At 49.1% G+C, this 57,671-nt stretch carries 50 protein-coding genes (1 of these 50 running past the window's edge); 24 read left to right on the forward strand and 26 right to left on the reverse strand.

The window, feature by feature from the left end; genetic code table 11:
* The first annotated feature begins 236 nt into the window (after nucleotides 1-236).
* Together N836_RS51195 and N836_RS51200 are read left to right on the forward strand one after the other, a co-directional pair.
* Nucleotides 237-1,418 carry an aldo/keto reductase gene (locus N836_RS51195; RefSeq protein ID WP_023072564.1) on the forward strand — a complete coding sequence of 394 codons (1,182 nt, stop codon included), beginning with the start codon at nucleotides 237-239 and terminating at the stop codon, nucleotides 1,416-1,418.
* A 140-nt stretch (nucleotides 1,419-1,558) separates the two neighbouring features.
* Nucleotides 1,559-2,908 (forward strand): cytochrome P450, encoded by a 1,350-nt coding sequence (locus N836_RS51200; RefSeq protein ID WP_023072565.1) that lies wholly within the window; start codon nucleotides 1,559-1,561, stop codon nucleotides 2,906-2,908.
* 21 nt (nucleotides 2,909-2,929) lie between these two features.
* Here N836_RS51200 and dapE read toward each other — a convergent pair whose 3' ends face one another.
* The 3 genes from dapE to dapD form a co-directional block, all read right to left on the reverse strand.
* Nucleotides 2,930-4,126, reverse strand: a complete 1,197-nt coding sequence (dapE, locus tag N836_RS51205; protein WP_023072566.1) for a succinyl-diaminopimelate desuccinylase — start codon at nucleotides 4,124-4,126, stop codon at nucleotides 2,930-2,932.
* Between the two features lie 399 nt (nucleotides 4,127-4,525).
* A complete protein-coding gene (gene ilvE, locus N836_RS51210; RefSeq protein ID WP_023072567.1) occupies nucleotides 4,526-5,422 on the reverse strand; it encodes a branched-chain-amino-acid transaminase in 897 nt (298 codons plus the stop codon).
* A gap of 158 nt (nucleotides 5,423-5,580) precedes the next feature.
* A complete protein-coding gene (gene dapD / locus N836_RS51215; protein WP_023072568.1) occupies nucleotides 5,581-6,438 on the reverse strand; it encodes a 2,3,4,5-tetrahydropyridine-2,6-dicarboxylate N-succinyltransferase in 858 nt (285 codons plus the stop codon).
* A 491-nt stretch (nucleotides 6,439-6,929) separates the two neighbouring features.
* On the opposite strand from dapD, the gene N836_RS0137890 reads away from it, so the two are divergent.
* Nucleotides 6,930-8,951, forward strand: coding sequence for a protein kinase domain-containing protein (locus tag N836_RS0137890; RefSeq protein WP_023072569.1), 2,022 nt, complete (start codon nucleotides 6,930-6,932; stop codon nucleotides 8,949-8,951).
* A gap of 100 nt (nucleotides 8,952-9,051) precedes the next feature.
* Here N836_RS0137890 and N836_RS51220 read toward each other — a convergent pair whose 3' ends face one another.
* From N836_RS51220 to N836_RS51240, 8 genes are all read right to left on the reverse strand, one after another.
* Nucleotides 9,052-9,981 carry a c-type heme family protein gene (locus tag N836_RS51220; protein WP_023072570.1) on the reverse strand — a complete coding sequence of 310 codons (930 nt, stop codon included), beginning with the start codon at nucleotides 9,979-9,981 and terminating at the stop codon, nucleotides 9,052-9,054.
* 340 nt (nucleotides 9,982-10,321) lie between these two features.
* A complete protein-coding gene (locus tag N836_RS78035; RefSeq protein WP_023072571.1) occupies nucleotides 10,322-11,413 on the reverse strand; it encodes a CAP domain-containing protein in 1,092 nt (363 codons plus the stop codon).
* A 1,339-nt stretch (nucleotides 11,414-12,752) separates the two neighbouring features.
* Nucleotides 12,753-12,998, reverse strand: coding sequence for an SUMF1/EgtB/PvdO family nonheme iron enzyme (locus tag N836_RS78040; RefSeq protein WP_327058694.1), 246 nt, complete (start codon nucleotides 12,996-12,998; stop codon nucleotides 12,753-12,755).
* 12 nt (nucleotides 12,999-13,010) lie between these two features.
* A complete protein-coding gene (locus N836_RS51230; RefSeq protein WP_023072573.1) occupies nucleotides 13,011-13,859 on the reverse strand; it encodes an RNA-directed DNA polymerase in 849 nt (282 codons plus the stop codon).
* A gap of 181 nt (nucleotides 13,860-14,040) precedes the next feature.
* Nucleotides 14,041-14,418, reverse strand: coding sequence for a diversity-generating retroelement protein Avd (gene avd, locus N836_RS51235; protein WP_023072574.1), 378 nt, complete (start codon nucleotides 14,416-14,418; stop codon nucleotides 14,041-14,043).
* Between the two features lie 139 nt (nucleotides 14,419-14,557).
* Nucleotides 14,558-17,023 carry a caspase, EACC1-associated type gene (locus N836_RS75290; protein WP_023072575.1) on the reverse strand — a complete coding sequence of 822 codons (2,466 nt, stop codon included), beginning with the start codon at nucleotides 17,021-17,023 and terminating at the stop codon, nucleotides 14,558-14,560.
* Between the two features lie 65 nt (nucleotides 17,024-17,088).
* Nucleotides 17,089-17,481 (reverse strand): hypothetical protein, encoded by a 393-nt coding sequence (locus N836_RS0137910; protein ID WP_023072576.1) that lies wholly within the window; start codon nucleotides 17,479-17,481, stop codon nucleotides 17,089-17,091.
* 117 nt (nucleotides 17,482-17,598) lie between these two features.
* The gene (locus tag N836_RS51240) at nucleotides 17,599-17,802 is read right to left on the reverse strand and encodes a DUF433 domain-containing protein (RefSeq protein ID WP_031292639.1); all 204 of its coding nucleotides are present in this window, start codon (nucleotides 17,800-17,802) and stop codon (nucleotides 17,599-17,601) included.
* 138 nt (nucleotides 17,803-17,940) lie between these two features.
* Between N836_RS51240 and N836_RS51245 the strand changes: the two genes are divergently transcribed.
* From N836_RS51245 to N836_RS51250, 3 genes are all read left to right on the forward strand, one after another.
* The gene (locus N836_RS51245; protein ID WP_023072578.1) at nucleotides 17,941-18,498 is read left to right on the forward strand and encodes a Uma2 family endonuclease; all 558 of its coding nucleotides are present in this window, start codon (nucleotides 17,941-17,943) and stop codon (nucleotides 18,496-18,498) included.
* An 88-nt stretch (nucleotides 18,499-18,586) separates the two neighbouring features.
* Entirely contained in the window at nucleotides 18,587-18,757 is a 171-nt protein-coding gene (locus N836_RS76485) for a hypothetical protein (protein WP_023072579.1), read from the forward strand.
* A gap of 24 nt (nucleotides 18,758-18,781) precedes the next feature.
* Nucleotides 18,782-19,615, forward strand: a complete 834-nt coding sequence (locus N836_RS51250; RefSeq protein WP_023072580.1) for a 3'-5' exonuclease — start codon at nucleotides 18,782-18,784, stop codon at nucleotides 19,613-19,615.
* 4 nt (nucleotides 19,616-19,619) lie between these two features.
* Here N836_RS51250 and N836_RS51255 read toward each other — a convergent pair whose 3' ends face one another.
* Nucleotides 19,620-21,305 (reverse strand): glycosyltransferase family 39 protein, encoded by a 1,686-nt coding sequence (locus N836_RS51255; RefSeq protein WP_023072581.1) that lies wholly within the window; start codon nucleotides 21,303-21,305, stop codon nucleotides 19,620-19,622.
* Between the two features lie 276 nt (nucleotides 21,306-21,581).
* Entirely contained in the window at nucleotides 21,582-22,493 is a 912-nt protein-coding gene (locus N836_RS51260; protein WP_023072582.1) for an alpha/beta hydrolase, read from the reverse strand.
* 355 nt (nucleotides 22,494-22,848) lie between these two features.
* On the opposite strand from N836_RS51260, the gene cysE reads away from it, so the two are divergent.
* Nucleotides 22,849-23,592 carry a serine O-acetyltransferase gene (gene cysE, locus N836_RS51265; RefSeq protein ID WP_023072583.1) on the forward strand — a complete coding sequence of 248 codons (744 nt, stop codon included), beginning with the start codon at nucleotides 22,849-22,851 and terminating at the stop codon, nucleotides 23,590-23,592.
* 39 nt (nucleotides 23,593-23,631) lie between these two features.
* Here cysE and N836_RS51270 read toward each other — a convergent pair whose 3' ends face one another.
* Entirely contained in the window at nucleotides 23,632-24,198 is a 567-nt protein-coding gene (locus N836_RS51270; protein ID WP_023072584.1) for an Npun_F5749 family FMN-dependent PPOX-type flavoprotein, read from the reverse strand.
* 227 nt (nucleotides 24,199-24,425) lie between these two features.
* Here N836_RS51270 and N836_RS51275 point away from each other — a divergent pair, with 227 nt between their 5' ends.
* A complete protein-coding gene (locus N836_RS51275; RefSeq protein WP_023072585.1) occupies nucleotides 24,426-25,517 on the forward strand; it encodes a calcium/sodium antiporter in 1,092 nt (363 codons plus the stop codon).
* Nucleotides 25,518-25,521: 4 nt separating this feature from the next.
* Here the strand turns inward: N836_RS51275 and N836_RS51280 are convergent, their stop codons facing one another.
* On the reverse strand, nucleotides 25,522-27,093 hold the full coding sequence (locus N836_RS51280) for a bifunctional ADP-dependent NAD(P)H-hydrate dehydratase/NAD(P)H-hydrate epimerase (RefSeq protein WP_023072586.1): 1,572 nt from the start codon (nucleotides 27,091-27,093) through the stop codon (nucleotides 25,522-25,524).
* 257 nt (nucleotides 27,094-27,350) lie between these two features.
* Here N836_RS51280 and mnmA point away from each other — a divergent pair, with 257 nt between their 5' ends.
* From mnmA to N836_RS51295, 3 genes are read left to right on the forward strand one after another with little or no spacing between them, the layout of a single operon-like run.
* Nucleotides 27,351-28,424 (forward strand): tRNA 2-thiouridine(34) synthase MnmA, encoded by a 1,074-nt coding sequence (mnmA, locus tag N836_RS51285; protein ID WP_023072587.1) that lies wholly within the window; start codon nucleotides 27,351-27,353, stop codon nucleotides 28,422-28,424.
* Nucleotides 28,425-28,454: 30 nt separating this feature from the next.
* Nucleotides 28,455-29,627 (forward strand): sulfate adenylyltransferase, encoded by a 1,173-nt coding sequence (sat, locus tag N836_RS51290; RefSeq protein ID WP_023072588.1) that lies wholly within the window; start codon nucleotides 28,455-28,457, stop codon nucleotides 29,625-29,627.
* 21 nt (nucleotides 29,628-29,648) lie between these two features.
* A complete protein-coding gene (locus tag N836_RS51295) occupies nucleotides 29,649-31,781 on the forward strand; it encodes a caspase family protein (RefSeq protein ID WP_023072589.1) in 2,133 nt (710 codons plus the stop codon).
* Between the two features lie 56 nt (nucleotides 31,782-31,837).
* Here the strand turns inward: N836_RS51295 and N836_RS51300 are convergent, their stop codons facing one another.
* Nucleotides 31,838-32,227, reverse strand: a complete 390-nt coding sequence (locus N836_RS51300; RefSeq protein ID WP_023072590.1) for an ArsR/SmtB family transcription factor — start codon at nucleotides 32,225-32,227, stop codon at nucleotides 31,838-31,840.
* A gap of 736 nt (nucleotides 32,228-32,963) precedes the next feature.
* On the opposite strand from N836_RS51300, the gene N836_RS0137915 reads away from it, so the two are divergent.
* From N836_RS0137915 to N836_RS51310, 4 genes are all read left to right on the forward strand, one after another.
* Nucleotides 32,964-35,243 carry a GAF domain-containing hybrid sensor histidine kinase/response regulator gene (locus N836_RS0137915; RefSeq protein WP_023072591.1) on the forward strand — a complete coding sequence of 760 codons (2,280 nt, stop codon included), beginning with the start codon at nucleotides 32,964-32,966 and terminating at the stop codon, nucleotides 35,241-35,243.
* Between the two features lie 95 nt (nucleotides 35,244-35,338).
* Nucleotides 35,339-37,510, forward strand: coding sequence for a CHASE2 domain-containing protein (locus tag N836_RS73240; protein WP_152532126.1), 2,172 nt, complete (start codon nucleotides 35,339-35,341; stop codon nucleotides 37,508-37,510).
* A gap of 50 nt (nucleotides 37,511-37,560) precedes the next feature.
* Nucleotides 37,561-37,965 carry a peptide-methionine (R)-S-oxide reductase MsrB gene (msrB, locus tag N836_RS51305; protein WP_023072593.1) on the forward strand — a complete coding sequence of 135 codons (405 nt, stop codon included), beginning with the start codon at nucleotides 37,561-37,563 and terminating at the stop codon, nucleotides 37,963-37,965.
* A 13-nt stretch (nucleotides 37,966-37,978) separates the two neighbouring features.
* Nucleotides 37,979-38,797: an alpha/beta fold hydrolase gene (locus N836_RS51310; protein ID WP_152532127.1), complete on the forward strand. Its 819-nt coding sequence runs from the start codon at nucleotides 37,979-37,981 to the stop codon at nucleotides 38,795-38,797.
* A 172-nt stretch (nucleotides 38,798-38,969) separates the two neighbouring features.
* Here the strand turns inward: N836_RS51310 and N836_RS51315 are convergent, their stop codons facing one another.
* The 5 genes from N836_RS51315 to carA all read right to left on the reverse strand — a co-directional run bounded on the left by N836_RS51315 (nucleotide 38,970) and on the right by carA (nucleotide 42,643).
* Nucleotides 38,970-39,236 carry a DUF1816 domain-containing protein gene (locus N836_RS51315; RefSeq protein WP_023072595.1) on the reverse strand — a complete coding sequence of 89 codons (267 nt, stop codon included), beginning with the start codon at nucleotides 39,234-39,236 and terminating at the stop codon, nucleotides 38,970-38,972.
* Nucleotides 39,237-39,303: 67 nt separating this feature from the next.
* Nucleotides 39,304-40,266, reverse strand: coding sequence for a 23S rRNA (guanosine(2251)-2'-O)-methyltransferase RlmB (rlmB, locus tag N836_RS51320; protein ID WP_023072596.1), 963 nt, complete (start codon nucleotides 40,264-40,266; stop codon nucleotides 39,304-39,306).
* Nucleotides 40,267-40,396: 130 nt separating this feature from the next.
* Nucleotides 40,397-40,852, reverse strand: a complete 456-nt coding sequence (locus N836_RS51325) for a Mini-ribonuclease 3 (RefSeq protein ID WP_023072597.1) — start codon at nucleotides 40,850-40,852, stop codon at nucleotides 40,397-40,399.
* An 81-nt stretch (nucleotides 40,853-40,933) separates the two neighbouring features.
* Entirely contained in the window at nucleotides 40,934-41,305 is a 372-nt protein-coding gene (locus N836_RS0137930) for an STAS domain-containing protein (RefSeq protein ID WP_327058695.1), read from the reverse strand.
* A gap of 168 nt (nucleotides 41,306-41,473) precedes the next feature.
* Nucleotides 41,474-42,643, reverse strand: a complete 1,170-nt coding sequence (gene carA / locus N836_RS51330; RefSeq protein ID WP_023072599.1) for a glutamine-hydrolyzing carbamoyl-phosphate synthase small subunit — start codon at nucleotides 42,641-42,643, stop codon at nucleotides 41,474-41,476.
* A 102-nt stretch (nucleotides 42,644-42,745) separates the two neighbouring features.
* Between carA and N836_RS73245 the strand changes: the two genes are divergently transcribed.
* Entirely contained in the window at nucleotides 42,746-43,627 is an 882-nt protein-coding gene (locus N836_RS73245) for a retropepsin-like aspartic protease family protein (protein ID WP_023072600.1), read from the forward strand.
* 412 nt (nucleotides 43,628-44,039) lie between these two features.
* Entirely contained in the window at nucleotides 44,040-44,969 is a 930-nt protein-coding gene (locus N836_RS51340) for a cobalamin-binding protein (protein WP_023072601.1), read from the forward strand.
* Nucleotides 44,970-45,005: 36 nt separating this feature from the next.
* Here the strand turns inward: N836_RS51340 and thiL are convergent, their stop codons facing one another.
* Nucleotides 45,006-45,995, reverse strand: coding sequence for a thiamine-phosphate kinase (gene thiL, locus N836_RS51345; RefSeq protein ID WP_023072602.1), 990 nt, complete (start codon nucleotides 45,993-45,995; stop codon nucleotides 45,006-45,008).
* Nucleotides 45,992-47,128: a peptidylprolyl isomerase gene (locus N836_RS51350; protein WP_023072603.1), complete on the reverse strand. Its 1,137-nt coding sequence runs from the start codon at nucleotides 47,126-47,128 to the stop codon at nucleotides 45,992-45,994. Before N836_RS51350 ends, thiL begins: the two co-directional genes overlap by 4 nt.
* Nucleotides 47,129-47,325: 197 nt before the next feature.
* Here N836_RS51350 and efp point away from each other — a divergent pair, with 197 nt between their 5' ends.
* The 3 genes from efp to N836_RS51365 all read left to right on the forward strand — a co-directional run bounded on the left by efp (nucleotide 47,326) and on the right by N836_RS51365 (nucleotide 49,404).
* Nucleotides 47,326-47,883, forward strand: coding sequence for an elongation factor P (gene efp / locus N836_RS51355; RefSeq protein WP_023072604.1), 558 nt, complete (start codon nucleotides 47,326-47,328; stop codon nucleotides 47,881-47,883).
* 121 nt (nucleotides 47,884-48,004) lie between these two features.
* The gene (accB, locus tag N836_RS51360) at nucleotides 48,005-48,493 is read left to right on the forward strand and encodes an acetyl-CoA carboxylase biotin carboxyl carrier protein (protein ID WP_023072605.1); all 489 of its coding nucleotides are present in this window, start codon (nucleotides 48,005-48,007) and stop codon (nucleotides 48,491-48,493) included.
* 533 nt (nucleotides 48,494-49,026) lie between these two features.
* Nucleotides 49,027-49,404: a hypothetical protein gene (locus N836_RS51365; RefSeq protein ID WP_023072606.1), complete on the forward strand. Its 378-nt coding sequence runs from the start codon at nucleotides 49,027-49,029 to the stop codon at nucleotides 49,402-49,404.
* 154 nt (nucleotides 49,405-49,558) lie between these two features.
* Here the strand turns inward: N836_RS51365 and N836_RS51370 are convergent, their stop codons facing one another.
* Both N836_RS51370 and N836_RS51375 read right to left on the reverse strand, forming a co-directional pair.
* Nucleotides 49,559-50,491, reverse strand: coding sequence for an FTR1 family iron permease (locus N836_RS51370; protein WP_023072607.1), 933 nt, complete (start codon nucleotides 50,489-50,491; stop codon nucleotides 49,559-49,561).
* 74 nt (nucleotides 50,492-50,565) lie between these two features.
* Nucleotides 50,566-51,513 (reverse strand): isopenicillin N synthase family dioxygenase, encoded by a 948-nt coding sequence (locus N836_RS51375; protein ID WP_023072608.1) that lies wholly within the window; start codon nucleotides 51,511-51,513, stop codon nucleotides 50,566-50,568.
* A 293-nt stretch (nucleotides 51,514-51,806) separates the two neighbouring features.
* Here N836_RS51375 and N836_RS51380 point away from each other — a divergent pair, with 293 nt between their 5' ends.
* Nucleotides 51,807-52,631: a formylglycine-generating enzyme family protein gene (locus N836_RS51380; RefSeq protein ID WP_031292650.1), complete on the forward strand. Its 825-nt coding sequence runs from the start codon at nucleotides 51,807-51,809 to the stop codon at nucleotides 52,629-52,631.
* A 135-nt stretch (nucleotides 52,632-52,766) separates the two neighbouring features.
* Here the strand turns inward: N836_RS51380 and N836_RS51385 are convergent, their stop codons facing one another.
* Nucleotides 52,767-53,321, reverse strand: coding sequence for a hypothetical protein (locus tag N836_RS51385; RefSeq protein ID WP_023072610.1), 555 nt, complete (start codon nucleotides 53,319-53,321; stop codon nucleotides 52,767-52,769).
* Between the two features lie 349 nt (nucleotides 53,322-53,670).
* Between N836_RS51385 and N836_RS73250 the strand changes: the two genes are divergently transcribed.
* The 3 genes in view from N836_RS73250 to N836_RS51395 are tightly spaced (at most 8 nt apart) and all read left to right on the forward strand, a layout consistent with a single transcriptional unit that may run on beyond the window.
* Nucleotides 53,671-55,605: a phosphorylase family protein gene (locus N836_RS73250; protein ID WP_023072611.1), complete on the forward strand. Its 1,935-nt coding sequence runs from the start codon at nucleotides 53,671-53,673 to the stop codon at nucleotides 55,603-55,605.
* An 8-nt stretch (nucleotides 55,606-55,613) separates the two neighbouring features.
* On the forward strand, nucleotides 55,614-56,804 hold the full coding sequence (locus N836_RS51390) for an AAA family ATPase (RefSeq protein ID WP_023072612.1): 1,191 nt from the start codon (nucleotides 55,614-55,616) through the stop codon (nucleotides 56,802-56,804).
* On the forward strand, nucleotides 56,801-57,671 hold the beginning of the coding sequence (locus N836_RS51395) for an SAV_2336 N-terminal domain-related protein (protein ID WP_023072613.1). It continues 1,769 nt past the right edge of the window; only the first 871 of its 2,640 coding nucleotides appear in the window; it begins with the start codon at nucleotides 56,801-56,803; the stop codon falls past the right edge of the window. The genes N836_RS51390 and N836_RS51395 overlap by 4 nt, the downstream gene beginning before the upstream one ends.

Consider the following 57,671-nt stretch of genomic DNA (forward strand, 5'->3'; position numbering starts at 1 on the left):
CAGGCGCAATCCGCTGTTCTCCGACCGAGCTTGGTTAGCTCTAGGGACCCCCCAGTTTGGATTGCATGAAATGATGGCTATTACTAGCATCCCTGATGCGCTACCCAACATACAAGGGACCCCACGCAACCGGTTTTGCCCCCAACCAATCACCCTAAATCACATAAAAATACCCACCAGGCAGAATTGGTTCAAATCTTGCATACTAATCAAGGAATTAAATCCTCTGTCAGCGAATGCAATATCGTCGATTTGGACGCACAGAATTACAAATGCCAGTGTTTTCCTGCGGTGGCATGCGGTACCAACACTCCTGGAAAGATGTACCGCAGTGGATGATTCCAGCAAAAAATCAGGAAAATTTGGATACTACGATCAAACGCGCCGTTGAGCTAGGTATTAACCACATTGAAACGGCTCGCGGCTATGGCACCTCAGAGATACAGCTGGGTAAAGTCCTACCGACCTTCGAGCGCGATCGCATCATCGTCCAAACCAAAGTCACACCGCGCCAGGACTCCAAAGAATTCCTCGACACCTTTAATAAGTCCATCAAAAACCTACAGCTAGACTATGTGGACCTATTGGGTATCCACGGCATCAATACCCACGAGCTACTAGACTGGACGCTACGTCCGGGTGGCTGTATGGATGTGGTGCGTGACCTGCAACGACAGGGACGTGTGCGTCATGTCGGGTTTTCTACCCACGGTCCCACCAATGTAATTGTGGATACGATTAATACCGGCCAGTTTGATTACGTAAACCTGCACTGGTACTACATTTTTCAGAATAATTGGCCAGCAATTGCAGCGGCTCAGAAAAACGATGTCGGGGTATTTATTATCAGTCCGTCGGATAAAGGGGGGCACCTCTATGCGCCACCGCCAAAGCTAGTCGATCTGTGTGCGCCCCTCAGTCCAATGGTGTTTAATGACCTGTTTTGTTTAAGTCACTCACAGGTGCATACCCTGAGTCTGGGGGCAGCTAAACCCAGTGACTTTGATGAACACATGAAGGTGCTACCGCTGATCGAGCAGGCAGATGAAGTGCTGCCACCGATTTTGAAAAGGCTGAAGAAAGCTGCGATCGCAGCCCTGGGTGAAACCTGGTATAAAACCTGGGATGTGGGTCTACCCAAACCGGAAGATACCCCTGGCAACCTCAATATTCCCATAACGCTCTGGCTGGGCAACCTGATGGATGCCTTTGATATGACCGAATATGCAGCAGCTCGCTATAACCTGTTGGGGGGCGGCAGTCATTGGTTCCCCGGTGCTCGCGCTGATAATTTATCCTCGTTAGATCTAAGCCGCTGTCTGCAGCAGAGTCCTCATCAAGATAGGATCCCTCAACGGCTGGCCGAGATTCATCAGCGCTTGGCTGGGGCTAAGGTCAAGCGCCTCTCAGAATCATAGAAGACCTGTAACAACTAGAGCATCTTCTTCTGCTCCCATGTCAAGAGCTCGTAGGGGCAGACCTTATGTCTGCCCTAGTCGGGTGTTTACATCTGATCATCAACCTTTAGAGTAGGAGAGTAGTAATCGGGCGTATCTCCATGACTGTCTCCTCGATTCCCCAAGGGTCAACAGCACCGCGCTGGTTGCAAATGCTGCATTACACAGCCAAGCCACTGGACTACATGGAACAGGGAGCACAAAGGGGTGGGGATATTTTCAACGCACCGGTCATTGGCGACCATGAGACTGTTTTATTTGTCAGCCATCCCCAAGGGATTCAACAAATTTTCTCTAGCGACAAGTGTATTACCGCTCCCCCCAATGCACTCCTGCAGCCGATTGTTGGCAATCGCTCTATCTTTTGTCTAGAAGGTGCTCGCCATCGACGTGAACGTAAGCTACTGATGCCGCCGTTTCATCGCGAGCAGATTCCCCAATATGGTCAGTTAATCCTTGAACTGACGGAAAATGCCATGGCAGGTTTAGCGCCTGGGGAGTCGTTTTTGGCGCGATCGCTGATGCAAACAATTTCCCTGGATGTCATTCTGAAGGTGGTCTTTGGCCTCAGTGACGGTCCTCGGTTTGACCAGCTCAAGACATTGATTATTGAGTTTACCGACTGTTTTCAAAATAGTCTGGTCTCCGGTGCTTTATTCTTTCCGGCATTGCGTATAAATTGGGGGTCCCGTAGCCCATGGGGCCATTTTCAGCATGTGCGTCATCAGGTGAGTGAACTATTGCTGGCTGAGATTTGCGATCGTAGAGCCCAAGATACAACCCACAAAAACGATATCCTCAGCCTGCTGATCGCCGCCCGAGACGAAAACGGTCAGCCCATGGCCGATGCCGAACTCCATGATGAACTGCTAACCATGCTAGTGGCCGGTCATGAAACAACGGCCAGTGCCATTTCCTGGGCGCTCTACTGGATTTACCAGAATCCCAAGATTTATCAAACCCTGGTAGATGAGCTGGATCGTTTAGGGCCTTCCCCTGATCCCATGGAGATCACAAAGCTGCCTTATCTCACGGCCGTATGTCATGAAACCCTGCGGCTGTATCCCATTGCTACTCTGACAGTTCCTCGCGAAGTCACAGCACCCATGACACTGATGGATTACGCACTAGAGCCAGGCACTCGACTATATGGGGCCATTTATCTCACCCACCATCGGCCTGACCTCTATCCGGAGTCCAAATCATTTAAACCCGAACGATTCTTAGAACGCCAGTTTTCCAACTATGAGTTTCTTCCCTTTGGTGGTGGTATCCGCCGGTGCATTGGTGAGGTATTAGCTCAGTTTGAGATGAAACTAGTGTTGGCCACCCTGGTGTCGCACTACCAGCTGGAGTGGGTCGATAAAACACCTGAAGTGCCTAAAAGACGTGGAGTAACCCTGGCTCCAGGCAACGGCGTAAAAATGCAATTCAATGGGAAGAGAGAATAACCTCCCTTGAATTCTATAAATTTAACTGCTAAAAAACTTGTCGATAATACGCTCATACACTTGGTGCAGTTCGTGAATATGAGCAATGGGAATATGTTCACCAATCTGATGCATGGTGTTATCCAACGGCCCATATTCCACCGTTACACAGTGAGGCACCAGAAACCGAGCATCGGTGATGCCACCCTCTGTACTGAGCCTGGGCCGTCGGTTGGCAATCTCTTCAACCGCGTCCTGTACCAGGGCAACAAACCCATCATTGGGATCAGTACGAAACGCTTCACCACTGACACGAAAGCGAATATCGTACTCGGTGCTATACTCACGGGCAATGGGATCAACCGTTTCCCGAATGAGCTGCTGCAGCCCTGCCCCAGTTTGTTCATCGTTAAAGCGAATATTAAACCGCAGTTTCACTTCAGCTGGAATCACATTCTCCGCACATTTGGCTGTCTCAAACTGGGTCATTTCCAGATTTGAGGGCTCAAACCACTCATTGCCTTGATCCAACGTCAGCTTCTGCAGTGCCGATACCATAGCCACCGCTGCCGGTACCGGGTTCAGGACATTACGCTGATAGGCCACATGCCCTTGCTTCCCCTTCACCGTAATAAATGTATTGATACTGCCCCGCCGACCAATATGCACACAGTCTCCCATTTCCAGTGGGTTTGTGGGTTCTCCTACCACACAGGCATCAATCTTTTCACCTTGTTTTTCCAGCCACTGCATCACCGGCTTGGTCCCGTTAATGGCTTCGTGTTCTTCATCGCCGGTAATGATAAAGCTAAAAGATCCTTTAAACGAGTCTTTATTCTTGGCTAACCAGGACGATACAGCAGCAATAAAACAGCCAATACCTGCCTTCATGTCGACAGTACCTCGCCCCCACAAAATCCCGTCTCGGATTTCTCCTTTATAGGGATCAATATCTCCCCAACGGTCACGATTGCCTTCAGGCACCACATCAGTATGGCCAGCAAAGGCTAGATTGGGTCCATCGGTTCCCAGACGAGCGTAAAGGTTGTCAACTTCATAGCTACCGGGTTCGTTGTGGAACGTCATGCGGTGACAGGTAAAACCCAGTTGTTCCAGGTGACGCTGGACAACGTCTAGGCCACCTTCACGGTCAGGGGTAACGCTGGGGCGGCGAATAAGCTCTTGAGTGACTGTGACGGGATTGAAGATGAGGGTCTCTAGAGAGGTACCAATGGTCATGGGAATTTTTAGAGAATCTTGTTTTGGGAGAGTAAAAGCTGAGAGAAACTGAATCTTGGAGTTAGAGTGATGTTTGCACGAGGAATCCCTTTACGTTGGCGAATTTAGTATTTAAAACATGGGCAATGAAACAAACGTTATTCAGGCCCCTGAAATCCCCCAGTTCTGAGGGACTTCGAGGTTATAATCTCCCACAAGCCTTTTGAAGGATTAATTTCTAAAGCCTCCAGAATTCGGGGTTTGGGGGCCTCCGAGAGACTTGCTATGTGACGAAATCATTCACCAGCAATATTTTCATAAGGGGCGGAAAACCCAAGACATATATTCATTATGAGAATTTTGTCCACATAAGTCCTCCAGTGCCTCTCCATAAATACTCTCAGCATTGTACAAAACCAACTAACCGTTTGCCGCCGTCTGCGCTGTCACAAAGTCCCGATACGCCTCAATCAAACGCATCGTTACTGGACCAAACGACTCAAACGGCTGCTCGTCAATCTGGCTAATCGACTCAATTTCACAGGTTGTCCCGGTCAAAAAGACCTCTTGGGCCTGGGTTAGCTCTTCTGGTTGAATGTGGCGCTCAAAGACGGGAATTTCCAGCTGCTTGGCAAGCTTAATAATGGTTTGGCGGGTAATGCCGTTTAAGAAACAGTCTGGAATGGGCGTATGGACGGCCCCATCTACAATCAAAAACACATTGGACGCTGTGGACTCGGCAATCAGTCCCCGATAGTCCAGCATGAGCGCATCATCAAACCCTTGCTCTACCGCCTCATGTTTACTCATAAAGCAGATGGGGTAAAGGCAGGCGGCTTTACTAACCGTAGGTGCCGTGGTTGGATCAGGCTTACGCCAGCTGATTTGGCTGGTGAGTTTTAAGGGTTGCTTAGTTTCGATATTAAATAAGGTCGTGGGAAATGCCCAAGCAGCAATGCCTAAACGGGTAGAAGTATCCGGTGCGTAGATGCGTAAGCGCTCACTACCCCGCCAAGCAAAATGACGGATGTAACCAACATCAATGGGATCTTTGGCTAGTAAGTCATGGGTGGCGGCGATCATGTCGTCCGTAGAATAAGACAGTTCAAAACCCAGGATCTTGGCGGACTGATGCAGGCGCTCAATATGTTCAGTTAATAAAAATGGTTGGCCATTGTAAATTCGAACGCCTTCGAAGACGCTACTGGCGTAGTGGAGACCATGGGTAAGAGGATGGATAGCGGCGTCTTTCCAGACAACGATTTCGCCGTTGAGCCACAGATATCCTTCCTTTTGGTCAAAAGGCAACAGAGACATGTGAAATTCCTATAGACAATACACATGTAGGTTGGGTTGCTTAAAACCCAACGTTTTCGGAAATATCGAGCTTTGTAAAACCCAACGTTTTCGGAAATATCGAGTAAAATTCAACATCTGCGGGAAAGTTGGGTTTCACGTGTTCAAACTAACCTACGTTAATCCCGCAACAGCTCGTTAATCGAAGTCTTGGACCGGGTCTTATCATCCACAGTCTTAACAATCACGTTGCAATATAGGCTCGGTCCAGGGGTACCGTCTGCCAGGGGCTTGCCGGGTAGTGCCCCAGGAACAACAACAGAATAAGGTGGAATCTCACCGTAGGTAATCTCGCCGGTGGCGCGGTTGACAATCTTAGTGGATTGACTCAGATATACACCGATGGCCAGTACCGCTCCTTCTCTGACGATCACACCTTCGGACACTTCACTTTGACCGCCGACAAAAACATTGTCTTCAATGATGACGGGGTTAGCCTGGAGGGGTTCTAAAACACCCCCAATGACGACACCTGCAGAGAGGTGGCAGTTTTGGCCGATTTGAGCGCAGGAACCGACCGTTACATAGCTGTCTACCATGGTGCCGCTGTCGACATATGCACCAATGTTGACAAAGCTGGGCATCAATACAACGTTATTGGCAACGTAGGACCCGCGCCGGACAACGCAGTTGGGCACGGCGCGAAAGCCTGCTTGGGCATAGTGCTCCTGGGTCCAGCCAGAAAACTTGGAGGGAACTTTGTCAAACCAGGGGGCATCGCCCATTTCGGCGTATTTTAGACCGCTGGAAATGACGGTGGAGTCGTTGAGACGGAAGGACATCAATACGGCCTTTTTGAGCCATTGGTTCACAACCCAATCGTTGCCTGATTTTTCACAAACCCGATACTGGCCACTATCCAGGCCGTTCACTACATATTCGATAGCATCGCGGGTTTCGCCTGATGTACTGGAATTGATCGAGCTGCGGTTTTCCCAGGCGGTGTCGATAATTCGGATCAGGTTCTGTGTGTCCATAGATTCTGTGCCCTTTGGGGTTGCTGTTTGCACTAAAGTAGGTCAACTAAAAAACGTCAATCTTTAGATGCTATCGCTAATAGGGACACTGGGAAATGGCAGATTGCCTGAGAGGATGGCGAGCCAGGTGTGGCTTAATCTTGCGGTGGAGATGAAGCAATGACAGCGATAGGTTTGATTGTGATTAAGCTTTGTGAGTAGGATGCCTGATTTTACTGTCCGCGCCAGATAAGCTTGAAAGCATAAATATGTGATGCTCTGGCAAGGGGAGTAGTTGTATGAATAGACAGTTTCTTAGGTGTCATAGAGCATTTGATCAGAAAAAACTCAGCATTGTGATGAAGATTATGTGGTCGTGATAGTTCTTTAGTGGTCTTTTGTACGGAGGTTCGTCTCTATTTAGGGGCATCTGTATAAAGCTCTTAGAAAACCACAAATCCATTGGTCTTAGTTGTTCAATAATGTGACGTCTTGGTAGCGTCTTCAGCCCCATGTCCAGCGATCTTCCCACCCCTAGCCGAGGGCAGCGTGCGCTCGCCGCTATTGTTGTTACTGATGCGGTTGGTTTTAGTGCCCGCATGTCGGTTGATGAAGAAAATACACTTCAGCTAATTCAGCGTGACTTAACGTTGATGGCGACCCGATGTCAGGACTTTGAGGGGCAGGTGCTGAAGTCCACTGGTGATGGCTTGCTGATGTATTTTGTCAGTGCTGTTCAAGCGGTGAGCTGCGCGATCGCAATCCAAAAATCCCTGACAGCCCAATCCAGGGATACGAATGACCTACCCCACCGCATTGGCATTCACATGGGAGACGTCTTTTTTAACAATTCAGACGTAATGGGCAACAGCGTTAATATTGCCGCTCGTCTCCAAACCCAGGCAAACCCAGGCGGTATTTGCCTATCCAAAATGATTTACGACCTGGTCAAGGTACGTTTGTCCCTTGATGCAGACTGTGCTGGTCCACTCCAGCTTAAAAATATTCAAGAACCGATTACGGCTTACCACATTAATGTCGCCGCTGGCTCAAAGCCTAAGACTGCGGCTCGATCCGCGTCAGGTCCTCAGAAAACAACCTCTAATCCAACATCCTCCCAAAAGCCTACCCCCGTACTGGCAGAAGGTACCAAAGTCGGAGGGCGCTACACCATTAAACGCATGTTGGGCCAGGGGGGATTTGGGTTTTCCTACCTGGTTGAAGACACCCAGCGCTTTGGCGAACTCTGTGTACTCAAGGAACTGCGCCCCCTGCAACAACAGGGCAAGCTCCTACAAAAGGCCATTGAGCTGTTTCAGCGTGAAGCGAAGACGTTACACAGCATTGACCATCCACAAATTCCTAAATTTATGGCCTGTTTTACCCAGGCCAAGCGGTTGTTTATTGTCCAGGAATATATCAACGGAGTTACCTATCTAAAACTGCTACAGCAGCGCAAAAAGCAGTCAAAGCTATTTAGTGAGACAGAAGTGACTGTCTGGATGGCCCATATGCTGCGGGTGCTGAACTATTTGCACAGTCTCAATATTATGCATCGTGATATTTCACCGGAGAATGTGATGTATTCTCGCGATCGCAACCTGCCCGTACTGATAGACTTTGGCCTGGTCAACAACACCATGTCAGATTCCTTATCAGAAAGCGTCACCCATAACGAAAACCTCCAAAAAGCAGTGACTGCCGTGGGCAAATTTGGCTATTCCCCACCGGAACAAATGTTTGGCAAATGTACGCCTTCTGGAGATCTGTATGCCCTAGGCGTGACGGCCCTAGTATTACTGACCGGCAAACATCCCCGTAACCTGATGGACCCCCATACGCTGAACATGGACTGGCAGCAGCATGCACAGATCAGCCCAGCCCTGGGAAAAATAATTGCCAAAATGACCCGGCAGCAGCCCCAGAATAGATTTCAGTCTGCCCAAGAGGTTTTTGAGCAACTCACACCGTTACTGCCTGTAAACTTTAGCAAAACCCTGAGCCAGGTACCCCCGCCACCCGCTGCCATTTCACCGGAGCAGACTGACCGCAGTTCTGGGCCAGACCCCTCCTTTATTGCCCAGTGTCGCGATGAACTGAGCCGCTGCATTGGTCCCATTGCTGACATGGTCATTGCAGAAACCCTGGAAGATTATCCCAGTGCAACTCCCCAGGAAATTGTTGAAATTTTAGCCGGGCAAATCTCAGATGCCGATCAGGCCACCGTCTTTTTGAGTCACATTTGTATCCCTGATGAGGCCATGGCCTCCAGTGACACCATGCCTGAGATTACTACCGTTCTGCAGCAACGTCAGCAAACACTCAAGCCTAACTTTATTGATCACTGCCGTGAGGTATTGGCCCAGTGCATTGGACCTATGGCCAGCATGATTATTGAGGATACACTGGGGGATTATCCAGATCTCAGCCCCCCGGCTTTTGTTGATCGGCTAGCCAGAGAGATTCCGGACGGAGAGAAAGCGCAGGAGTTTCGAAATGAGCTGCGCGATGAGATTAGTATCAAGTCAAAGTGAGGAGATGCTGGAGGGCGGTTCGCTATAGCCCCTGTACAGTCTTCGGGCTATGGGCGCAGCATTGATGTTCTGGGCGCACTGCTGTGCGCCCGTACGTCGTCTATCCGGCTCCCTGACTGCCTTTGCGTTTACGGCGATGTCGTTCTAGCCGCTGCATAGCCATTTGCAAACTTAGACGCATGCGGTTAAAGGAGTCGGTAAGGTTGCCAACTTCGTCATCGGACCATTTGATAAATTCGGCTTTGGTGTCGCCCGTACTGACGGCTTCTGCAGTAGCGGCCATGCGATTAATCGGACGGACAACGTAGCGTTTAAGCCAGAAGTTGACCAGGAAAATTGCGATCGCAAATACCCCTGTAAACACACCCAAGGTAATCAATAGGGATTGCTTAGCCGTATTAAAAACCGTTTGGGCCGGTACCGAAATAACCTGCGTACCGACAATTTCATTCAATTGCCAATTAAAGCCATGCTCACTGCCATAAAGAGAAACCATACTTTTAGGGGCTTGGTCTGGGGAGCCATGGCAGGTCAGACAGGCCTCCTGCTTAATTTGAATAGGGCGAGCAATATAAAACAGCTTGCCACCGGGGGCAGGTCTAAACCCATGCAACTCATCACGACTGGCATCACGTTGAAATGAACTGATCAGCGAAGTCTCAAAGTCATCAGCCTTGTCCTTAGGATTAGTCGGATCTAAAACCGCTTCCTTATAAAAAAAGTCTTCATAATTTTCATTAGACTGCAACGTTGCAAACACCCGATGGGCTGAATAGCTAGGGACAATTTCTGGCAAAAATACCGCTTCACTTTCCTCCTCCAGTTCAGGGCGCACCTCATCGACGGTATACTGCCGCACGGAATTCATTGTTTCCATCAGCATCAGCGCCTTATTAGTCAGTTCTGTTTGGGCCGTATAGTTGAGCAGCCTAGAGAGAGCCACACCACTCATCAGAATGCCGCCCATAAAAACGACCATCAGCATCAGCGTAAACTTTTGTCCGAGTTTTAGTTTCGAAAGCGTTCCCATAGCTCCAAGCAAAAGAGGTTTTATCAGATCAGCTGTAGAGGCGTACAGTTGTGCGCCTCTACAGCCTATTGCCCTGTATCTAACGTATCTATTTGGCCCACATTAAGACTGTGAGTCAAATCAATTGGCAATATTTCAATACAAACGCTTTTAGATCTTCAACCTCAGAGCCCGGTTTTCAGGTTTGATGCAGCGAAATTATGGAGTTGCTTGTGCTCAAAACCTTAGTGGCCAGGGAGATATTAGAATCCCCCTGGCTCGCTTTGAGTGAGGACAGACGAGCAATCTCAACTAATCAATACTTTTTTAGTAGGATTAGGGAAAATGCATAGCCTCGGTGTTAAACCATCCGAAATGTGCTGCTGTCCAGATTGAGATTACCTGAGCCACGAATAACTGCAATTAGCTCATCTTGTTGACCGGGACCATTGTCAATAAACAAGGCACGACCACTATCAACTCCCTGAGGGGATGAGCCTAACCGATAATTATGATCGTTGCTCAGCTGGATAATATCTCTCTCGCTCACCTTCAGATCGGTGATCAGCGCATAGTTCTTCGTTCCCAAAGAGTTAGCATTGCCATCGTCATATAGGGTACCTTTCTGATCACCCAAGACAAAGGTGTCGCGACCGCTGCCACCAGTCATCACATCTTTCTCAGCTGAACGTCGATGCCAGGCTCCTTTTAAGACATCGTTGCCGGTTCCACCGATCAGTCTGTCATTGCCCGGACCTCCCAACAACTGATCATTGTCAGCGCCACCAAGAATATAGTCATTACCGTAATGACCGATCAGCTTGTCATTACCTTGATCACCATAAATTTTGTCGTTACCTCCCTTCGCGTCGATAAAATCATTGCCTCCTTTACCACCGATACGCTGACTTTTGGAGCCGCCAATTAACCGATCCGCTCCATCGGTTCCACGAATCACAGAGTTGTTGCTTGGATTAGGACTCGGGTTGGGGTTGGGACTCGGATTCGGGTTTGGATTGGGATTGGGATTCGAGTTTTCAACAGTGCCCTTACCAAACACCTGTGTCCAATAGTGATTGTAGTTGGTGCTGCCAGTGTCATTTTCCAGATAATAATGGCCAATACCAATCTCGTTATAGTTGGGATTTAGCATGTTAGCTCGGTGACCGGAGCTATTCTTCCAACCATTGAAGACAGCTTGTGCAGAGCGCTGACCTGCAGCGATATTTTCACCAATAGTTCTAGATTCATAGCCTGCTTGTTGGGCACGGTCCCAGGGCTTGGAGCCATCTCTTCCTGTGTGGGAAAAGTAGTCCTGCCGTGCCATGTCTCTACTATGGTTGTCAGCGGCCCGTTCTAGGCTTTGATCCAGGAAGAGAGCCTTTAAACCGTTTTGCTGACGAAATTCATTAGTTAGTCTCAGAACTTCTTGTTCAAACGCTATATTCTGCATGTTCTCTATTGTTTAGGACTAGATTGCAAATGGCATTGATCCCCTTTGGAGCAGACAACATTTTTCAGGACGGTTTGAACTCAAATAGAGAGTTTAATTGGGCTCAAACTGCTCCCAACAATCAGTGTCTGTTTTGAAAAAGACCAAAGGGTTCTCTAGCTTTGAACACACGTGATCAGGTGAGTCATAGACGCGATCTCACCAGCACAGAAACTTCCTGCACTTGTCGTAGTAATGGATTAAGCGTCAATTGCTACAGGTAATCGAGAACTTAGGAATGAGGATTCAATTAGGTCCTATCTTTTGCCGTACAGACGTTCCATGGAACATCTCTGCAGACAACATTTTTGGATCTGATAAAATCCTGATCCCTTCCTCGCTGTCGGCATTCAATCGAATCAACAAGTTGTCTAGGCTCTAGCATCAGTTATGAGATTCAGCAAGTGATGTAATTGCAACAACTTTAATGCCGTATTTTCTTCTTAAGTGCGAGTTTTACACGTTCTCTGTGGCAGCTTGCACCTGTTTCCTGTTTGCATAATAAAAATCGAATTCGGCTATGTCAACAGTTCTAGATAATATGAACCATGTTATTTACTGGATAATTCTGCGATCAGTCTTGATGGTAAAGGGTTTTAATGGTTTTAAAAAGAATTCAAGAAGTTCCTGTGAGGACGATGGGGATGAGATTTCTGCGATAAAATAGCCTGTTTGTTTTTCTTGTCTTTAGCCCCTGTGACGATATGAATAGTGACACAGATAGGGATAAACGATTCATAACGTAAAAAATGAAGCAAGGGTCTCAGTATGGACGATAGCAATGTGTAGTCAACCCAAAGATAGGAAAACGACTTAGCAGATTACACACAGAGAAAAAACCTTCGTCTTTAAGGGAACTGGAAATCGAACATTATCGATTTTCTGAATTTTTCGAACGTAATTGCACCGTTTCGAATTTTCTTTCGTGATACACTTCCAAGTCCTGTAATAAATCGCGGCTCACCATAATCATACAGATCCAGTAGGATAGGGATGGAAGCAGGCTCTTGCAGGATTGAATGCACCGGAATTACAGGCAACTCGGGATGAGTTAGCCATGTCAGTCAGATGGGTAATGATGTAGGAACCCACTCTAGGCTCCAGGCTCTGCCTGGGAGCGAGGGGAGAGTACCAATATCATTTCCTGGGAGAAAAATAAATCTGAGTTTCGCGAATAGAACTGTGCATAATCTGTTCATGGTTCAAACTCAGCAAGCAGCTTAGTCAATTAGTGCTGGGCAACCGTTCAGCATTGCCTACTAAGCTGCTCAGCACAGGTTGATTTTTGGATACGGTTACCTCATATCACCGGAGCAATGGCTGGACTCTTCCTACACGCTTGATGAATTCCCATCCACCAACTCTGGCTGTGAAGAGTACTGGGAGGAAAACAGACCACTCGAAAACCAATATTGTTGTAGTAGTTGTCGAGGTCGTTCCTGTTGCGATTAGCAGAGCGGCAGTTGTCCGGATTGTTGTTCCAGGAACCGCCCCGCAGTCGGTGATGCCTGTCCCGTCGTAGGTTTCCTTTTTGATCACGAGTGATCTTAGGAAAAGGCTACAGGTCTAATTGTGCCGCAAAAGGTAGTGTGAGAAGTATTTGGTTTTGTAACTGCCAGGTATCACCATGGTTGAGATGAGCAAACCAGCTTTGCAATGATTGTTGAATCTGTTCCAGAGGCATGGTTTCACGTTGATAGGCGAGTTTTAGATCCTTTATTCGACGACGACCGCGCTTAAGATTGCTAGAACAGACTCGAATACGGTTAGGTAAGACTCTAAATCCAAGAAAGGTGGCACCTACTTTGGTTTCAAAGAGTTGACTTTTGATGGGATGAATTTTGAGTCGGAGGGTAGCGAGATAGGCTTCTATGTATTCTCTTGCGTCTTGTAAAAAAGCTTTGTCATCGCTGAATAGGGCAAAATCATCCACATAGCGAACATAGCGTTTAACGTGGAGGTTTTCTTTGATGAAATGGTCAAAGCCATTGAGGTAAACATTGGCAAAGAACTGACTGGTGAGGTTGCCAATAGGGAGACCTCGACGACGCATAGCGGGGGTAATCAGAGTGTCACCAGAGAAATAATTAATTACGGTTTCTTGTTCGTTGCTGCCGTCGATAATCGCATCGACTAACCGGAGGGTATCTTTGCACTTGATCTTGCGACGGATTAAGGTTTTGAGGATCTCAAGGTCAATTGATGGAAAGTATTTACGAATGTCGCACTGTAAAACGTAGCGACTGGAGCGAGAGAATTTAATAAATTTAGCCAGGGCACGATGGGTGCCAAAACCTACTCGATTGGCATAGGAGTCAGCAATAAAACTACGTTCAAATAGGGGACAAATGACAGTACAAAGGGCATGGTGAACCACTCGATCTCGATAGGGTGCGGCGGAAATCATGCGTGGTTTTGGATCGATAATTTTAAACGTTTTATACGCTCCAGGCTGATAGGTTTTAGTTGCTAATTCTGCCTGTAATTGGATAAGGTTATGTTCTAGATTGAAGTTAAATTCCAGAACATTTTCTCGGAATCGCTTGTCTTTTTCTGCTTTTCAAGCTGATAGTAATAAGTTTTCAAACTCAATGATGTGGGGCCAGAGATTTCCGTGGCGCTTCATGGTGTTTTACCTTTTGTTGTTTGATCCAGCCACCCAGCTCATTGCCAATGGCATCAAGTCTTTGACAGATATATCCGTAGCGTTGGGCATCCATTTGTTGAAAGTCGAGAAGCAGCCGAGTTTGATAGCGTAATATATCTAACTGACTGTTAAGATTTTCCAGACGAGTGAGTTTTTGGCGTTCGTAGCGTGCTTTAATTAGGTGTTCTAGAAAATCGTATAGGCCAGACGTCATTCGGTCACCTAGTAGGAATTTATGATTCTTTGGTAGTCGGTTGAGTATAGGCACATACCACTTAATTAGGTCGTAGGTTTTCTGAATAATTGGTAGTTCTTTCATGGAGGCAGTATAAATACCTTTTTCTAATTTTTATTTAAAAATCTCTGAAAACTTCAAAATTGCAAAAAAAATTTAAAGCGCTTCGCGCTAAAGAGGGAAAAGAAATTAGATCAAAGTGCAAGAGTGTAAAGCGCCAATATTATGTCCTGGGAGGAAAACAGACCACCCGAAAACCAATATCGTAGTAGAAGAGGTCGAGGTCGAGCCTGTAGCGATTAGCAGAGCGGCAGCCGACCGGATTGAAGTACCAGGAACCGCCCCGCAGTATTTTTATTTTGCCAGAAGATATCCATGCGCTTCCATCTTTAGGGGCATCTTTATAGGTGTCGTGCCAGTCATCTAAGCACCATTCCCATACGTTGCCATGCATGTCGTAAAGGCCAAATGAGTTTGCGATCGCAAAACTCCCTACCTTAGTGGTCTCTTTGCGATACTGCCCTTTTGGCCCATTGCCGTAAGTAGAACTACCCCTATAATTAGCTAAATCTGTTGTAATCGTGGGACCAAAATGGAACGGCGTTTTAGTTCCGGCCCGACATGCATATTCCCATTGAGCCTCGCTGGGTAGTTTATACTCCTTCTTTGTCTTTTTCGACAATCGCTTACAAAACTCTTCAGCATCTTCCCAACTAATTTGTTCGACTGGTCGCTTGGTTCCTTTAAATCTGGCCGGATCTCCTTTCAAATCACGATTAATCTTGTCAAGCTTTGCCACTGCCTGCCACTGCTCTTGGGTAACCGCAAACTTCCCCATCCAAAACTCAGGCACCGTCACCTGATGCTGTGGATACTCATCCTTGCTAGCATCTTTTTCTCCCTCAGCAGCCCCCATCATAAACGTGTTACCTGGTATCCGCACCATCTCTAGCTTGATTCCATCATCCAAATCTTCAGCAAAAAACTCTGCCTCTTTTTCCAGAGTTTCGATTACTTTACCGTTCTCATCCACCTGAATAGTTTCAAAGGAGAATTTGAGGTTTGGCTCATTTTGAGTTTGATATTCTTGAACAGATAAGTTGATCTGATTCTTAAGTTTCAGCCAAACATAATTCTGAAAGAGTTCAAGTTTGTTCCAAACCTGCCAAAAGCTTGAAAAGCTTTTATTTTGGAAAGAAAGAGTTGCCCCACCGACGATTGTAGGTGGTTCAAATCCCAAGATTTCCCGCTGATGGGGTAACTGTGACCAATCGCCTTCATCGGCCATCCATAACACTCTTACCCAACGATAGGTTCCATGGTTATCACTGCATATATCAGTGTCTAATACCTCAACGATATGGGTAACCCGAGCACGCTGATGTAGGATAATTAACTCATGTGCCGATGGAGTTTGAGCACCTTTACTACTTGCAGGCCAGAATAATTCAAATACTCTAGAGTCTACAGAGCCACCACTCTGTTTAATGCGCTGAAGTGTGTATGCCCACCCGTTTGGATCTTTGATATTTTTGAGGTAGAGAATTTTCGAAGTATCAGCAAGAGTCTTATAAGGTACTTCAGGTAGAGGATTTAAACTTTTTTCAAGCCTATGACCCAAAATCCCTACCTCTGCTGCCTGCACATCTTCATCTCGTAAATTTAGCAACCGCTTTAACTCTTCAAAATCTTCAATGATTTCACGGGAAAATGGGTAGGCTTCCTCTTTCTCAGCTTTCAATGCTTGAGTATAGGTTTCTAGATGATTTGCCCTTTCTTTGTAGGGCTTGAGAACTTCATCTAAAATCTTTTCTGCATCTGTATTTGAGACTTTAAATTGTGTCTGTTTCTGCTTCAAAGTGGCTTTCGCCGCATAATTTAAACGACCATTTCTCTCGTTGACTTTACGCTGTACTTCTTTTCGATAACGTTGTGCATTATCTACCTGCACCTTAGCAATAATAATTCCAGGTCCCTGTTCTTTATTAAACATGAGGGGTTCCATAGCAGGTGCCGCTGCTTTTACCTGGGTATACACATACTGATGTAAATCCCCAATGGCAATAAAGTTTTGTCCGTCCGGTGCTGCACCACCTGTTCTTAAGCCTTCTACTAAATAGCGGGTATACACCGACAAATCTTCACCTTCTTGTTCTAGGGCGTATTTCATTGATGTGGCAGCTGTCAGCACACACCAGCCCTTACCTCCCAAATAAGTTTCAACATCGACACTGCCATCATCCATAGCTAAAAAGCCATCAACAAACGCTCCAGCAAAGCAACAATCTAAAATGATGACTTTACGCCTAGTAGGGGAACTCTCAATCACATCTTTCAGAAAATCAGCAGACACTGCTGTTCCCATATTTGGACTACCGTTTCCAAAAAGCTGAGTTTGGGCAGTGGATAGATAAAATTTGCCAGACATCATATCCTTGATGCCGTGACCTGTGAAATAAAACAGCACCATGTCATGTTGAGTGAGGTTTTGGGTAAACACTTCACTAATGCGAGACCGCATTGTGAATAAATCCGGATTAATCAGCGGCACCACCTGATCAAAACCACCAATCTCAGGATTTTCCAGCAATTCTTGCATGGCACCCACACCATTAGCCGGACATCGCAACGGCTTTAGCCCATTGCCATACTCCCCAACACCAATCAGCAATGCAATCTTTCTAGCCATTCACCCAGCAGTCAGCACCTTCCAATTCTTTCAGCCCTCAACCAGCCAATTCCCCACTGTTTTGATTAACTATCCTGTAGTTTCTGCGCTGCTGCAACCAGTTTTTCAAGCGTCTCATCAAAGTTATCCGGGCGGACATTCTTCGCCCCAATGCTGGCTTTCTTCCCATCGACTTCCAGGGTAAATTCAATCGGTTTACCAGGCAGCCGTTCATAAGCATCCTGACACACCTGCTTAATCCCCTCAACAGTTATTTCTGCCGTCAAAACACTCCACAGCCAGTTAGCACCCATGCCCCCGTCGGGCACCTCCGGGTCTGCCACCCGCTGCACATCTTCCACCTCATCTAACGCCCGCAGTTCCTGAAACACCGTTTGGGTTAGCGTTTCCTGCTGCTCTTCGGGCATATCACTATCTGCCGCACGCCAGTCAATCGTCAGCAAAATCGTATCAGCCATAGCAGGGTATATTAGTTGCCACCGCAGTATTCTAGCTAAATCAACTGCTACAACTCAGATTTGTAGTATTGCCTTAATAGACTATCCACAGAAGGTCATTCAGCCAACCTCGGGAAATCAATCCGCATATAGCAGACAAGCTTGTATATCAGCTGCCTCTAAATCAGGAAAATCTTCTAAAATTTCGCTAGCAGTGCCCCCTTCTGCCAACGTTTCTAAAATATCCACCACCCGAATTCGCATACCTCGAATGCAAGGACGCCCCCCACATTTACCAGGCGTTTGAGTAATTCGTTCCAGCAAGGCTGCTCGATCCAACATCACAACCACCTCAACACGATCCGTACTCAACCTTATCCAAATTTAGTCATTGCCGCTGCTCTATCCAAGCAATAGCAACTAAAGTCAAGATGATGCATCAGTTTTACGCCACAATAGTAACGATCAACGGTAGTCATTATGATGGCAATTCCCGCTGGTTTTAGCCCTCAAGAATACCTGGCCCTGGAGCATGAAAACGCGATTCGCCACGAATATCGCCAGGGCTTAGTCTATGCCATGGCAAGCGGCAGCGATGACCATAGCCGCATTGCCATTAACTTTCTCACTGCCCTAAACTTGCACCTGCGCGATGGCACTTGCCAATTCTTCTCCGGTGACGTCAAAGTCAACTACGCCGACGACTTTTTCTATTACCCAGATGCCTTTGTTACTTGTAATCCACGAGACCGAGAAGATCGCTACGTCAAACGCTATCCCAAATTAATCACCGAAGTCTTATCCCCCTCCACCACAGACTTCGACCGAGGCGATAAATTCAAAGATTACGCTCTGCTAGCCTCCTTAGAAGAATACGTCTTGATTGACCAAGACATCATGCAAGTCGAATGCCGTTATCCCATAGACGATCAACGATGGGAAACCACCATTTATACTATCGGCGAACAAGTTACCCTCAAAAGCATTAACCTGGAGCTACCCATCGAAGAACTCTATCGGGGCACCAGCATTGCTTAGGTGTTTTCGTTAGAAGGCTACAACTGGCTGAAGATATCCCTTTGATGAATCATCTACGTCCCTTAGTTAGGCATAGTAGAGTTTCCGCGTGGAGGCGGCTCATGATGGTGGCGGAGCCACAGGGCTGGTGTGGGTTACCCAGGCAGAGCCTGGGAGCGAGGGCAGATTTGGGGGTTTGGGGGCCTGGGTAACTGGTAGCTTTTCTCCTAGGGATTTCTTTAACTTTAAAGTATTCGCCAAACTCCAAACGCTACAATAACTAACGCTGTAACCGCCACCAACCATGGCCGCTCAACCATCGGGGAAAAAATACCAGGGTCAATCCTCTCTGCTTTCCAAACAGCTGCTGGCCTTCTACCGACGGGTAAGCCAATCCACGTTAACCGTCGTCGATGTCGAAACCACTGGCTCTGTAGCCTATAAGTCCAACGTCATCGAAGTTTCCGTTATTAAAGCTAACCTGACTGACGGTATCCTCCAACAGGAAACGTCCCTGATTAACCCCACAGGTAAGGTGCCGCCATTTATTACTAAAATTACCGGCATTACCACCGCTATGGTTAGCAAGGCTCCCTACCCTGAGGAAATCTGGGCCGACTATGAACCCTTACTCCGTCAGGATGTGCTCACGGCTCATAATCTTGATTTTGACTACGGCTTTCTCCAATCGGAATACAAACGTCTTGATGTTCACTACTATCGTCCGCCCAGCCACCGTTTTTGCACTGTGCTGCTTTCCAGGCTAATGCTGGCGGATTTGCCCTCTCGTAGTCTGCCCAATCTCGTCAAACACTTTAATTTTGATGTGGGTACCTCTCATCGGGCTGAAGCGGATACTAAAGCTTGCTGGCTGTTGGCGGAGATTTTGTTAAGTCGTATCCAGCAAGAACCTGAGGAGAAAATCTTAGGGTTGTTTCGGCAACAGTGGATTCGTCTCCAGGATGCAGCGGCGATGTTTGGCAAACGCAAAAAAGACATCCTGGATTTGTTGATCAAAGCTGGCATAGAACATCGTCTGTCCAAGCGCCAGCAACAACCGTTGTTTCGCCGTGGTGATGTGGAGGATATCTTCTATGCTCAGCAGGGTGAGCAATTATCGGTTCTAGGCGAATCTTGAATTGTTAGGATACTCTCTCATAGATATTTAAACTAAAGCTGTCCAATTCCATGGTGCCCGTCAGCTCTTGTTGTTCTACGGTCTGATAATCTCTGCTTAAAAGGCGATCAATATCTTGGCGGATTTGCTCAGCTTCTGCGGCTGTGGGTGTTTTCCATACGGGTCTCCTGGATTCTAGCCAGAGAATTTGATCATATTCTGAATTGGTGATGACATTGTCTAACGCTTCAGGGAGTGTCGCAGCATCAGTGGCCAACAACTTTACAGGAGTATCGCTGGGGAAATAATAAACCAGTCGAAGAACATGGCCCCAGGCTTTGGAGTTCATGGCAATTAGGGTGGTATCTGAGGCCGTAGCAGCGTTGGCAATTTGCTGAAATACCTGGCGGTTGCGTCCCATCATATCGCCTACATTTAGACCAAGGTATAACACTAATATTGTGATTAAAACTGGTTTTTGCCAGGTATTGGATAGGTTGATTAACCAGGCGGTAATTAGTAACAACAGACCCGGCAAAATAAAAATTGCGCTGCGACCAAACCCCCAGGCCAACGTGGATTTTCCTGATAGGATATCAGATCCTAGCATTAGCAATAAGGGTAAACAGCCTAAGGTCAAAATAGTTAGTAGCAGCCCAGGAGACTCGTTGCGTAAGAGATGCCATAAATGCCAGATAATGGTTGCTAATAACAGGATTACCAGAAATCCCATGGTTAAAATAACAGCGGGGGATAAGCTGGTAGCCCAGTCTCCTACTGTGAGTTGAATGCCGAGTACTTCCAACACCCCCTGGGTATGTTTGGTGATGGTTTCTCCTAAGCTACTTTGGGTGGCGAAGCGTTTGAGGTCTACATTTCTGAGTTGCTGTGGGAGTCCCCAATAAAACCAGGGGGCGGCTAAGCCAACAGAACCAAGACCGCAAAGTCCATACTGCCACCAGCGTTTACGGTCTTGAATGAGAATGACACAGCCTAATGATAAAAACCATAGGGCTGACAGATAGTAAGTTAAAATCCCGGCGGCGATCGCAACGGTCAATAGCAGATACCATCCTAATCGCCCTCGCCGAGACAGGCGTTGATTGCAGAGCTGTAGGGTGGCCCAACCGCTGAGGGTAACCCACAAAATGGTGGGACAGTACATGCGCACATTAAGGGAGTGAAACCAAAAGAATGGGTTTAAGCCTAATAATGCGGCTAAGGTCAGACCGCCTCGATGGTTAAAGAGGGCTTTGCCCATGCCATAGGCTCCCAGGATTGCACCTAAACTTAGCAACAGGTTAAGGCTGCGCAGAGCGGCTTCTTGATTCCCGGTTATGGGTAGCCACAGGTACTGGGATAAAAAGAAAAGGGGAGGATGGGGTTCGCGACCGACCAGACCTTGTAATAAGGGTTTGACGGCTCTGATAAAGTCAGCTGGGCCGCTAAATGAGGGCAGCTGTAATAGCGTACTATAGTCCGCCAAGGCAATGGGGGTATCAGGCGGCTGGGTGTAGCTGAGCCGCTGGGTGGTGGATAATAATAACGATAGAACTTCGTCGTACCAAAGCTCCCGTACGCCCATGTAAGTGATGCGGATAAGGCATGCGATCGCAATCGCGATCATCAGAATCCGGTTAATTGGAATCCGTTGAATAAAATTTTTGACATTATTAGGAGTAGTCTCTGAGGACGTTGGTAGCTGTGACACAGGATGCCTCCTTAAAAGGGATACGGTTCACCGTTGATTTGCTGAGCTACAACCGGCTACTACCTCGGATTCTAATGCTTTGAAGAGGTGTTGCCTTAGGCTGAAGCCGTGATGCCTTCATCCTCATTATTCCGTCTCACGCTGTCAAACTTAACTACCATCATTGGAGTTAAGTTTATTAAGTCAGACCAGCTGCAATCGAGGCCCTAACGTGTTTTGACCAGGGCTATAAAGACTTTGAGCAAACAGATCATTCAGTGTTGCATCGGAGCTAATTTAATCCGTCCAGCGCTGTTTAATCACAGTTAGTTGTTGATATAAACCCTGGGTATCAGCCCAGCCTACAAATCCTGCAAAACGGCAGCGATTGGCGGCATCGGCTAGAAATATGTGATGAATGCCCAGGGGGTGACGCCAGGTACGCAGGGTAAACCCCTGGGAGAGTGTAGCCCAGACACGGGCCTGATGAAAGTCGCGCCGGTGAGCATCGGTCATGCCAGGAATAGCTTGTAGCTCAGTGATGATGGCGTCTTCGTAGGGATCCTGGTTCTGGTCCTGGACCAGTGGGTTGGGCAGGGTCTGCCAAAAAGTTTGAATCGCCGCAGTTACTTCGGGGTGGTCTTTGGTGTTGTCATGGCGGATGCCACTGAGCTGGGTGTAGCTGGCATGGCGAAACTGGGAGCACTGAATCGGGACGGTGCCATCGCTGCCACCGTCATAGTCGCTGGCAATAGTTTGCATAGGCACCTGGCGAGCCAAATGTTCTGCTATGGCGCGACGGTCGGTGCCCAGGTCTCTAGCAATGCCAATACCCCAGCGGTAGGGATCTAAAATTCGACCCAGATCGGCTCCGCCAACGGGGGAGCTAATTAAGCTGACAGCATCGATCCGCGTCCACCATTCTGGATGGCGCTGCAGTAGCTCTAACCAGATCAATCCACCCATGGAATGGCCAACAATACGCCAGGGGCGGTCTGGGTATTGATCACGGGTGGCGATCGCAATCTGTTCTACCTGTTCAATCAGGGGATCAATCCGCCACCAGGTCTTAATCAGTCCCAAATTTGGCGCAATGACCTCGGTTTTCGCCTCTGCTAGGGCCAGTCCTAACCGATGCATGCGACGGTTGGTATCGTGCCAGCCATGCTGGACAAATAGAACGTAAGGGCGAGTTGGGGTATGCACCATGGCGTCGGTTTATCCCGTAATGATTTTCAGTAAAACGACACATTTGCTTTGGGGTTAAGTATGCGCCAGTTGAGACAAACGATTTTCGTGATCACCCTGATCTTGACCTACTGATTACACTCATATTTCAGGCAACGTTCAGGTTGAATATCTGTCCCTGAGGTATGCTAGTTCCGGAGTGTATCTTTACACTTTCGTCACATTCATATTTCCTAAAGACTCCATTACTCGATCGCTGATCTTACTCGATGGTTTTGTTACACCGTTGGCCGGTTGTGACACTTACACCCGCTCTAAACTGAACCCATAGGTTCAACCCCATCAGCGACGCATCAATACCTCTGAGGACGTCTACGTGTTACGAACATTTATTGCCGACTTTAAAGTAGTTTTTGAACGGGACCCAGCTGCCCGTAACGCGCTGGAAGTTCTGTTTTGTTATCCAGGCCTCCATGCTTTACTGCTTTATCGCTTAGCCCATGGCCTATGGAACCTGGGTCTACCGTTTGTGCCAAGGTTTATATCCCACATCGCCCGACTGATTACGGGTATCGAAATCCATCCAGGAGCTACTGTTGGTCGCGGTGTATTTATCGACCATGGTATGGGTGTAGTCATTGGTGAAACGGCCATTGTGGGCGATTATTCATTGATTTATCAGGGAGTTACCCTGGGTGGTACCGGTAAAGAAACCGGTAAACGTCATCCCACTTTAGGCACTCAAGTTGTGGTTGGGGCTGGGGCCAAAGTGTTAGGCAATATTCAAATTGGTAACAATGTTCGAGTTGGCGCTGGGTCCGTTGTGCTGCGAGATGTGCCCTCGGACTGCACTGTAGTCGGGGTACCGGGTCGGGTTGTCCATCGTTCCAGCAGTCGACCAGGCCCACTGGAACATGGTCAGCTACCGGATTCCGAAGCGGTGGTCATTCGTACCCTGGTGGATCGAATCGAAACCCTGGAGCACCAACTTGCTCAGCTACAGAAGTCGTCAGTCGCCATGCAGCTATTGGCCAAGGAAGAAGAGCACGATGAAGGTGACTGTTGTCGGTTACAAGATCGGGCGATTGAAGAATTTTTAGATGGCTGCCCCCAACGTTAGCAGCCTGGGTCGGTTGGATTGCCGCTTAAGGATTGCCGCTTAAGGATTAACTTCCTGCAGTTGCCATTCACCCTCTGTCTGTTGATAAAGATATCGGTTTTGAGGATGGCCTCGTAGCTCCAAATGCTCTACTCGCTCAGGGGTGAGTAGCAGTACAGAGAAACTATCTGGAGGGTATGCTGTTGATGGCGTAGCAGATGGTTCAAAGGCTGCTTGACTGACCCGTGGCTCACCTGGGTGAGGCCAGTAAAACTGTTGGTGAGCATTTGCTGACATTGTTTGCCAAGCATTTAGACGAACGGCATCAGGATCATGAGCAGCGCTAATCAGCGTTATCCTACCGGCTATGCGAAACTGTTCACGGGTGACTGTAAAGTACCAGCAAATCTCTGTCCACGGGCAGGCTTGAATATGTTGGACTTTCTCGCTGCGACTATCGGTGACCATTTGTATTGCTTCATCAACAAATCCCCGAAAAACTACGGTACGATTAGAGGGTTTACCTGATTCATTGACAGTAGCTAGCTGTAGATAACGACAGTAGGCTTGGGCTCGATTGCGATGAAGGGCTCGCGCTAATGCTGGTCGCCATGGGGCTATTGTCATCGTTGGTTTGCTTAACTGTTGGTAAAGATTACGGCTATTGGCGGTTTGTTCTGTCTCAGAGTAGTCAGCAGAATGATCGATATTGAGGTAATCATTAATACATGTAGTCCCATGGACTTTAACAAAACATGTAACAAGTCAATAAAGCCGATAAACTGCTCGGTGGTCGGGTGCTTGATTTTCACAAACAATAGAGAAGATGCGTAAAGGAGATAGCCTGTAAGGCCATGACTGCCACTGTATTTCTCATGCTGGGGATAGTTTTCCTAGTTGTTGGTGCCGATTTTTTAGTAAGAGGTGCTTCCAACTTAGCAGCTATGGTAGGAATCTCCCCGTTGGTAATTGGTTTGACAGTGGTTGCGTTTGGTACCAGTGCGCCAGAACTTGCTGTGAGTTTGCACGCCACGTTTAACGATCAAGCCCAAATTGCTGTTGGCAATGTAGTGGGTAGCAATATTTGCAATGTGTTGCTGATTTTAGGGGTGTCTGCCCTGGTGGCTCCCTTGGTGGTGGCCCAGCAGTTAGTGCGCTTAGACGTTCCCATTATGATTGGGGTGTCTGGTCTGGTATTTATGTTTAGTATGGATGGCTCCATTGGGACATCCGACGGTGTGGTTTTGTTTCTAGGCGGGCTGACTTACACCCTGTTTCTGCTATTCCAAAGCCGCCGGGAGAAGAATCCTGAAGTGCAGGATGAATATGCTCAAGAGTACGGTCCTAAGGAGTTTTCCTGGCCCAAGGTGAGTATTGAAGTGCTGGCTTTCTTGGGCGGGATGGCCTGTTTGGTCATTGGGTCACAACTGTTGGTCAGGGGCGCGGTGACCATTGCTGAGTCCTTGGGGGTCAATCCTTTAATCATTGGTCTAACCATTGTGGCGTTTGGGACATCTTTGCCAGAGCTGGCAACGTCAATTGTGGCTAGTTTGCGCGGTGAGCGAGATATTGCTGTTGGCAATGTGGTAGGCAGCAACATTTTTAATATTTTGGTGGTTTTAGGGGTGACGAGTGCGTTAGCGCCTAATGGCATTGTCATTGAGCCATCGGTTTTGGCATTTGATATTCCGGTCATGCTGGGGGTGGCGATTATGTGCTTTCCCATTTGCTTTAACGACAATCTGGTGAGCCGTTGGGAAGGGTTGCTACTGGTGGTATATTACTTGGCTTACACGTTGTACCTGGTGATGAAATCAACTGAGCATGACAGTACGGTGTTGTTTGGTTCAGCCCTTAAGTATGTGATTGTGCCTTTGACCATCATTGGATTGATGGCAATTACGTTGCGATCGCGCCTGAGTGCATCTAGAACCAAAGAACTATAGATCATCACCCAGCGATTATTTCTGGCATGATGCCATTAGCCAGATAGTCAGCCAACGCGGGATTTAAACAGTGAGCCAGTTCCAGCGGATCCACACCAAGTATTGTGCGCTGTTTGTGGGCATATAAACCAGCGAGAGCATGCCACCAAACCGCTCCCATGGCCGCATCTGTGACCACTGTGGCCAGATTTGTTAATCCCTGCTGCGCTACTTGTTGTGCCATAACTCCCCCCATTAACCCAGTCAGGACATCACCGCTACCGCCTCGGGCTAGAGCTGGCGTGCTGTGGGGGTTTAGCCAGAGCTGGTGATTGTTGGCAATGGCAACCTTGGCTCCCTTCAACACCACTGTTGCCCCAGTAGTTTGAGCGGCCATGATCGCGCCATCATGGCCGCTAATTAAATCTGGAAACAAGCGTCTAAACTCACCGGGATGGGGGGTAATTACTGTTATCCCTTGACGGTTGGTGAGTTGGGCGGCAGTGATGCCGTTGAGACCGTCCGCATCCAACAACAGGGGAACTGGACTATTTAACACTGCGGTGAGCCAGCTGACCTGGGCCAGACCGGGACCACAGGCGATCGTATGATATCGGTCCCAGTCCAGGGGAGGTAAAGTCGCGATCGCACCAGCAGCGGTTTCCTCAGCGCCAATCACCAAGGCCCCTGGCAGCTGAGCAATTGCTAAAGACCGCAGACTGGCTGGTACCACCAAGGTCACCATGCCCACGCCGCTGGCCATGGCTCCATGCCCGCTCAACAGGGCAGCTCCCCCATACTGTCTCGAACCAGCAATCACCAGCAGCTGACCCACGGTGTACTTATGGGCTAAGGGGGGGCGTTTGAGCGGTAATGTTGGGAGTGCCTTTTCTGGGGTGAGTCGCTGGACGTCGGGCTCTAAACCCAGTACCGCTTCAATGTTAGTCAGAGGAATATCAAAATCAATCAAAACAGGATGCCCTAGATAGGGCTGGGCAGCTTCCTGCAGACAGGCTCGTTTCCACAGCCCCAGACACAGGGTAGTCTCAGCTCGAATCGCTGTTCCCAAAGCCTCACCGCTGTCGGTGTGAATACCCGACGGTAAATCAATACTGACAATTGGGATAGGGGATTGATTGAGCCGATCTATCACCTTGGCCAGTTCTCCCTCCAGGGGACGGCTGAGGCCAAAGCCAAACAAACCATCTAGGATGCGATCGCAAGCCAGTGACCCCAGGGGTGTTGCCAGCTCTGTCCATGTCTGGTACCAGGGAATACCGAGACTGCGGCAGTAGCGACCATGATCTGCCGTCAGTGGTTTGTAGCCTTCAAAGGGACTATAAATACTAACGTTGTAGCCGTGTAAATGGAGTTCACGGGCCACCACCAGCGCATCGCCGCCATTGTGGCCTGGCCCTGCTAAGACAATGACATTTTGCGACTGCGGCCAGTCTTTTAGCCAATAGTCTGCGATACGTCCAGCCACTTTTTCCATCAGGGCGGCCACTGGGAACCCGGCAGCAAAGATCTGGGCCTCGATGGCTTGCATTTGTTGGGCGGTGACACAAAAAGATTGCAGGATCTCTGGCTTGTCCATGGCTACGCTGTTGATGTCAGCTTTGACTGACGATTTGACTGAGTGATCCGGATTTCTACGGGGATTTCATCATGATTTTAGGGGGCTGCGACTGTATGGTTGGATAGGCAACTTGAAATATTCAGCTATTGCAACATCTGGGCGATAGCCCTAACCCTAATTCCATCGACAAAAGTAATCAGGAGCAATCACGGATTTGTGGATGGAGTGTTAGCCTAAGAATTGGCATTTTGATACATTTAGTCATCTATGGGTATATGGGTAAAGTTGTTGTAGGTTTGTCGGGAGGCGTAGATAGTTCGGTCGCTGCGGCCACACTGCATCAGCAGGGGCACGATGTCATTGGCCTCACCCTGTGGTTAATGAAAGGAAAAGGTCAATGCTGTTCTGAGGGGATGGTGGATGCTGCTCAGCTTTGTGAAGACCTAGATATTCCGTATCACGTGGTTGATACCCGTGAGCTGTTTGAAGAAAAAATTGTCAATTATTTGGTTGAGGGCTACAGCCAGGGGGTCACACCACTGCCTTGTTCTCAGTGCAATCGCAGTGTCAAATTTGGGCCGATGCTAGACTATGCCCGGCAAGAACTGGGAGCAGATGCGATCGCCACTGGTCACTACGCACGCATTCGCCATAACCCAGAAACCAACCGCTACGAACTGCGCCGGGCCGTTGACCGCAATAAAGATCAGTCCTACTTTCTCTACGATCTAACTCAAACCCAGCTAGGGGCGACCCAATTTCCCCTGGGAGAACAAACCAAAGTGCAGACCCGAGAAATCGCTGCACAGCTGGGTTTACATACGGCTGAAAAACCCGAGAGTCAAGATCTATGTTTGATTGAGCAACATGGCTCCATGCAAGCATTTCTAGATAAGTATTTAGCTCCTAAACCGGGCAATATCGTTGATACCAACGGTCAGGTTTTGGGTCAGCACACAGGTATTCATCACTACACCATCGGTCAGCGTAAAGGGTTGGGTATTGCCGCTCCAGCTCCCCTTTATGTAGTGGCTTTAGACGTTGCTCGCAATCAGGTGGTTGTGGGCGAACGAGACAGCGTTCATCAACCCTACTGTATTGCTGATCGGGTTAACTGGGTGTCAATTGAGGCCCCCGATGCTCCGATTGCGGTGTCAGTGCAAATCCGTTATCGCTCGCCAGCTGTAGCGGCGACGGTAGTTCCCCTGGCTGATGGCTCTGTCAAGCTAGTCTTTGCAGACCCTCAATTTGGGGTTTCTCCAGGACAGGCGGCAGTTTGGTACGACGATGACGAGCGGGTGCTCGGCGGCGGTCTGATTCGACCGTTTGCTCAATCTGATGAACGATAACGCAGTTTCTATAGAAGAAAAGAGGACGTTTTGACATTAATCAACGACGGGATTGCTCCCCACGGCGGTACGCTCATCGACCGTTTAGTATCCGAGGAGCAAAAAGCAGAATTTTTAAGCAAAGCTGACTTTTTACCCCAGGTCACCCTAGATGATCGGGCTCTGTCAGATTTAGTGATGATTGCTATCGGTGGTTTTAGCCCGCTGAACGGGTTTATGGGCCAGGCTGACTATGAGCCTGTGGTGACTGACATGCGTCTGGCTAGCGGGTTGCCCTGGGCAGTACCGGTAACGCTGTCTGTGTCAGAAGCAGTAGCCGCTCCTCTGAAGGAAGGTATGCTAGTGCGCTTGAATGACAAGACAGGCCGCTATGTTGGTGTCCTTGAGCTGACGGAGAAATACACCTACGACAAACAAAAAGAAGCGGTTAATGTTTATCGCACTGGTGAAGATAAACACCCTGGGGTCAAAGTGATTTACGAACAGGGTCCTGTGAATTTAGCCGGACCTGTCTGGCTGTTAGAGCGTGATCCCCATCCTCTGTTTCCTAACTACCAGATTGACCCTGCCGCCTCCCGCGCCATGTTCCGTGAGCGGGGCTGGAAAACCGTCGTTGGCTTCCAGACTCGTAATCCCATTCACCGGGCCCATGAATATATTCAAAAGTGTGCCTTAGAAACAGTGGATGGTCTGTTTTTGCATCCATTAGTAGGCGCAACTAAGAAAGACGACATCCCAGCTGATGTGCGGATGCGTTGTTATGAAATCATGATGGACCGCTATTTTCCTCAAGATCGAGTAATTTTGGCAATTAATCCATCGGCTATGCGCTACGCTGGTCCTCGCGAGGCAATTTTCCATGCTCTAATTCGGAAGAATTATGGCTGCACTCACTTTATTGTGGGGCGTGACCACGCTGGTGTAGGGGACTACTATGGCACCTACGATGCTCAGCATATTTTTGACCAGTTTGAGCCTGGTGAACTGGGGATTACACCGATGAAGTTTGAGCATGCTTTCTATTGCACCCGTACGGGGACAATGGCAACTAGTAAGACTAGCCCCAGCACCAAGGAAGAGCGTATCCACCTATCGGGTACTAAGGTGCGTGAAATGCTGCGTCGTGGCGAGCTACCCCCCCCGGAGTTCTCTCGTCCAGAAGTGGCTGCCGAGCTATCTAGAGCAATGCAAGTCCAAAGCTAATGCTAGTGGAGTAGTCAGGGAGTGAAGCGACGGGAGTTTTTGTCAGCGACGGGTGTCATTTTAGGAGCGTTTGGTCTCAGTCAGTCTCAGCTTCTGGGCTGGCAGCAAGCGTTGGCAGATCCGTCTCGTCGCAAATTTGCTTTACTGATTGGGATTAATCAATATCCGGGACGGGTGCTGGGAAAAGCACTCGATCCTTTGCAGGGCTGTGTGACCGATGTGCAGCTTCAACGTCAGTTGCTCATCCATCGTTTTGGGTTTGCGCCAAGGGATATGGTCACGCTGATTGATGCTCAAGCTACTCAGGCGGCGATTGTAGAATCGCTTTATCGGCTAACTCAAACAGCCACGGCTAATGATTGTGTGGTAGTTCACTTTAGTGGCTATGGTGGACAGCTGATACTTGGGGACAAACGCATCAAGACCTGGGTGCCTGTGGATGGGTATTTGCCAACCTTGGCTGAGCCGGTATCTAGGGATGTTCCGGTGTCCTGGGTAAAGCAAATTTTGGCTCGGTTGAAAACCAAACAGATATTTACAGTTGTAGACGTGGGCTACACTCAGCCCGATGCGCCGTTGTCCAGTGGCTATCGCTCCCGTGCTCGTGGGGATAGCCTGACAGTAGAAGGCATTCGTTTTCCGAACGTATCTACTGCGATCGCAACAGACTTAGATAAGTTGCAAACCGCAGCAGAACCAGCATTTTTCCCAGGGGATTTGCTGATGGCCGCCCGTGATGGTCAGCCAGTGATTGAGCGGCAATGGACTGACTTTGGGGCAGGTTTATTTACCTATGGTCTGACACGCTACTTATGGACGACCCAGCTGCCAGTTAAGCTTTCCGCAACGATGCGGGGGGCCCAGGAATCGATTTTGCCGCTGGTGCCTAATCAAACCCCGTACTGGACGACCCAAACCGCTGATGAGCACGCTGTCTATGGAGCGGCATCCTCACCCTGTTCGGATGCGGTGATCACATCCGTTGAGGGCCGTTCGGCCATGGTATGGCTGGGTGGCTTACCGGCGGATGTGGTGCAGTATGGCGAGCGATTTTTGTTTGCTCGACAGCTAGATGCAGACGAGCCATTGTTGGAGCTGCGATCGCAAAACGGTCTGTCCGGTCGGCTTAAACTAACGGATGATGCATCCTGGTCAGTGGGCCAGCCCCTCTATGAAGTTAACCGGGTGTTACCCAAAAACCTGCCCCTGGTCGTTTCTCTTGACTCAAACCTGGAAAGAATTGAGCGAGTAGATGCCACCAGCGCTCTGGCTGCCCTATCATTTGTGGACGCAACTGATGATATGCACCCAGCTGACTGCATTTTAGGCCAACCCGAGGTGGCCCCCACCGAGGCGGCAGAACCAGGGGCAATGCCAGTTGTCAAACAAGGCTATGGTCTCTTTACCCCCACCCATGCTCTGATCGTTGGCACCCTGGCCAAGCAAGATGAGGCGGTCAAAATGGCTGTGGGACGGCTATCGTCTAAGCTTCAGACAATGTTGGCGATGAAGCTGCTGCGCTTAAGCGAAAACCAGGCATCCTCTCGTGTGGCGGTGCGCCTCAATTTGTTGTTAGCCGGTGAAACTGAAAAACTGCTGCTGCAGCAAGAGACCCGACAAGCGGCAGACAAAGCCTCAAAAAGTCGTTTGGCTGAGGCGGTCAGTCGTCAAAATCGCCCCGTTGAATTTTCCAAAGGAGCGCGGCTGAAATACCAGGCCTTGAATTTTAGCGCGGAGCCGATGTATGTCATGTTGCTGGCGTTTGATGCTCGCGATCGGATGCTCGCCTTTTTCCCGCCTAATAACGGCCAACCCTACTCCCTGGATGCGCTGCAGACGGCTCTGACCATAGCGCCTGGAAAAGCAATCAATTTACCGACCCAAACCACCTGGGCTGTTGATGATCCTGAGGGGCGGGTGGAAGCCTACCTGGTATGCAGCACTCGCCCCCTCACCGCCTGCTGGCAAGAGCTGCTATCGATTGCGAATACCGCTAGCAATCAGCGGGTGACCCTAGGTGACAATGCGTTGGCACTGGTACAGGCATTGTTTGATGATTTGAATGCCGATGAGACAGACGATACTGATCCAGATAGCTACACCCTCAATACGACTCAGTGGGCGACAGTAGGGTGTCATTACAGTATTGTCTAGCAATTCACTGCCTAGAACAGTTTGTCAGGCTGCACCAGCTATCATTCAACACTCGCTTAACCGGCAATTTCCGCTTCGGCAGAGCCGCCCTCTGGAGTGCTCATTTCCTGATTGGAAAAGCTAAAGGCGCGAAAGTGCTTGGCTTGTTCCTCAATGCGGCTGGCAATGCGATCGCACACCAGGCTACACAGCTGAAAACTCAGATCGTCCGCCACCCGATAAAAAGAGGAGGTCCCCTCGGTACGCCGAGTTAAAATCCCCGCTTGCATCATCACCTTCAGGTGCTTAGAGACATTCGCCTGGCTGGTCTCAGTTACATCAACCAGTTCCTGGACACATTTTTCACCACTTCCTAGCAGATTTAAAATTTTAAGCCGCATAGGTTCGCTAAGAACGCTGAAATAATCGGCTACCTGCTGAATCACTTCAGCGGAGATATGTTCCATTGCGGAACCTCCAAGACCCTAAGGAGACAGACATCTCTGCTACATCAAAACCTGATGGGTATTGTAACAATATATTCATCAATGGCAATAGAGCGATGTAGTTTTTTACTAAAAAAATAAAATTAGGTCTGCATTGGCCCCACCTAATTGATTGACATTGATGCGATCGTCGTGTTGATCGTGAAGACAGATGTTTTTTATCCAAGTAGATAGATACGCTGCTCAAAGAATATGAAAGAAGTATAGGGTTTCGACATCAGCTTAAAACAACAGCGTTACGATAGGGACACTTTCAAGGTATTAGCCTGCTGTATTTTTCCTCGGAGATTACTTATAGAATCAATGTTTATTTCAACATTGAAAAAACTCATTAGGGTCAATCCCTTATAGTTGATTTCACTAATCTGTATGATATCTACGTAGTGATATAGAGCCGAATTTTAGTTTGTTGACATAATTTTGAAGCTTGTCAGAAGCATGAATACAGCGCTATTACATCAGCCACTAATACTGGTTTTATCATTAAGGAATTAGCCACTCTTTGGGCCAGTGCTAAGCTTTCTAAGCTTTTAAGAAGGCATTGCTTTGATGATATTTCTCTTTAAATAAAGATACTTTTAAGTAACCTATGTTCACTATTGTTTACAACAATGTTTAGTTGGTGAGTGTTGTTAACACGTATTTTGTAGCCAGCGCGGCCACTTCCAGTTAGTGCCTGTAAAAATGTTTAGTAGCTATGGTTAACGTCTCCTCAGCGTTAGAGTATCAAAGTGTACCGCATCATGTTTTCGAGCAGATACGGAAGAATTTCTTTTGTTTATTATCAGGAGAAATATCCCATCTATCTGAGCAAGATTTTGTCAAAGCTCAACTACCTATAGAGGCTGAGATTACAAAATTCACGCTGCTTTCGACAGACAAGGTGAATTTGCTCCTGTTGGCTAAGCCCGACGGCGAGTGTCGCTATCTAGTTTGCTTGTGTTCCAATCCGATAGTAATTGAACAATTTTTGTCTACATCCTGGCTGGCCAAGGGATTACATCGTCGTAGCAAGGCCGTTCGGAAACAGCTGCAGCAACGGTTGCAGCAAGCGGCTGAGGTTTCCCAACCACTTGCGATAGAGGGACAAGCGCTGCTCAAATTTGCCCATCAGCTGATATTAGAAGCCAGTGATTTAGAGCAGTTTTCTGGAGCTAAACCCCTATCGTCGGCTGCTATTTTGCAGCATGTTGTGAGTCGCTTACAACATGCTGAACCGCTGACCTCTCTGATTCAGTTGACGCTCAATGAGGCTTGCGAATGGCTAGGTCTCGATCGGTTGTTTATTTATCAGGTGGTCAATCCTCCTCCCCGTTCTGAGCACTTGGAACACCCGTCTGACGATGCGGAAGATGTTTCTCCTTGCATCACCTATGAAGCCCGTAGCCATTCATCTATAGAATCTGTTCTCTATCGCTCTGATGCCGACTGCTTTGTTCAGGCGAAGGTCCATCAGCGCTATGGGCAAAAAACTCAAAAAAAACAGTATTACGCGATTGAAAATATAGCTCAGCACTATCAACATCATCCCTGTATGGGAACACAGCTCAAGCAAGCTAATGTTGGGTCTCAGTTACTGGTGCCCATATGGCTGGAGGATACGCTATGGGGATTGTTGATTGGGCATCACTGTATTGACAATATCGATCGTGATGACCTGGAGTTAGCCGACACGTCTGAGCATTTTCGCAGCTGGCAAGCTGGGGAAGGAAATTTCCTAGTTCAAATCGCTGATTTACTGGCCCTGGCCATTCGTCAAGCCGATTTACAGCAGCAGCTACAGTATCAAAAGCTGATGCTTAAGGCCCAGGTTGAGGACCGTACGCAGAGCCTTAAGGATGCTCTCATGGCGGCTGAGGCTGCGAATAAAACAAAGAGTGAGTTTTTGGCAACCATGAGCCATGAACTACGAACGCCGTTGACCTATATTATCGGCATGTCGGCGACGTTATTACGCTGGTCTTTTGGGGATTTAAGTCCCCGTCAGCGGGATTATCTCAACACTATCCACAGCAGCGGAGAGCAACTATTAGACATCATTAACGACATTCTAGAAGTGGCCAAAATTGAAGCAGGCCGTACTGTTCTTGAAATTAATGATTTTTCATTGTCCAACCTGGCTCGCAGTAGCCTAGAGAGCTTTCGGCAGGAGGCTCAGGCTAAAGGAGTTGATTTACGAATAAATTTACGGTTGTCCGGTGCTGAAGATGATTTTCGAGCTGATCCGCGCCGAATACGTCAGATTTTAGCTAATTTATTAAGTAATGCTGTCAAATTTACCAATGCGAATGGTCGCATTAGTTTACGAGTTTGGCGCGATCCGCAGAATGTCATGTTTCAGGTGGAGGATACTGGTATTGGTATTCCTGAAGCCCAGCAAGCGGTTTTATTTGAGACATTTAAGCAATTAGAGGCGGCTCGTCAACGTCAGTATTCTGGTGCGGGTTTAGGCTTAGCCCTCACTAAACAGCTAGTTGAATTGCACAATGGCTCGATTCAGGTGGTCTCTACACCGGGTAAAGGTTCTATGTTTACGGTCCGGATTCCCCTGCAGCAGCCCGATGGTATCATCACTCCCGGTCAGAGTATTGAACCGACCACTGGTCGGATTATTTTGTTGGAAGATGATGAAACCAGTGCCAGCTTAATCTGCGACTTGTTGACGGCGGCTAACTATCAGGTCATTTGGGTGATCGAGGGCTCGCGCATCGTACACCAGGTGGAGATACTCCAGCCGGTGGCCATTATTCTGAATCATCACTTGGTCAGCGGCAATAGTCATTACATTGTGGATGATTTAAAGCGCTATGTAGCGACCTCTGGCATTAAGGTGATTTCGCTGATGGATGCTGGGGATATGGCAACTGACGGTGGGCTATCTGAGGATATGTCCATGGATGGTTTTGATGATTACCTGGTAAAACCTATTCATCCGCCTACGCTGCTCAATAAAATTCAATCGCTGTCCATAGGATAAGTCGGTAAGCTGAACTGGCATGGCTCTGGGCCTAGGGTGTGGAAGGCCAGGTAAACTGTCTATAGTGTTGGCCCTCAAGCTAGAGATATTCCCTCGTGTCGCTGAAGCGGGGGCATGTAAATATCCTTGGTGCATCGGGGTGTTTGCTAAATCAAGCTGTTCAGGGGCTGTTAGAGCCGATGCTAGGCAAGGTTCTTAAGGAACGTTATCAATTAATTAGAGTGCTGGGGTCAGGGGGCTTCGGTCAAACCTATGTGGCCAGAGACTTGTTTCAGGCGCAGACACCTGAGTGTGTGGTGAAACAGCTAAAGCCAGCCAGCAGCGATGTCACTTTTCTCAAGGTGGCTCGACGACTATTTGAGACAGAGGTGTCTACCCTCAGGCGTTTAGGCACCCATAGCTGTATTCCGAAACTGCTGGATTCGTTTGAAGAGCAGCAGGAGTTTTATCTGGTTCAAGAGTTAATTGATGGGGAGTCGCTGGGGGATGAAATTCGTCGTACGGGTCGCCTCAGTGAAGCGCAGGTCATTACGCTGTTGCACGAGGTTTTAAGTATTCTGCAATTTGTCCATGAAAATCGAGTGATCCACCGCGATCTCAAACCGGATAATCTGATTCGACGCAAACAAGATGGCAAACTGTGTCTGATTGATTTTGGGGCGGTGAAGGAAATTCGTACTCAGCTGGTCAATAGTGAGTTAAGTGGTCTAACGGTGGGGGTAGGTACCCAGGGCTATACCCCTAGCGAACAGCTGGCGGGTAAGCCGCGTTTAAGTAGTGATATTTTTGCCTTGGGGATGACGGCAATTCATGGTTTGACGGGACGACCCCCCACCGATCTGCCTGAGGATATGTCTTCTTTGGACCTGCGTTGGGAGGAGTATGTCAATGTGAGTCCTGGGCTGCAGTATTTGCTGAAAAAGATGGTGCGTCATTATTTCTATCAGCGCTATCAATCTGTTACTGAAGTCCTGCATGATTTGGGCCATTTAGATGAGCTGGCCGAAAAGGCCGATCATCCGACTATGGCTGAGACGTTTTTGCCCCAGGCCACGGTATGGCAGCCCACGCGTAAGGAGAGTATTCGAGCGGTTGCGATCGCAACTGCCCTGGCCAGCAGCCTGGTGCTAGGGGTGCGTCAGCTGGGTATATTGATGCCCCTGGAATTGTGGGTATACGACAGCCTGGTTGCCTATCAACGTGACCTTGGCCCCGATCCTCGCATTCTCTTAGTGGGCATTACCGAACAGGATCTAAACAACCAGCAACGTGAAAGTCCCTCGGATCAATCAATTGCCGACGCGATTGACAGGATTCAACGCCATCATCCCACCACCATCGGCTTAGATCTGCATCGTAATATTCCTCAGGGGGAGGGGCGGGCCGCTCTGGCCCGCAGCCTAGCTGCAGACAATATCATTGGCATTACTAAACTAGGTGACTTTGAAGGCGAGAGGATTCCACCGCCGCCAGAGCTAAATCCTGCACAGGTTGGGTTTAATGACATCCCGCTTGATGGGGACGATAAAATTCGTCGTAATCTCTTTTTTGCCAGTCTGGAAAATGAAACGGGAGAAAATTACACATCGTTTGGACTGCTGGTAGCACTGCATTATCTCTACAATCAGCACGGTTTCGTTTCTGCGGAAAGTGAAGTGGAGCCCAACGTGATGACCATCGGTGACGTGCCCTTTAGACCGATGAATAATACCTTTGGCGGCTATCAGTCGGTCGATGCCGCAGGATATCAAATCCCGCTGACCTTTCGCTCCCCGACAAATATTGTCCAGCGAGTCTCGCTGACTGATGTTTTAACTGGCTCGGTTGATCCTGAACTCATTACCGATAAGATTGTGCTGATTGGCAATACTGCCTATATCAGTACCGATAAGTTTTTTACCCCCTATACTCTGCGTGGCGATAGCTATCAGATGTCTGGTGTAGAAGTACATCTGCATATGGTGAGCCAATTTCTCGGCGCTGTTTTAGATGACTATCCGCTGCCGTGGGCCTGGCCCGATAGTCTGGAAATTGCCTGGATTATTGGCTGGGCCAGCGGGGGTAGTCTGCTGACCTGGCAGCTACGCCGCCAGCGCTACTGGGTAATGGCCTGGGGGGTGGGCGTGGTTGCGATCGCAGGCACTACCGTACTGCTCTTTTTTACCAATGCCTGGGTTCCCCTGGCAGCTCCCCTGGCGGGCTTTACCTTAGCCAGCGGTAGCCTCGTGCTTTATCGCCGCTATCGTCAGCAGCCCCTTAGGCTCTAATCTGCGTTAGGATCAGACCAAAGCTGTAATCGACTTTCTGAGCAAAAACTATGGTGGAGAAAATTCAAAAAACAGATGCAGAATGGCAAGCACAGCTTACCCCAGAGCAGTATCAGGTAACTCGCAAACACGGTACTGAGCGAGCGTTTACCGGTAAATACCACGACAACAAAGCAGCCGGTATCTACAACTGTATTTGCTGTGGTTCAGAACTCTTTTCCTCGGAGACCAAATTCGATTCCGGGACTGGTTGGCCCAGCTTTTGGGCACCAAGCAAATCAGAAAACGTGGCGACTAAGCGTGATTTTAGCCACTTTATGATTCGCACTGAAGTCCTCTGTGCTGTATGCGATGCTCACCTGGGACATGTTTTCCCCGATGGTCCCCAGCCCACGGGTCAGCGATACTGCATGAACTCGGCAGCGCTTGATTTTGTCCCTAAAGCAAACGCTTAAGACTTTCCCCCCTATGGACCTATCAGTAAAATGCTGTGGCCAGGGCATGCCCGTGCTATGTCTCCATGGTCATCCCGGCACAGGGCGCTGCATGTCAGTATTTACTGAATTTCTCTCATCTCATTTTCAGACGATTGCCCCCGATTTGCGAGGCTATGGCCGCAGCCAGGTCACCGCATCCTTCGGCATGGAACAACACCTGGAGGATCTATCGACGTTGCTTAATTCTTTAGACCAGCCCTGTTTGTTACTGGGTTGGTCTTTGGGGGGGATCTTGGCAATGGAGCTGGCCCTGCGCTATCCCCAACGCATAGCTGGTCTCATGTTAGTTAGTACAGCAGCGAGACCTGTGGGGTGTCACCCGGCTATTAGCTGGCAAGATAACCTGTTAACAGGAATTGCTGGGGTCATCAACTGGCTAGTGCCTGGTTGGTCGTGGAATATTTCCACCTTTGGCCAGCGCTCTCTGTTTCGCTATTTGATCTCTCAGCACAGTGCACCTACCTATCGTCGCATTGCCCAGGAGGGAACACCCGCTTTTTTACAAACATCTAAGTTCGCAAACCAGGCCCTAAGTAGAGCCCTAAAAAAAGGATATAACCGTTTAGGAGACCTGCATCAGATCCAACAACCCTGTCTGATGTTGGCGGCGGCTAATGATGTCCATATTACGCCGACATCCAGTCAAGAAACGGCGGCGGCTTTGCCCAATTGTGAGTGGCATTTATATAAAGGTGTTGCCCATTTAATGCCTTGGGAAATTGGCCCCAAGCTGTGTGATGACCTAGGGGTTTGGTTACGAAGTCATCAATTTCTGCCACCTGAGCCTTAAATCAGTTACTCAAGGGAAGTAGAAGCCCATGGAGCCTGCCAAAGTCACGTAGCGACTACATTCTTTTGTCCTTTGCCCTAACGACAAACGGTGTCTGGTCATTTTGCCAGACACCGTTTGTAGAAATTCTATTAAGCACCGTTCTGTTGGTGTCGCCCTAATCCGTTAACAATTAGTTGTTATAAACAGGGGTAACGTTGCTAGGCTCAGTATATTCCACAGTTAGATGGGCAGGCTCTGCGCAGCATTTGATGGTGACGTCAATCTGTTGAGCTCCTTCCTGTTCGAGGTCTTCAATGTAGCCTCCCTGATACTGAATTGCCTCACTTTCTGTACTGAATGGGCCAAAGTAATAAAGGCAGCGAGGCTGAGCAGTGGAAATTTCGACCCACCAAGGTTTGGAAAATGAGCTGAAAAGATTACTCAAAAAGCTTTTCATAAAATCTGTACCTGTTTGTTGTTAAAAATTCAGCTTACGAGCCGCCTGAAATTGGGCCTTATAACATTTATACAGTGTGATTTTGATCCCCGCCAAGACTAATCGTCGGTAATTTTTCTAACCACCGCTGCCGATAAATTTCATACAACACCATGCCTGTGGCTACTGAGGCATTGAGACTGGGGGTTTTACCAGCGAGTGGAATAGATACTAAGACATCACAAAGATTCTGAATCGATAGGCTCAGCCCAGCACCCTCAGCGCCGATGGCAAGGACGATGGGGCGATCAAACTGAGTAGTATGAACAGATTGTCCCACTTCAGAGGCTGTGCCATAGACCCAAAAGCCGTCCTCCTTAAGTTGTTCTAAGGCTCGTCCTAGGTTGACCACCCGCGCCACGGGTAATGTCTCCAGGGCTCCGGCAGCAACTTTGGCAACCGTCGGGGTAATGCCCACAGCTCGACGCTGAGGGATCACAACGCCTTGGGCTCCCAGGGCTTCAGCTGTGCGAATAATGGCTCCCAAGTTATGGGGATCGGTGATGCTGTCAGCGGCAATAATGACTGGCTGACGACAGGCGGCTTTGGCTTGGGTGATGAGCTCGGCGAGTTCGACATACTCATGGGCAGCAATTTGGGCCACAATGCCTTGATGATTGGCTCCCTGGGTTAGCTGGTTAAGCCGTTGTGTATCGACTTCGTCAATGACAGCACCGTTGGCTTTGGCATCTAAAATGAGCGGTCGAAACCGGGCATCAAATACAAGCCGAGAATTAACCCACAGACGATTAATGGGGCGTTGATTTGCGATCGCAGCCTCCACTGAGTGACGTCCATAGACTAGATCGGGCCGGTCCTCCTGGGGCGTCCCTTCAGGCTGTTGAGGAATTGGGCGACTAAAGTCCTTTGGTCGCCGTTTCTTAAAGGATTTTCTCGGCGTTTGCTTAAAGGAAGGTTTAGCATGCCCTTTCCGTTGAGGACGAGATTTTCCTTTAGCCAGACGAGGCCGATCGGAGGAAGGTTTAACCATGGGTCAGGAGTGTAAGCGGAGTCACATCATACCGCTTAGTTGTTGTCTGGAGGGTAGCTTCCCAGAGTATGTTTAAGGATATAAAGTGGGGATCAATTTTCATGGATGTGGAGCCTGTTTGACCAACAAACTAACCCTCAGCAGGAAAACTGATCATCGTTAGCAGCTCGTGTAGCCGAGCCTGGTCAGTGATGTAGAGATAGCCAACCAGCGTCTCAAACGCAGTTGCCTGACGATAGATCTTGGCTGATAGACGTCTGGGGGACTTAGACGTTGCGTTGCGTCCCCGTCGCACTACATCAGCTTCTGCATCGTTTAAATGGGGCAGCAATTCTTTAAGGTAATCAGCCTGCTGCTCAGCTTTTACCTGGCTTACCACCTGCTGATGAAATACCTGGATACGCTGAGGCGGCCACAAAAACTGCATACGGACATAGAGTTCGAATACAGCATCACCGATATAGGCCAATGCCACTGGTGAAATAGATTGTACCTGCTGGGGCTGAAGTTGATCAGGCGAGACTACCTCAGGTAGTTGGCTAGGGGCAGGTAGCCGAACACCCATTCCACTAGGACAATTTTCCATCAAGGCCTCCCGTGCTTAAACACACTAATGAGTCAGCACGCCATTGGCTGATGGCGTTCCCAGTCCAGCCCACGGTTGCAATCAAGAATCTTTGAGATTCTCAAGGGCGGCTTCAACAGTGGGCTGGAGCGAGAGAAACTTCTCTAAACGGACAAGTTTGACCGTCTGGGTGACTCGAGCATTGGTTACCACCTGAACACTGCCGCTTTCACCCTTGGCTTTTTTCACCAGCTGCACTAGCGCACCTAGCCCTGAACTGTCGACAAAATCAATTGCCGACAGATCAAGAATGATATGGGTGGGGCCTTCTTCGATATACCGATTCAAAACCTTACGGAAAGTAGGCTCTGAAAACGCATCGAGTAGTCCAGTGAGGCGAAATATTTGACATTTCCCCCTAACATCACGGGTGCCTCTTAAACTTACGGTTAGGGTCAGCGACTCAGCGATAATAACCTCCTAAAGGTATTAAATACGGCAAAATTAAACGTCTAATTTTAGGTCAGGATTCTATTGACTGCAAGAAAATTAAGTGAAACGTAAATGGGCTTATCCAGGGTTCATCGAGGACTAATCTGGGGCGTTTCCGTCACTTAATGGCCACTTAATAGAAAATATAGATTACCCTACCTTATTACTCCGATGATCACGCATCAGAGTGACAAATTTTTCAAACAAGTAATCTGCGTCATGGGGCCCAGGACTCGCTTCAGGATGGTATTGCACTGAAAAGATCGGTAAAGTTTTATGCTTTAGGCCGGCTACAGTGCGATCGTTGAGATTGAAATGAGTCACTTCAACCTCCGTGGATGGAATTGTATCAGCGTCAATGGCAAAACCGTGATTTTGGCTGGTAATTTCTACCTGCTGAGTGAGGCCACAGGGTTGATTAAGACCCCGATGGCCAAATTTGAGCTTAAAGGTTTTGGCCCCAAAAGATAGACCGAGAATCTGATGGCCCATACAAATACCAAATGTGGGAATCTGACTATCTAACAAGGCTTTGACCAGGTCGGGAGCTGACTCCACTGCAGCTGGATCGCCGGGACCGTTGGATAGAAAAATGCCGTCGGGCTGGTAGTTAAGAATGTCTTCAGGAGATGTGTCAATCGGTACTACAACCACACGGCAGCCATAGCTGGCTAAGCGCCTCAGAATATTGCGTTTGATGCCAAAGTCAATGGCGACTACGGTGAGGAGGGCAGCCGTCTCCGGCGGGGCGCTCAGCGTCGCGGCAAACTCCCAGGGGGGCTTGGTGGTTTCTCTCCATTCGTAAACCGTAGGCGTACTGACATCTTTAACCAGGTTTAGCCCTTCCATGCTGGGGATAAGCTCTAACTGCTGCCGCAGCTGATCGGGATCAAGGATTTCGCTGGAAATCGCCCCGTTCATGGCACCAGCCGTCCGCAGTTTACGGGTTAAGGCGCGGGTATCAATGCCGTAAATGCCTGGAATATTGTGCTGTTTGAGATAGTCGGGTAAGGAGGTCGTAGAGCGCCAGTTGCTGGGACGCTCACAAATGTTTTTTGCGATCGCGCCATTCACCTGGGGGGCTGCCGATTCCTCATCCTCAGCATTGATCCCAGTATTCCCCAGCTCTGGATACGTAAATGTGACAATCTGACCGCGATAGCTAGGGTCAGTCAACACCTCCTGGTATCCTGTCATGCCAGTGTTAAAAACAATTTCACCCACTACGGTACCCGTGGCCCCAAAGGACCAGCCCCGAAAAACGGACCCGTCGGCCAATACCAATAACGCAGGCTGGGAGCTAGTGGAAAAAATAGACATGGGTTACAACAGGAAAATAAACGCAGCATCTCCCCACATAGAACACAGTGAAACATCATGGGGGCCGGTACTATCCTAGAGGCCATGGGTAACTTTTGAACAATGCTTGAGAAAAAACGAATTAGATTTATTCAAGTTCTTTGTCTGGGGACCCTGACCGCCTGTCAGGCGGTGCCGATGTCATCGAACAGCCAGGAGCGCTTAGAATCGCGACCGACGGAAGTAAATGCAGCCGTGGTTGAATCTGATGCTGAGGCAGACGGGGCTGTCGCTAATGAGTCTGCTGAAGCCGCATCGGAGGAGGCCACCAGCGCCTTAAATGCTTACCAAGAAGCGATTAATCTGGCCTCCGGGGCGTTTACCCTGGGGCAGCAAGCGACCTCCCCCGATGATTGGGACCTAATTGTCGGTCGTTGGGAGCAGGCGATCCAAAAACTCAAAGCTGTACCAACGGATGATCAAAACTATGCGGTGGCCCAGACCAAACTCAGAGACTATGAGCGTAACCTGGCCCAGGCTAAACAGCGACTGACTGGTCTCAAACAGCCCCCTGCGGAGATTGCCCTCAATAGAACTGCGCCTATTGCTAGCGGCAGCCAGGCCGCGACTACCCTACCGGTCACCAGCAACCGCGTTCCTATTATCGAGCGCCGTGGTGGTACCCCAGTGATTGAAGTCACCTTTAATGGCAGACGCTATCCCATGATTTTAGATACAGGCGCTAGCCATACCCATATCACTCGCTCCATGGCCAATGAGTTGGGAGTCCAGGTGGTAGGTCAGACGTCGGTTGCTACCGCTAGCAGCAGTCAGGCGGTTGTGGATGTGGGTTATGTGAACGCCATTCAGGTGGGTGGCATCACTCGAGATAATTTGCCGGTCAGTATTGGTGATGCCGTTCCTATTGGCCTTTTAGGGAATGATGTCTATAAAAATTTTGATGTTATTTTGCAAGCCAACACTGTGGAATTTCGTCCTCGCTAATCGGTTTGGAGCCGTTAGGGTGGTGATTATGAGGCCAGCGACGGCAATGCCGTTGGCGAGACTATTACTTATTGAGACTATTACTTAGAAATGAGGATTCAATTAGGTCCTATTTTTTGCCCTACAGGCGTTCCATAGAACGCCTCTGCAGACAACATTTTTGGATCTGATAAAATCCTGATCCCTTAATTATTTATGCAATGAGATAAATATCTAACATCTCGATCCCCTAGAGCTGGTATACCCTGAGATAGAAAACTACAAAAATCAGGGAGCCAACGTCTTGAGCTCCTTGGTTTTAGTCCATCATTTATCCCTGAACGTCCTGGTGCAATAGCGAATAGCCCCTCCTGCTCAATCCGTTGGTTGTCGTTGTTGCGTTTTTACAGTCATTTTTTTCTAACGCGCTGCTATGTCTGAGCTTCGCATCGTTTCCTTAATTCCCAGCGCTACAGAAATTGTTATCCAACTTGGATTTGGTGCATCGTTGGTGGGACGCTCCCATTCCTGTGATTTTCCACCCGCCGTGCAAAAATTGCCAGTATGTACGGCTCCTAGCTTTGATCTCGATGGCAACAGTAAAGAAATCCACGATCGGGTGAGCGAGTTATTGCGTCGGGGGCTGAGCGTCTATGACGTGAATGTAGAGCTGCTGCAACAGTTGCGTCCTACCCACATTCTGACCCAGGACCAATGTGAGGTGTGTGCCGCTAGTTTGGCAGATGTTGAAAAAGCGGTAGCTCAGTTGATTGAGCCTCAGCCTCGGGTGATTTCTCTGAAACCACAGGTTTTAGCAGATTTGTGGGACGATCTGCGCCGGGTGGCTGTCGCGATCGACCCAACCAATGGAAATGCGATCGCAGATCTCACCATTGCCCAACTTCAGGGTCGCCTCCAGGACTGCCTCAAAAAAGTACCCAGCAAACTGCCTCAGCCCACTGTGGCCTGCTTGGAATGGACAGATCCGCTGATGGGAGCGGGCAACTGGGTACCTGAGTTAGTCTCCATGGCTGGTGGTCATCCCCTGTTTGGTCAGGTAGGCCGACATTCCCCCTGGTTACCTTGGGAGGATTTGAGTGCGGCTGAACCGGATATGTTGGTGGTCATGCCCTGTGGCTACGACCTGCAACAGAGTAGGCAGTCCATCAATGTATTGGCCCAAGTGCCTGCCTGGCATAACATGAAAGCCGTCAAAGAGGGTCGTGTCTTTGTGGTCGATGCCAATCACTATTTCAATCGGCCTGGGCCGCGTTTAGTGGATTCCCTGGAAATTTTGGCGGAAATCCTGCACCCAGACGAATGTGCGTTTGGCTATGCCATGAAGGCTTGGAAGATCTATTAGTAACGATATAGCAAAGAAGGTTTTGCGTTGCCAAAACTAACCCTGGAAGTGTTGGTAGCCTTGATCCTGGTCCAATGGGATATCTGTTCCGTGGTTAACATCATCCCTCAGACGGATTTCAGGTTCGAGGGTAGTATGGCCAATAATCTGACTATCTGGCAGCGCTTGGCTCAAGGCTCCGGCAATCTCTGGCGGCAGGCTCAAGAGTAGCTCAAAATCTTCGCCACCATAGAGTGTCCATTGCTCAGCTGTGGTCTGCCCCACTGCTTCGACTAATCCGGGTGGAATTGGCAATTGCGATCGCAAAAGCGTAGCCCCCACCTGACTTTGATCACAAATTTGAATGATAGCGTCGGCCAGACCGTCGCTAGTATCCATGGCCGCAATGCTGCTCAGATCCTGGCAATGGGTCTGCAGGGCTGCGATCGCATCAAATCTGGGCACCGGCTGCTGGTGCGCCTGAATCCACGCCTCAGCAGCTGGACTGACCAGGTCTAGCTCAGCTAATAGCAGCGCCAATCCCGCACGAGCGGCTCCATGGACTCCGGTTGCCACTAGCATCTGGCCTGCTTTTGCCCGGTTACGATACAGCGCTTGACCGGGTAATACAGTGCCTAAGGCGGTAATCGCTAAACTGCGCTGATGGCCTCGGCATAAATCGCCACCGAGGATCGCACCGCCATGGTGATCCAAACAATCCTTAAACCCCTGGTATAGGTCATCAACCCAGGACCAGGGCGTATCTGGCGGTAGCGTCAGGCCAATGGTAACCCCCATGGGCGTGGCGGCCATCGCCGCTAAATCCGAGAGATTAACAGCCGCCGCTCGCCAGCCAAGGGCATGGGGTGGGAGGGTGCGATCGCTAAAATGCACCTGATCAACCAGGACATCGGTGGTCACCACCAGCTGTTCACCAGCCGGTAGCGATCGCACCGCGCCATCATCCCCAACCACGGCTGCGCAATATGGACGCAACCGTCTGAGGATCTCATGTTCACCCAGGTCAGCAACCGTGACTGGAATCACGCCTGCGGAGCAACCAAGTTATCCAACCCATCTACCACCTGGGCCGAAATAATTTTGCCCCCCTGACGCCCCATGCGATCCAGGGCATCCTGACCATCAATGGTGTAGCCAAAGACCGCATAGCGACCATCTAGCAGATTTAAGCCCGCTGGAGTTAACTCCGGCTCAAACAAAAAGAAGAAAAACTGAGAAGAACCACCGTCGGGCTCAGACTCAGGCCGGGCCATGGCCAGTGCCCCAAAGGAATTAAATGGCAATACAGGCTTTTCAAGAAAACGGCCCAGCTCTTCCAGGGTGGCTCCATAGGTTGGTGCATCATCCCCTTCCACTAAAATCTCTAGTGGAATAGCTCGGTATTTCTTAGTTTTTGGATCAATAAATCCCGCTTCAGGGCCATCCGGATCCCCCGTTTGCAACACATAGTTTTCCTCCGCCCGATCAAAGGTCATGCCATCATAAAAACCCCGTTCAATCAGATCGACGAAGTTACCAGCCGTCACCGGAGCACTGTATCCATCAACTACTACCGATACCAATCCTTCATTGGTTTTAAATTCAACCGTGGCGCGTCCTTTTAACTGAGGCAGGTTGTCATAGTCAGCCGGTACCTCATAGGGAAACCCTTTAACCATGAGGCCTTCCAAATCACCAATCGCGTTTAAAACCGACCGTCGCTCAGTCCAAAGGGTTTCCAAATCCTTGCTCTGGGCCGCCGTTTGCATCCCCTCTAATTGCAAACTGATTTGCTCGAATAAGGGGTCAGCCAGGGAGCGTCGTTCTTCCGGAATCGCTTCTACAATGGCCGAACGCTTACGATTGAGTAACTTTGCAGACCCATTAATTTCCCGTTTTGCTCGTCCCCACTGCTTTGTTCGCAGCGCATAATTAAGTCCCTCTAACTTATCCTGAACCTTACGAATCTCGGGACTGTCTATCGGTAGGGCATAGCGTAGTAATGCCTTAGGGTCAGTAATCGCATCACCAGGAGGCAAGTAAGCGATCGGTAAATTAAGTGAAGGGATGGGAGCAGCCTGAGCCGATGGTATATAGCACCAACCCATCAGCAAAAAACTAAAACCAACGCCCAGGAGACCGGCAAGAGCGGTCTGCAAGCGGTATTGAAAACGAGCCATAGTTGAAAATGAACGACAACGGCGTGACAAACCTTTACGATCTTGCCACAGTGTGGGTCGTCTCAGATAGTTAGCTGCTGCGGTTTCAGATGTCTTGTATTGCTGGCCACCATAATTGAACAACCGTACGGGTAAATGACCGCTGGGCTGTACAATAAGTGCCGACCACCGACTATCAACCTACCGTCCGCCAGACCATGATTTCTAGTAATGATTTTCGCACCGGTACTAGTATTGAACTTGATGGCTCCGTGTGGCGAGTGGTGGAGTTTCTCCATGTAAAACCTGGAAAAGGGGCAGCATTTGTACGTACCAAGCTAAAAAACGTGCAATCCGGTAGTGTTGTTGAACGCACCTTTCGGGCTGGGGAAACAGTCCCCCAGGCTATCTTGGAAAAGAGCGTCATGCAGCACACCTATCGCGATGGTGAGCAATACGTATTTATGGATATGGAAACCTATGATGAAGCCCAGCTCTCGGCGAAGCAAATTGGCTCACAGGTGAAATATCTAAAGGAAGAGATGGAAGTCACTGTGCTGCGTTGGAATGGTCAAGTTCTGGAAGTTGATCTGCCCAACTCGGTGGTTTTGGAAGTGACAGAAACAGACCCTGGCGTGAAGGGAGATACCGCTACGGGGGGTACCAAGCCTGCCAAAGTCGAAACTGGTGCCCAGGTCATGGTGCCGCTATTTATTTCAATTGGTGAAAGAATTAAGATCGATACCCGCAATGATTCTTATCTCGGTCGAGAATAAGACTTTGTTGTTTGGGAAATGTGCTGGTGAATAGGTTGTACCATCTATATTCTGAAGTCGGTTACCTCAATATAGGTTAGGTGGGTAGATGTCTCTCATCGTTTATTTGGAGTTGTAAATAGTGGATTTGGATTTTAGTGAGCTTCGTCAGCTAGTTGCCGCTCTTGATCAAACGGATATTGCTGAGCTGACGCTTAAAAATCCTCAGTTTGAGCTTACCCTGCGCAAAGCAACTGCCCCTAGCCAGGCTGTGGTGTTGTCTCCAGATGCTGCTGCCACTATACCTCCCGGAGCACCTATGGTAGCGCCGCCTGCTGCAGCGCCTGCGGTCGAGCCTGTTGCTACCCCACCTGCGGCCAGTGCCTCTGATTTGTATGAGATTACGTCCCCTATGGTGGGGACTTTCTATCGTTCGCCAGCTCCTGATGAACCGCCGTTTGTTGACACGGGCGATCGCATCAAACCCGGTCAGACAGTTTGCATCATTGAAGCCATGAAGCTGATGAATGAGTTAGAGGCTGAAATATCCGGTGAAATTGTGGAAGTTTTGGTCCAAAATGCTGAACCCGTAGAGTTTGGTCAACCTTTGATGCGAGTAAAGCAAAGCTAACCTGGCCGCACTCACATCTCCATAGGTAGCAGGAAGGTTCTAGAAGGCTAGGAACCTTGTGCCCAGGGTGAGGAATTTTAGCCGTTGCTGATTGAGAGAATGCACCGATCTGGAGAAATGCCACTCATCTGTATCTTGTAGATGAAGTCATCCCGAGGAGTCGCAACGCCGAATTTTATAATTTACTTAAGGTCCATAGCTGAATCTGACAGCTTTTGTGTCTACTCGTCTAGATTGGTATGGTGTAGACTACCTAGAAAGGTTCTGCCTTGAATAGACTTGGGCATTCTTTTAAAAATGCTGAGCTATGACAGGTATTCAGGTTTAGTTCCAGACAAGCCACTAAACTAGCTCTATTCACTTGATTTTTACCTATAGCAGGAGGTGTCCCCTCAGTAGAGATATGCCAGATGTCCAGCTCTAAAACCACTTACTCAGGGTGATTTGACAATTAGACAAGCATTGTTAAACGCGTGATTGCATCAGTAAGTGGCCTGTGTACGGCATTGTGTATTGACCCAAAGGAGAGAAGCATGCAAAATACCCCTCGACCGCTCATCCAGCATGAATCAGAGTCTCGCGCCTGCAAAGCTCCAAAACAAACACGGCTCTACAAACGTTTAGAAGAAGCTCTCCACACCGGTAGTGAAGTCTGGTTTCGAATGCCAGGAACAAGACTCGTCGGCATTCCTATTTATTTAGACGGTGACTACGTGGAAGTTGTGGATGTGGATGTGGCGGAAGGTTACGAAGATGATGAGCTACCGGATGATCCTTATCAGCGGACGGTATGGCTGATTCGGTTGGCTGAAATTAGTGCCATTTCCTATGCGACAGATCGTTGGTCAAAAGATCGGTTTGAACGTTTGTTAGACCAAAGCGACTCTGACAGTAGTTCTAAAAATTGTTAGCCTATGGGGTCGCTGCTGAGAGGTGACAGAATCAGCAATGACCCCATACGAGACTTTACTGATCAGCAGGTTTTCGTTAGAAAAGTCGTAGTTGAGTAGTTTCACTGATATGCTTACGGCGTGAGCCATGATTCTTGTTTTTATAAATCCTTACTTATGGTGATGGCGCTACTGATGTGGTTTGAGTTTTTGGGGGAATGGGTTGATTGAGTGTACGGAAATATCGGTTGCCAATCACTAGCCAGAATAAGATATACGCCATTAGCTGAACTAGATAGATGCGATCGCGATAGCCTAGCAATACTTTCAAGATCACCCCTGGAAACTGCTTATCTGGCAAACTCTGGCTAGTATTCCAAACCAACGGACCCAGGATGCAAGATTGTCCCGTACCAAGGCATAGATCCAGAGAGAAATTATTAAGCTGGCTCACAATAGCAAAGGTAATGTCAATGTTGCGACATACTGACACCACCAGCCCCGAGATGATTAACAACAGCAGCACTCCCATAACTTGAAAAAACAATTTCAAGTTAATCCGGATACCCCACTTAAAGAGCCCAAACCCAATTAATGTCGCCCCCAACAATCCCATAACAACTCCAAACAAGCTACCCATCAGTGTTTGGGATTGGGTAAACAAAAATAAAACGGTCTCAAACCCCTCCCTGAGCACCGCGATACATACAAGGCTAAAGATACTCAGCCCAGCTGTTTCATTGACCAGGGCGTTGGTAACAGTTTGGCTGATTTCTGCTTTTAAAGATCGGGCCTGACGCGTCATCCACAGCAACATCCAGCTCAGCATAATGATGGCAACACTACCAAACAAAATGCCCAGGAATGGCTTTAGCAGCCGCTCAGCATTGGGCATTACATATTGCAACTGCTGCAGCCCCAAACCCAAAAAGGAACCAATCAGAACACTACCCGTCAAACCCGCCACTACTCCCCCAAAAACCCATTGATTGAGCTCGGCTTTTTCCGCCTTATTTAGGCAGGCGAGAACGATTCCGACCACCAGCGCTGCTTCTACACCCTCGCGTAGGGTAACGATCGCAGCTGGTAAAGCAGAGGCAATATCCATAGAGAAGTGGCCGTAGGTAATGGAGATATTTGTCTATTATGACGTGTTAAGGCGATTGCCTTGGTATCAAGATTTTAGGCTAAGCCAATTTCCTGGAGCCGCTGCTGTAGATATTGGCCAGCAGTCTGGGATGGAAACTTGGGTTGACCGCCTGTGCGCTGAATGCATCCGGGCAGCGGCGTTAAGTCAAAATCAGCGCGAGGATGCACAAAGAAGGGCAGGGAAAATCTTCGCTCCTGATCCGGAGAGAGGGGGCCAACCCTCTGAGCATCGGGGTTTACAACCCGATGGGTGGTACTTCTAAAGATGCCATTGCTCAAGGCCTGCAGCATATCCCCCGTATCGATAATGATCTGGCCGGGTAGAGGGTTAACGGCTAGCCAGTGCCCGTCTGTTTGCAAGAGTTCCAACCCTGGCCCGGTGGCTTCACACAGCAAGGTAATCAGATTAATATCTTCATGGGCAGCTGCTCTCAAACTTTTTGCCGACAGTGATTCTGGCAAAGGCGGATAGTGCAACAGGCGCAGAATGCTTTTGCCCTGGCGAGCTTCTGCATCAAAAAACGGCTCTGGCAGCTCTAGATAAAGGGCACAGGCTCTCAGTAAATGGGTCGCACACAGCTCCAACTCCAGGTATAGCTGTGACATCGCCTGCTGGAATTGAGGCACCTCCTGGGGCCAGGGATTGGCCAATTCTTCGTCTCGACCCACATGCCAGAACTCTTTAAGATCAGGAGCCTCGCTGTTTTTGGCATGCTCTTGACCAAAGCGAGTAAAGCCTCGCTGTTGGTGGATTTCGGGCCGTTCGTAGGTCTGTTTAATAGCGTCTGGCAAGGTAAAAAAGTCAGCCGCCGCTTGATAGGCCAACTGAATCAGCTGGGCATCAATGCCATGGTTCTCCAGGGCAAAAAAGCCCACTGTTTCCAGCGCCTGACCTAGGGTCAGGACAAACTGCTGTCGGTCGGACGGTGCCCCGTGGAGAAAGGTTTGCAGGTTAAGGGTGGGGAGGGTTGAGGCTGGCATAGAGGGTGCAGGGTGGATGAGCTGAAGGGTGAATGGATGATTTTGATTTTGTTAAACACCAGGATAAATTGTGGGGGAATATAGGCTGGCGATTGGCCAGCGGATAGATTGCCGATTCGCGATCGCACATCTGGTTAGCGGTTTATGATTGCAGGTACCTCATATTCCGGGGTAAGCACACTACCCCTACGGATTCGTTCATTGGGGTTTGGGGTTACTGACTTTGGATTTCGTATCCTATGCAAAGGATTGCGCCATAATCATGAAGTCATGCTCTAAAGATGGGTGATCCTGTGGAAACGTCTGCGAGTAATCTCACGTTGCATCGCTACAAGCGTACCAATCAAGGCTTTGTGGAAGACCTGGGCAATGGGGTGACGCTGACGCTGATGCTGATTCCTGCAGGGGAATTTCTGATGGGTTCTGTAGAAGACGAGCCTGATAGCAGGGATGAAGAGCGTCCTCAACATTTGGTACGAGTTCCCCAGTTTTTGATGGGTCGATATCCAGTTATCCAGAGGCAATGGAGAGCCGTAGCTGGACTCGAAAAAGTAGCAATTGACTTAAACCCTGAACCGTCTGGGTTTAAAGGAGATAATCATCCGGTGGAGCAAGTGTCTTGGTTTGAGGCAGTGGAGTTTTGTAAGCGGTTATCGGTCCAGACAGGTCGAGAGTATGGATTGCCGAGTGAGGCAGAGTGGGAGTATGCCTGTCGGGCAGGGACTGAGGCACCCTATCATTTTGGAGTAATGATTTCCTCTGATATTGGTAACTTTCGTGGCGGTCTCCTAGCAGAAGGACCAGAAGGTTCAAATGGAGGAAGAACTACTCCTGTTACTCAATTTGGTGTGGCTAATGTCTTTGGTTTGTGTGATATGCATGGGAATGTATGGGAATGGTGCCAAGACCATTGGCATGATAACTATGAGCAAGCACCGACCGATGGAAGTGCTTGGTTAACTTCCAATAAAAATATTATGCGTGTACTACGTGGCGGTTCCTGGTACAGCCGTCCGTGGTATTGCTGCTCTGCCTCTCGCTTTGTGACTTCGTCCGGTCACTACGACAACACTATCGGTTTTCGTGTAACATGCCATGCCCGGGAGACTTTTCGGTAACCTTTCGACTCCGTTATCCTTTTACCTTTTACCCTCTTTGGCGCATAGCGTCTCGATTTCTTCTGACTGCTTCATCTAGCTTCCAGACTCTGGTTGGGAGACTCCCAGCGGCCCTGCTGCCATATTCTGGACTCTTTAATGACCTTTGGCGAGGTCGGCGTAGTCTGTAATTCTTAGTCCCAAAACAATTAGTAAAACAGCCTCCATGGCAGAGAGGATAACCGCAAAAACAGAGATGCTTGAGGTCAACAACCAAAAAGCAACCAGAGCAACTAAACCAGAAATTACAAATGTAACCTGATCGACAAATAGCTGTGTATGTTTCCGACGTTTGCGACGCGGATCATCGCGGTGAGCAGTTTCCCAGCCAAACAGGTATTTTTCGTCAGCGGCACCACCAATCAGAGCAGCAACCCGCTTTTCCAGGTCGTAGCGCACATAGCGACCGATGGCGGTTATCTTCTCGTCGTTGATCAGGTAAGTCCAGCCCATAACCAGACATACCCAGGGAATAACCAAGAGTGCAGCGTAACCGTTGGCATTGGTCAAAGCAAAGGACGCAATCGCTCCAAAAATCCCTAAGGTGACGTATAGCAGATTATCCCGAAAGCCGATGCGCATACTTTGCTCTGCTTTGAGGACACGGTATTCCTCCATCAGGATTTGCAGGGTGTGTTCGTTGCGGTCCATGGGCTGACTGGTAGGGAGTGTGAGGTAAGTCTGAGCTGCAAGCGTTCCCTTCGACTCCACTCAGGGAACGCGGGGTCGAGGGGGTGGTTTCGACTTCGCTCAACCAACGGTTATTAATTCATTCATTGTGTCGATTCGTTGTGAAAGTGAGACAATTCCATGGAAAATTTCCAGAATCTGGGCAAAGTTCATTGTATCGACCAAAGTAGATATGGCTTGGATTTTGGTGGGGTAGTTGGCTTTCTTGACAGCCCCCCAAACCCCCAATGCTGGAGGCTTTGAAGTTGATTTAAGGTATTCTATTTTTTACAGGAATTCACGTCGTCACTTATCTGTTTGTGGTTCAGCGATGCCCAATCTGCGTGCTGTCATTCTTACTGCATTACGAGTTGAATTTGAGGCTGTACGGGCGTTTTTGACCAATAGTCATGAGGTGCAGCATCCAGCAGGCAATATTTATGAGCAGGGAGTCTTTACAGCCAACGGTCGTACCTGGGAGGTGGGGATAGCTGAAGTGGGGATGGGGGATTCTGTTGCAGCCCTGGAAACGGAGCGGGTAATTTCGGTTTTTGACCCACAGGTGATTCTGTTTGTAGGGGTGGCAGGCGGTATCAAGGATGTGAGGATTGGCGATGTAGTGGCAGCTACTAAGGTCCATAACTATGAGTACGGTAAAGCCAAGGCTGAGTTTGAAGCGCGCACGGAGCTAGGGTTGAGTTCCTATGCGCTGATCGAGCGGGCAAAGGCAGAGGCTCGCAGCCATGATCAGCGATGGTTAAAGCGGCTGTCGATGCAGCCGGAATCGATGCCTGAAGTACGGGTAGGCGCGATCGCAGCCGGAGAAAAAGTGATTGCTTCCACCCAGTCCAGCGTCTATCAGTTTCTGCGCAGACAATACAGTGATGCTCTAGCCGTAGAAATGGAGGGCTATGGCTTTCTAAAAGCGGCCCATGCCAATGCCCATCGAGCATCGGCCATTGTGGTACGGGGCATTTCGGATTTGATTGACAGCAAAAATGACGCTCTCAATCAGCCACCGGAGGATGTGCGACAAGTAACAGCATCCAACCATGCCAGTGCCTTTGCCTTTCAGATTTTGGCCAACTTTGAACCGAACGTAGGATTTCTGGGGAATCAGGCTCCCATATACCAGGTGGCTGCTCAAGTTTGGGATGAGCTGTTTGCTTATTTTACGGATGCAGACGTGTCGATAATTGCTCCCCTGTGTCGCCAGGTCTTTGAGCAAGCATTGACATCTGAAAAGGTGGCGTTTGCCTATCCAGAATTAGCCCAGGTAGAAACTGTGCAAGGACTTAAGCAGATCGTCACGCGGGCAGATGATCTCAGCCTGGCCGTAACCTTTGTAGGACGAGCAATCGAAGAGTTTAAACACCCGTCTAAAGGAGTTGGGGTACCACCTGGATTGCAAACCTGGTATGCACAGCATCGGCCTGCCGAGCCAGAACCGAGCCAGGTAGACAAGTCTCCTGGTTATCTCCTGGTTACCTTGGAGCCCAAGGATGATGAGAATACAGTGGCGATCCGAGCTGAGTTTGACGATGGTGCAGGCAGCATGACAACAGATTTGCTGCCACCGGATGCCCAGTGTTCTCTGGATGCTCCAGATGAAGCGTTATCCAAGTATTTATCTGTTGCTGTGGGTAAAGCCAAAGGGGTTAAGACCATCGAGTTCTTCCTATCGTGGCGACATTTTGATCAACCGGTGCATGAGTGGAAAATTAAGGCCGGTTTGGGCAAGCCAAAAGAACTGAAGCAGTTTCGGAATACGCTGGTGCGATCGCTAGATCGACTGACCATAAAAAATTACTCAGAGGAATGGCTAAAAGGCCTACGGGACAAGCTAACCCGGCTACAAACTTGCCGTAATGAAGACTTGCTAACTCTCAGTCATCCAGTCACTGAACTGGACTGTGATGTTCTAGCGAAAGACCTGCCGGAAGGATGTGACACACTTATACTGAAGTTGCTGACAGTGTTACCGGAGGACCATGATGATTTGGAACAGCTATTGGGGACCGTCCTATGGTCCGGCATTCCGCTGTGGTTTTGGTCCTATGGACCTCCAGCAGATACTACAAAACTGTTAGAGCAAATCGATCACCTGCTGCGGGCCGTAAATCTAAAGGATTCTGCCACATTAGCTGAGGTTATTCGGAAGGAACGGTCTCGCCTGCCTGATTTGGGCTTATTATGCGATTGTCCGCATCGGTTGCCAGTCCTGGTAGATTGGAAAAATGGTCGTTTGCGGCCGCCTGCTGCTTAGTAGAGCCTATGTCTGACTGGAAATTTTTTACGGGTGGTCTTAATCGTGATGGGCAGCCACAGCAACATCCGCTGCAGCCGATCGTTGAGCGACCTGCCTGGCGGCAGTTTATGTCCACAGCAGACTTTGACCAAGATTGGCAGCAGGCTAGTGAACAGCGATGGACTGAACTCCGTAGTGAGCAGCGGTTAGATACTCGCTCTCGGGAGCGGGGACAAAGCTTTCGAATTCGTCAGGCAGGCACCACGGGCCAGTCGGATATTCTGACAGCGGTTAACTCGGCACTGGCCTTACGTCGTCCTTTGTTAATTACGGGGAATCCAGGTTCGGGAAAAACGTCGCTGGCCTATGCCATTGCTTATGAGCTGCAGCTGGGGCCGGTGTTGCTATGGCCGATTACTACTCGGTCTACTCTGTCAGATGCACTGTATCGGTATGATGCGATCGCGCGTTTACAAGACACCCAATTTGACAAGTCAGAACTAGAGCTACAAACTCTGCTGGCAAAGGATAAAGATGAAGATTACGACCGCGCTAAAATCGACCAGCTCAAGCAAGGCCGCAGTTTAGGAGACTATATCCAGCTCGGTCCTGTGGGCACAGCATTTTTACCCTCCCATTTACCCCGTGTATTATTGATCGACGAGATCGATAAGAGCGACCTGAATCTGCCTAACGATTTGCTCAACCTATTTGAAGAAGGCAGCTACGAAGTTCCCGAACTGGTGCGCCAAAAAAGTAATGCTCCCATGTCAGTACGCACAGCCGATGAGCAGCTGCCAGCTGAGATTGTGCAGGGCAAAGTTACCTGTTACGAATTTCCCCTGGTAATTATGACCAGCAATGGCGAGAGAGACTTTCCACCAGCATTTTTACGCCGTTGTTTACGCATTACCATGCCTGACCCGGCAGATAGTACGGTGCTAGAAAACATTGTCGGTGCCCACTTTCAGCAGGAAGCCAGTGACACCACCTGGGAACAGGTGAAAAAGGAAGTCGATCCACTCATTGTTGAATTTGCCCAGAAGCTCCAAAGCAAAAAATCTTCCCTGGCAACCGATCAGCTGTTGAATTTAGTTTATATGGTGCGTCAGTCTCAGCTCAGTGCTGGCAATGATGAGCAGACAAAAGCCGACGAGTTAAAAGCCTTAGAGGAAATTCTGCTCCGCCGTTTGACCAGTGACCCAGGGGGCAAATGAACACCGAGCGGTTTATTGCAGCTCTGAGTGACTGTGCACTAAATCCGACAGAGATTGCGGAGATTCTCTGGCTGGCTATGCGGCAGTCGGAACCAGAGCCGATAGAGCCGATAGAGAACCAGGATGAGACAGCTATCGAACCGTCTGAGCAGGAGATTCAGGCTGATTACGACACGATTCCCCCTGATGACTGGGAGGAGGAGTTTGACGACGAAGAGAATGATAGCCACAACGCACTAGATGAAGGCAGAGCTGATATTGCCGCTGGTCCCGCTGGGAATTTACCGGCTAAAGCATTACCCATTTCTGTCCCTGACCCTGGTTATGTCGAAGATACATTACCACTGGTCCGGGCTCTGCGACCGCTGCTTAAACAAATCGCCTCTGAGACCGCTAGCCACTTGAATGAAACGGCGACCGTTGAGCGTATTGCAGAAACTGATATTTGGTCTCCGGTGTTAGAACCAGATCGAGAACCGTGGTTTGAGGTGGCTCTGGTCATCGATGGCAGTGCCAGTATGGCCCTATGGCAGCGGTTGATTGATGATATTCAGAGACTACTACAGTGCTACGGCTCGTTTCGCGACTTTCGGGTGTGGGAATTGGTGGTTGACCAGGGAACACCAGGGCTCCGCGCTATCCCCGATCGGACTGTGCGGAGCCCAAGGGTGCTACTGTCCCCAACGGGGCGACGATTGACGCTAGTATTTAGCGACTGCACAGCCGATTACTGGTGGGATGGGTCGTTGCAGCCCGTTCTGACCCAGTGGGGGCAGTCAATGCCCACGGCAATTTGGCAGGTGCTGCCGGACTGGATGTGGAAGCGAACGGCTCTGGGTGTGGGTGACCATGTGGCTATTCGAAATC

Source organism: Leptolyngbya sp. Heron Island J, from assembly GCF_000482245.1.
Lineage (GTDB): Bacteria > Cyanobacteriota > Cyanobacteriia > Phormidesmidales > Phormidesmidaceae > Leptothoe.

Excerpts from the sequence above, each read along its gene's own strand:
- N836_RS51195 (WP_023072564.1), top strand. The coding sequence starts at position 237 with ATGCAATATCGTCGATTTGGACGCACAGAATTACAAATGCCAGTGTTT.
- N836_RS51200 (WP_023072565.1), top strand. The coding sequence starts at position 1,559 with ATGACTGTCTCCTCGATTCCCCAAGGGTCAACAGCACCGCGCTGGTTG.
- dapE (WP_023072566.1), bottom strand. The coding sequence starts at position 4,126 with ATGACCATTGGTACCTCTCTAGAGACCCTCATCTTCAATCCCGTCACA.
- ilvE (WP_023072567.1), bottom strand. The coding sequence starts at position 5,422 with ATGTCTCTGTTGCCTTTTGACCAAAAGGAAGGATATCTGTGGCTCAAC.
- dapD (WP_023072568.1), bottom strand. The coding sequence starts at position 6,438 with ATGGACACACAGAACCTGATCCGAATTATCGACACCGCCTGGGAAAAC.
- N836_RS0137890 (WP_023072569.1), top strand. The coding sequence starts at position 6,930 with ATGTCCAGCGATCTTCCCACCCCTAGCCGAGGGCAGCGTGCGCTCGCC.
- N836_RS51220 (WP_023072570.1), bottom strand. The coding sequence starts at position 9,981 with ATGGGAACGCTTTCGAAACTAAAACTCGGACAAAAGTTTACGCTGATG.
- N836_RS78035 (WP_023072571.1), bottom strand. The coding sequence starts at position 11,413 with ATGCAGAATATAGCGTTTGAACAAGAAGTTCTGAGACTAACTAATGAA.
- N836_RS51230 (WP_023072573.1), bottom strand. The coding sequence starts at position 13,859 with ATGATTTCCGCCGCACCCTATCGAGATCGAGTGGTTCACCATGCCCTT.
- avd (WP_023072574.1), bottom strand. The coding sequence starts at position 14,418 with ATGAAAGAACTACCAATTATTCAGAAAACCTACGACCTAATTAAGTGG.
- N836_RS75290 (WP_023072575.1), bottom strand. The coding sequence starts at position 17,023 with ATGGCTAGAAAGATTGCATTGCTGATTGGTGTTGGGGAGTATGGCAAT.
- N836_RS0137910 (WP_023072576.1), bottom strand. The coding sequence starts at position 17,481 with ATGGCTGATACGATTTTGCTGACGATTGACTGGCGTGCGGCAGATAGT.
- N836_RS51240 (WP_031292639.1), bottom strand. The coding sequence starts at position 17,802 with ATGTTGGATCGAGCAGCCTTGCTGGAACGAATTACTCAAACGCCTGGT.
- N836_RS51245 (WP_023072578.1), top strand. The coding sequence starts at position 17,941 with ATGATGGCAATTCCCGCTGGTTTTAGCCCTCAAGAATACCTGGCCCTG.
- N836_RS51250 (WP_023072580.1), top strand. The coding sequence starts at position 18,782 with ATGGCCGCTCAACCATCGGGGAAAAAATACCAGGGTCAATCCTCTCTG.
- N836_RS51260 (WP_023072582.1), bottom strand. The coding sequence starts at position 22,493 with ATGGTGCATACCCCAACTCGCCCTTACGTTCTATTTGTCCAGCATGGC.
- N836_RS51270 (WP_023072584.1), bottom strand. The coding sequence starts at position 24,198 with ATGACAATAGCCCCATGGCGACCAGCATTAGCGCGAGCCCTTCATCGC.
- N836_RS51275 (WP_023072585.1), top strand. The coding sequence starts at position 24,426 with ATGACTGCCACTGTATTTCTCATGCTGGGGATAGTTTTCCTAGTTGTT.
- N836_RS51280 (WP_023072586.1), bottom strand. The coding sequence starts at position 27,093 with ATGGACAAGCCAGAGATCCTGCAATCTTTTTGTGTCACCGCCCAACAA.
- mnmA (WP_023072587.1), top strand. The coding sequence starts at position 27,351 with ATGGGTAAAGTTGTTGTAGGTTTGTCGGGAGGCGTAGATAGTTCGGTC.
- N836_RS51300 (WP_023072590.1), bottom strand. The coding sequence starts at position 32,227 with ATGGAACATATCTCCGCTGAAGTGATTCAGCAGGTAGCCGATTATTTC.
- N836_RS0137915 (WP_023072591.1), top strand. The coding sequence starts at position 32,964 with ATGGTTAACGTCTCCTCAGCGTTAGAGTATCAAAGTGTACCGCATCAT.
- msrB (WP_023072593.1), top strand. The coding sequence starts at position 37,561 with ATGGTGGAGAAAATTCAAAAAACAGATGCAGAATGGCAAGCACAGCTT.
- N836_RS51310 (WP_152532127.1), top strand. The coding sequence starts at position 37,979 with ATGGACCTATCAGTAAAATGCTGTGGCCAGGGCATGCCCGTGCTATGT.
- N836_RS51315 (WP_023072595.1), bottom strand. The coding sequence starts at position 39,236 with ATGAAAAGCTTTTTGAGTAATCTTTTCAGCTCATTTTCCAAACCTTGG.
- rlmB (WP_023072596.1), bottom strand. The coding sequence starts at position 40,266 with ATGGTTAAACCTTCCTCCGATCGGCCTCGTCTGGCTAAAGGAAAATCT.
- N836_RS51325 (WP_023072597.1), bottom strand. The coding sequence starts at position 40,852 with ATGGAAAATTGTCCTAGTGGAATGGGTGTTCGGCTACCTGCCCCTAGC.
- carA (WP_023072599.1), bottom strand. The coding sequence starts at position 42,643 with ATGTCTATTTTTTCCACTAGCTCCCAGCCTGCGTTATTGGTATTGGCC.
- N836_RS73245 (WP_023072600.1), top strand. The coding sequence starts at position 42,746 with ATGCTTGAGAAAAAACGAATTAGATTTATTCAAGTTCTTTGTCTGGGG.
- N836_RS51340 (WP_023072601.1), top strand. The coding sequence starts at position 44,040 with ATGTCTGAGCTTCGCATCGTTTCCTTAATTCCCAGCGCTACAGAAATT.
- N836_RS51350 (WP_023072603.1), bottom strand. The coding sequence starts at position 47,128 with ATGGCTCGTTTTCAATACCGCTTGCAGACCGCTCTTGCCGGTCTCCTG.
- efp (WP_023072604.1), top strand. The coding sequence starts at position 47,326 with ATGATTTCTAGTAATGATTTTCGCACCGGTACTAGTATTGAACTTGAT.
- N836_RS51365 (WP_023072606.1), top strand. The coding sequence starts at position 49,027 with ATGCAAAATACCCCTCGACCGCTCATCCAGCATGAATCAGAGTCTCGC.
- N836_RS51370 (WP_023072607.1), bottom strand. The coding sequence starts at position 50,491 with ATGGATATTGCCTCTGCTTTACCAGCTGCGATCGTTACCCTACGCGAG.
- N836_RS51375 (WP_023072608.1), bottom strand. The coding sequence starts at position 51,513 with ATGCCAGCCTCAACCCTCCCCACCCTTAACCTGCAAACCTTTCTCCAC.
- N836_RS51385 (WP_023072610.1), bottom strand. The coding sequence starts at position 53,321 with ATGGACCGCAACGAACACACCCTGCAAATCCTGATGGAGGAATACCGT.
- N836_RS73250 (WP_023072611.1), top strand. The coding sequence starts at position 53,671 with ATGCCCAATCTGCGTGCTGTCATTCTTACTGCATTACGAGTTGAATTT.
- N836_RS51390 (WP_023072612.1), top strand. The coding sequence starts at position 55,614 with ATGTCTGACTGGAAATTTTTTACGGGTGGTCTTAATCGTGATGGGCAG.